Origin of the sequence: Duganella sp. OV510 (assembly GCF_900100205.1) — a bacterium.
Lineage (GTDB): Bacteria > Pseudomonadota > Gammaproteobacteria > Burkholderiales > Burkholderiaceae_D > Rugamonas.
Genome location: NZ_FNEQ01000006.1, coordinates 112433 through 170103, shown reverse-complemented (window position 1 = coordinate 170103; position 57671 = coordinate 112433). Strand labels below are relative to the sequence as shown.

The 57671-nt window shown below is 62.4% G+C and carries 45 protein-coding genes (2 of these 45 running past the window's edge); 22 read left to right on the top strand and 23 right to left on the bottom strand.

Going from position 1 to position 57671, the window contains the following annotated elements; all coding sequences use genetic code 11:
- Nucleotides 1-604: the 5' portion of a LuxR family transcriptional regulator gene (locus BLS51_RS29990; protein WP_090185139.1), read on the bottom strand. 140 nt of this gene lie to the left of the window's left edge; 604 of the gene's 744 nt are visible here — the first part of the coding sequence; the start codon lies at nt 602-604; the stop codon falls past the left edge of the window.
- Between the two features lie 2 nt (nt 605-606).
- Entirely contained in the window at nt 607-1140 is a 534-nt protein-coding gene (locus tag BLS51_RS17240; RefSeq protein WP_175472608.1) for a DUF1993 domain-containing protein, read from the bottom strand.
- A 223-nt stretch (nt 1141-1363) separates the two neighbouring features.
- Here BLS51_RS17240 and BLS51_RS17235 point away from each other — a divergent pair, with 223 nt between their 5' ends.
- From BLS51_RS17235 to BLS51_RS17215, 5 genes are all read left to right on the top strand, one after another.
- Entirely contained in the window at nt 1364-1645 is a 282-nt protein-coding gene (locus tag BLS51_RS17235; RefSeq protein WP_090185134.1) for a hypothetical protein, read from the top strand.
- 140 nt (nt 1646-1785) lie between these two features.
- Nucleotides 1786-2304: a GNAT family N-acetyltransferase gene (locus tag BLS51_RS17230; protein WP_090185131.1), complete on the top strand. Its 519-nt coding sequence runs from the start codon at nt 1786-1788 to the stop codon at nt 2302-2304.
- A 251-nt stretch (nt 2305-2555) separates the two neighbouring features.
- On the top strand, nt 2556-3590 hold the full coding sequence (locus BLS51_RS17225) for a sensor histidine kinase (protein WP_229207620.1): 1035 nt from the start codon (nt 2556-2558) through the stop codon (nt 3588-3590).
- The gene (locus BLS51_RS17220; RefSeq protein ID WP_090185123.1) at nt 3587-4339 is read left to right on the top strand and encodes a LytR/AlgR family response regulator transcription factor; all 753 of its coding nucleotides are present in this window, start codon (nt 3587-3589) and stop codon (nt 4337-4339) included. The genes BLS51_RS17225 and BLS51_RS17220 overlap by 4 nt, the downstream gene beginning before the upstream one ends.
- An 18-nt stretch (nt 4340-4357) precedes the next feature.
- A complete protein-coding gene (locus BLS51_RS17215) occupies nt 4358-5452 on the top strand; it encodes a S41 family peptidase (RefSeq protein WP_090185119.1) in 1095 nt (364 codons plus the stop codon).
- A 72-nt stretch (nt 5453-5524) separates the two neighbouring features.
- On the opposite strand, the gene BLS51_RS17210 is transcribed toward BLS51_RS17215, so the two are convergent.
- From BLS51_RS17210 to BLS51_RS17195, 4 genes are all read right to left on the bottom strand, one after another.
- The gene (locus tag BLS51_RS17210) at nt 5525-6343 is read right to left on the bottom strand and encodes a WD40 repeat domain-containing protein (RefSeq protein WP_090185116.1); all 819 of its coding nucleotides are present in this window, start codon (nt 6341-6343) and stop codon (nt 5525-5527) included.
- A 1-nt stretch (nt 6344) separates the two neighbouring features.
- On the bottom strand, nt 6345-9296 hold the full coding sequence (locus BLS51_RS17205; protein WP_090185114.1) for a TonB-dependent receptor: 2952 nt from the start codon (nt 9294-9296) through the stop codon (nt 6345-6347).
- A gap of 124 nt (nt 9297-9420) precedes the next feature.
- Nucleotides 9421-12528, bottom strand: coding sequence for a glycoside hydrolase family 2 TIM barrel-domain containing protein (locus BLS51_RS17200; RefSeq protein WP_090185111.1), 3108 nt, complete (start codon nt 12526-12528; stop codon nt 9421-9423).
- 18 nt (nt 12529-12546) lie between these two features.
- Nucleotides 12547-14004, bottom strand: a complete 1458-nt coding sequence (locus BLS51_RS17195; RefSeq protein WP_139168719.1) for a glycosyl hydrolase family 28 protein — start codon at nt 14002-14004, stop codon at nt 12547-12549.
- A 261-nt stretch (nt 14005-14265) separates the two neighbouring features.
- On the opposite strand from BLS51_RS17195, the gene BLS51_RS17190 reads away from it, so the two are divergent.
- A complete protein-coding gene (locus BLS51_RS17190; protein WP_175472607.1) occupies nt 14266-15069 on the top strand; it encodes a glycoside hydrolase family 43 protein in 804 nt (267 codons plus the stop codon).
- Here the strand turns inward: BLS51_RS17190 and BLS51_RS17185 are convergent, their stop codons facing one another.
- The 12 genes from BLS51_RS17185 to BLS51_RS17130 all read right to left on the bottom strand — a co-directional run bounded on the left by BLS51_RS17185 (nt 15070) and on the right by BLS51_RS17130 (nt 28739).
- Nucleotides 15070-16101 carry an ABC transporter substrate-binding protein gene (locus tag BLS51_RS17185; RefSeq protein WP_090185104.1) on the bottom strand — a complete coding sequence of 344 codons (1032 nt, stop codon included), beginning with the start codon at nt 16099-16101 and terminating at the stop codon, nt 15070-15072.
- On the bottom strand, nt 16101-17174 hold the full coding sequence (locus tag BLS51_RS17180; protein WP_090185101.1) for an ABC transporter substrate-binding protein: 1074 nt from the start codon (nt 17172-17174) through the stop codon (nt 16101-16103). The genes BLS51_RS17185 and BLS51_RS17180 overlap by 1 nt, the downstream gene beginning before the upstream one ends.
- Nucleotides 17174-18217 carry an ABC transporter substrate-binding protein gene (locus tag BLS51_RS17175; protein WP_229207619.1) on the bottom strand — a complete coding sequence of 348 codons (1044 nt, stop codon included), beginning with the start codon at nt 18215-18217 and terminating at the stop codon, nt 17174-17176. The genes BLS51_RS17180 and BLS51_RS17175 overlap by 1 nt, the downstream gene beginning before the upstream one ends.
- Before the next feature lie 22 nt (nt 18218-18239).
- A complete protein-coding gene (locus BLS51_RS17170) occupies nt 18240-19106 on the bottom strand; it encodes an ABC transporter ATP-binding protein (protein ID WP_090185098.1) in 867 nt (288 codons plus the stop codon).
- Nucleotides 19103-20347, bottom strand: coding sequence for an MFS transporter (locus BLS51_RS17165; protein WP_090185093.1), 1245 nt, complete (start codon nt 20345-20347; stop codon nt 19103-19105). The genes BLS51_RS17170 and BLS51_RS17165 overlap by 4 nt, the downstream gene beginning before the upstream one ends.
- Nucleotides 20344-21111, bottom strand: coding sequence for an ABC transporter permease (locus BLS51_RS17160; protein ID WP_090185088.1), 768 nt, complete (start codon nt 21109-21111; stop codon nt 20344-20346). The genes BLS51_RS17165 and BLS51_RS17160 overlap by 4 nt, the downstream gene beginning before the upstream one ends.
- Nucleotides 21108-21971 carry an ABC transporter permease gene (locus BLS51_RS17155; RefSeq protein ID WP_090185930.1) on the bottom strand — a complete coding sequence of 288 codons (864 nt, stop codon included), beginning with the start codon at nt 21969-21971 and terminating at the stop codon, nt 21108-21110. The genes BLS51_RS17160 and BLS51_RS17155 overlap by 4 nt, the downstream gene beginning before the upstream one ends.
- The gene (locus BLS51_RS17150) at nt 21968-23035 is read right to left on the bottom strand and encodes an ABC transporter substrate-binding protein (RefSeq protein WP_229207618.1); all 1068 of its coding nucleotides are present in this window, start codon (nt 23033-23035) and stop codon (nt 21968-21970) included. Before BLS51_RS17150 ends, BLS51_RS17155 begins: the two co-directional genes overlap by 4 nt.
- 13 nt (nt 23036-23048) lie before the next feature.
- A complete protein-coding gene (locus tag BLS51_RS17145; RefSeq protein WP_090185080.1) occupies nt 23049-23771 on the bottom strand; it encodes a class II aldolase/adducin family protein in 723 nt (240 codons plus the stop codon).
- Between the two features lie 275 nt (nt 23772-24046).
- Nucleotides 24047-26455 carry a TonB-dependent receptor gene (locus tag BLS51_RS17140; RefSeq protein ID WP_090185077.1) on the bottom strand — a complete coding sequence of 803 codons (2409 nt, stop codon included), beginning with the start codon at nt 26453-26455 and terminating at the stop codon, nt 24047-24049.
- Nucleotides 26456-26485: 30 nt separating this feature from the next.
- Complete coding sequence (locus BLS51_RS17135; RefSeq protein WP_090185075.1) at nt 26486-27646, bottom strand: LLM class flavin-dependent oxidoreductase; 1161 nt, start codon at nt 27644-27646, stop codon at nt 26486-26488.
- A 22-nt stretch (nt 27647-27668) separates the two neighbouring features.
- Nucleotides 27669-28739, bottom strand: a complete 1071-nt coding sequence (locus BLS51_RS17130) for an LLM class flavin-dependent oxidoreductase (RefSeq protein WP_090185072.1) — start codon at nt 28737-28739, stop codon at nt 27669-27671.
- Nucleotides 28740-28954: 215 nt separating this feature from the next.
- On the opposite strand from BLS51_RS17130, the gene BLS51_RS17125 reads away from it, so the two are divergent.
- The 10 genes from BLS51_RS17125 to BLS51_RS17080 all read left to right on the top strand — a co-directional run bounded on the left by BLS51_RS17125 (nt 28955) and on the right by BLS51_RS17080 (nt 46183).
- Nucleotides 28955-30277 carry a sigma 54-interacting transcriptional regulator gene (locus tag BLS51_RS17125; RefSeq protein WP_090185069.1) on the top strand — a complete coding sequence of 441 codons (1323 nt, stop codon included), beginning with the start codon at nt 28955-28957 and terminating at the stop codon, nt 30275-30277.
- Between the two features lie 22 nt (nt 30278-30299).
- Nucleotides 30300-30890: a malonic semialdehyde reductase gene (locus tag BLS51_RS17120; RefSeq protein WP_090185066.1), complete on the top strand. Its 591-nt coding sequence runs from the start codon at nt 30300-30302 to the stop codon at nt 30888-30890.
- 138 nt (nt 30891-31028) lie between these two features.
- Nucleotides 31029-33275, top strand: coding sequence for a TonB-dependent receptor (locus BLS51_RS17115; protein ID WP_090185061.1), 2247 nt, complete (start codon nt 31029-31031; stop codon nt 33273-33275).
- A gap of 13 nt (nt 33276-33288) precedes the next feature.
- A complete protein-coding gene (locus BLS51_RS17110; protein WP_090185057.1) occupies nt 33289-34572 on the top strand; it encodes an amidohydrolase in 1284 nt (427 codons plus the stop codon).
- A gap of 97 nt (nt 34573-34669) precedes the next feature.
- Nucleotides 34670-35293 (top strand): response regulator, encoded by a 624-nt coding sequence (locus BLS51_RS17105; protein WP_090185054.1) that lies wholly within the window; start codon nt 34670-34672, stop codon nt 35291-35293.
- Nucleotides 35294-35351: 58 nt separating this feature from the next.
- The gene (locus BLS51_RS17100) at nt 35352-37067 is read left to right on the top strand and encodes a molecular chaperone HscC (protein ID WP_090185052.1); all 1716 of its coding nucleotides are present in this window, start codon (nt 35352-35354) and stop codon (nt 37065-37067) included.
- Complete coding sequence (locus tag BLS51_RS17095; protein WP_090185049.1) at nt 37064-39355, top strand: tetratricopeptide repeat protein; 2292 nt, start codon at nt 37064-37066, stop codon at nt 39353-39355. Before BLS51_RS17100 ends, BLS51_RS17095 begins: the two co-directional genes overlap by 4 nt.
- A 135-nt stretch (nt 39356-39490) precedes the next feature.
- Entirely contained in the window at nt 39491-40438 is a 948-nt protein-coding gene (locus BLS51_RS17090; protein ID WP_090185046.1) for an MBL fold metallo-hydrolase, read from the top strand.
- 568 nt (nt 40439-41006) lie between these two features.
- Nucleotides 41007-42164: a response regulator gene (locus tag BLS51_RS17085; RefSeq protein WP_175472606.1), complete on the top strand. Its 1158-nt coding sequence runs from the start codon at nt 41007-41009 to the stop codon at nt 42162-42164.
- A gap of 8 nt (nt 42165-42172) precedes the next feature.
- Entirely contained in the window at nt 42173-46183 is a 4011-nt protein-coding gene (locus BLS51_RS17080; RefSeq protein ID WP_090185040.1) for a response regulator, read from the top strand.
- A gap of 26 nt (nt 46184-46209) precedes the next feature.
- On the opposite strand, the gene BLS51_RS17075 is transcribed toward BLS51_RS17080, so the two are convergent.
- On the bottom strand, nt 46210-47808 hold the full coding sequence (locus BLS51_RS17075; protein ID WP_090185037.1) for an ATP-binding response regulator: 1599 nt from the start codon (nt 47806-47808) through the stop codon (nt 46210-46212).
- 193 nt (nt 47809-48001) lie between these two features.
- Nucleotides 48002-48343, bottom strand: a complete 342-nt coding sequence (locus tag BLS51_RS17070; protein ID WP_090185034.1) for a hypothetical protein — start codon at nt 48341-48343, stop codon at nt 48002-48004.
- Between the two features lie 237 nt (nt 48344-48580).
- Here BLS51_RS17070 and BLS51_RS17065 point away from each other — a divergent pair, with 237 nt between their 5' ends.
- From BLS51_RS17065 to BLS51_RS17055, 3 genes are all read left to right on the top strand, one after another.
- Nucleotides 48581-49423, top strand: a complete 843-nt coding sequence (locus BLS51_RS17065; RefSeq protein WP_090185031.1) for an alpha/beta fold hydrolase — start codon at nt 48581-48583, stop codon at nt 49421-49423.
- 117 nt (nt 49424-49540) lie between these two features.
- Entirely contained in the window at nt 49541-50281 is a 741-nt protein-coding gene (locus BLS51_RS17060; RefSeq protein WP_090185025.1) for a sensor histidine kinase, read from the top strand.
- Entirely contained in the window at nt 50260-50883 is a 624-nt protein-coding gene (locus BLS51_RS17055; RefSeq protein ID WP_090185022.1) for a response regulator, read from the top strand. The genes BLS51_RS17060 and BLS51_RS17055 overlap by 22 nt, the downstream gene beginning before the upstream one ends.
- Here BLS51_RS17055 and BLS51_RS17050 read toward each other — a convergent pair whose 3' ends face one another.
- Complete coding sequence (locus tag BLS51_RS17050; RefSeq protein WP_090185020.1) at nt 50884-51573, bottom strand: hydrolase; 690 nt, start codon at nt 51571-51573, stop codon at nt 50884-50886.
- Nucleotides 51574-51689: 116 nt separating this feature from the next.
- Here BLS51_RS17050 and BLS51_RS17045 point away from each other — a divergent pair, with 116 nt between their 5' ends.
- The gene (locus tag BLS51_RS17045) at nt 51690-52061 is read left to right on the top strand and encodes a hypothetical protein (protein WP_090185017.1); all 372 of its coding nucleotides are present in this window, start codon (nt 51690-51692) and stop codon (nt 52059-52061) included.
- Here the strand turns inward: BLS51_RS17045 and BLS51_RS17040 are convergent.
- Nucleotides 52054-55080: a sensor histidine kinase gene (locus BLS51_RS17040; protein WP_090185014.1), complete on the bottom strand. Its 3027-nt coding sequence runs from the start codon at nt 55078-55080 to the stop codon at nt 52054-52056. The genes BLS51_RS17045 and BLS51_RS17040 overlap by 8 nt on opposite strands.
- 126 nt (nt 55081-55206) lie before the next feature.
- Between BLS51_RS17040 and BLS51_RS17035 the strand changes: the two genes are divergently transcribed.
- Nucleotides 55207-55569 carry a hypothetical protein gene (locus BLS51_RS17035; RefSeq protein WP_090185011.1) on the top strand — a complete coding sequence of 121 codons (363 nt, stop codon included), beginning with the start codon at nt 55207-55209 and terminating at the stop codon, nt 55567-55569.
- Between the two features lie 326 nt (nt 55570-55895).
- Nucleotides 55896-56789 (top strand): PAS domain-containing protein, encoded by an 894-nt coding sequence (locus BLS51_RS17030; RefSeq protein WP_090185008.1) that lies wholly within the window; start codon nt 55896-55898, stop codon nt 56787-56789.
- Between the two features lie 645 nt (nt 56790-57434).
- Here BLS51_RS17030 and BLS51_RS17020 read toward each other — a convergent pair.
- A protein-coding gene (locus BLS51_RS17020) for an amidohydrolase (protein WP_090185005.1) crosses the window boundary here: on the bottom strand, nt 57435-57671 show its final stretch. It continues 1524 nt past the right edge of the window; the window shows 237 of its 1761 coding nt (coding positions 1525-1761); its start codon lies beyond the right edge, outside the window; the stop codon is at nt 57435-57437.

Sequence of the window (57671 nt, the reverse complement as noted above, 5' to 3'; positions counted from 1 at the left end):
CCCAGGCGGTCTTGCCCTCGCACGCCCAGAACACGCACTCCAGTTCGCGCTCGGTCAATTCGTTGACCTTGGGGTTGTCGATCTTGTCGATGCGGATATAAGCGTCGAAAAGGTAATTGCTGAAGATGCCGGCGGCCGGCAGCAGATTGCCGAGCCGGTCGTCGTCCAGCGTCAGGTCCGAACTGGCTAGGCAGAAGAAGGCGGTCTGCCCGCTCGGAGGGCTGAGCGGCACCGTCAAGCCACGGTGCAGACCATGCGCCCTGCCGCGCTCGATGAAGGCCTTACCCTCGCCGGCGCCGCCCTGGGCAGCAGGCAGATGTTCCAGTTCGCTCCAGAGGATAGGTGCGGTATTGGAAAAGCTGTACTGGAGGATCGGATTGACCGAGGATGCTCGGCGCTGCAAATAATGGTCGACCCACTCCGAGGGAAAATTCGTCACGGTGATCAGGCGCGGCGCGGTCAGCGACACCGCCTCGCAGACGGCGAACATATAGTGCGGCATGCCTGTCGCGCTACAGAAGTCACTGCAGATGGATTTCAAATCCGTCAGGTGAGGCGCCTTCGACAAGGCATCGCGGAATGCGCGGAGATGGGAATAGTCCATCGCTATTGCAGGTTGTCCAGATCTGCCGGATCGCACTCGTCGGTGAAGACGAAGCCGAGCGGGTATCGATGATAGCCGTCGAAGTCGGCTTTCCCGATCGGCACCCCGGCATGGCGGGCGATCGCATATACCATCGCATAATGGAAGAAGAAATTCGGCATGGCGTACATCTGGTAGTACTCCCACCCGTCCAGGTTCAGATCGGCAAAGCCTGCCGCCGTCGAGACGGACTGCGCGCCAATCCGGCCGAACGCATCATCGGGAATGGTCGCCAGATAAGCGCAGGTCGAATCCAGCTCGGCCAGAACGCTTTCAAAGCTGTCGACGTCGTCGCTGAAGGAGACGATGTCCCTGCCGGCCAGCGGGCAGACGGCGCGCAGCGTGAATCCGATCGCCGTTTTCGCCTGCTGCAGCAGCGGGAACATATCCGGATAGAGCCGCTGGCCGCCGATCGCTTCATCGACAGCGCGTACACGGTAGAGCACTTCGCGCAGCCTGTTCAGGTAATGCAAGAAAATTTTGGTTGGCACGACCACGTTGTCTACTCCTGTTCCCGGCACGGTTAGCATATCGATGGCGGCACGTCACCGCGTTTTGCCGCTACGCCTCCCGCTACTATAGCGCAGTGCCTCGGCCTGCTCACCTGTCAGATCTGACACAGCGCTCCCTGCCATATCTGACAGGGACATCTGACAGCTTCACATGCAGCAAGCAGCGCTTCAGAATGGCTCTCGAATCAACCCAAGCGGAGGAACCAGCATGCACACCCACCCAGCCGCCGGCGAGCGGCGTCGTCTTAGCCTCGTGATCATGGTGGCAGGGTATGCCGCCGTCTGGATGATGGTCGTGCCCGTGATGGCGAACCTCGCACAGACCGGGCTCATCGCGCGGCATCATCTCGATGCCCATCCGAACTATCACCTTCGCTATCCGCCCTACACACGAGACCCGAAGACTACCGTCGACGCCGCTCTGCCCCATCCTCCCTGTAACTGCGCTTACCACGTGGGAATGTGTGATATCTTCATTTCAGCAAGCTGATATCCTATGATCTTTGGCTAAGATGCTTGGCCGAGAACGACCAAGAGCAGCATTGGACGTCCGCATAGGCATCTACCATTTTTTGCGCGCGACTACGTGCTATTTTTGTTCGACAAATTCACCGTCACTATTCCTAGTAAATGAAGATTGAAATTCGACTCGCCCAGCTCTCTGAACGCCTGATCGTGCGGAACCTGATGGAGTTATACCAGCACGATTTTTCCGAGTTAGACGGCACGGATCTGGACGATCATGGCCAGTACGGCTACTACGATTTAGACTGCTTCTGGGTTAACCCAGCATGGTCGGCGTACGTAATCAAAGTAGATGAGAAGTGGGCTGGCTTTGCGCTGGCTAACGATGAAGTCCATACGCCTGGGCTTACTCGCGCAATAGTCGAGTTCTTTGTAGTTCGCAAGTACCGGGGACGTGGTGTTGGAAAAAAAGCTGCGACAGAAATCATGGCCCAGTGCCCCGCCAAATGGGAAGTGCGCGTGATCGAAGAGAATCAGGTTGCGCAAGATTTCTGGTCATCACTTTTGAAGACGGCGTGGCCCGCCAGCTATCAGAAGACTATCGTGAATAATGAAGAATGGCATGGTCCGATCTTTTCGGTAGACACGTCTTCAACAGCCCCTGTGGTTAAGCTGCAAGGGTAATACGGGCGAAAGCTGAACGTCCGCAATCACACAGACCTAAGCTAAAGGTTGGATTACGTGTCCCTTCCCCCCAATTGCCGATCCACTCGTCGCAATATATGCACGGGTCGCCGCAATTGACTCGACCGCCGCCAGGCTATCAACTAAGGTCAAGACTTTCTTTCTTCTAGACCTTCCATGCGTGCACTGCTCTTTATTCGTTGGGCGATCGAAGCGCTACAATTGCAGAATTGCATTTCTGGAAACCCCTCGTGAAAGTCGAAACTCCTTTGCTCGTCCCGGTGCTGGCCGCGCTGCCGGTTTGCGTCTGCATGGCAATCCTCGGCCTGCCTGCCTACAGCAATAGCTATGTCGTAGCCTTTCGTACGCTGTTCTTCGTCGCCTGTCTGCTGTGGCTGATTCCGCTGACGCTGATGCAGCGGGCCATGTGGCGCCGCGAATGGTCCTGGCTGCGAATGGGGCCGATACTGCTGGTGACCACCTATGCCATGGCGATCACCAACGCCTTTCTGGGTCAGAGCTTTGGGATCGCGATCGGACGTGAGACGGCCTATCAATGGCAATATATGGCGCGGGGACTGGATAGCTGCTGGCTGGCTCTGGTCGCGTTCTGTGCGGTTCATGCGGTGGCGGCCTATTACCTGTCGCTTCAGCAGGTCCGCCTGCATCTTGCCCAGGCGCAAAGCGCCGCCCGCGACGCCGAGCTGCGCGCTCTGCGCCTGCAGGTCAATCCGCACTTCCTGTTCAACTCCCTGAACGCGATCTCGGCGCTGGTGTCGGCCCAGTGCAACCGGGAAGCCAACCGCATGCTCGCGTGCGTAGCCGACTTCCTGCGCGCCACCCTGGCGCACGACGGCCGCCACGAGCATGCGCTGGCCGATGAGCTGGCCCTGCTCGACGCCTACCTGGCCATCGAAAAGGCGCGCCTTGGCGAGCGCCTGCAACTGACGATGAAGACCGGCCCCGACCTGCTGGGCAGCATCGTGCCCTACCTCATGCTGCAGCCGCTGGTCGAGAACGCGATCCGCCACGGCATCTCACCGCTGGCCATGCCCGGCCAGCTCGATATTCTGGTCGAGCGCGCCGGCGCGCGCCTGCTCATCGGCGTGCAGAACGACGGCCAGCCGTCGGCGCAAAAGGGTAGCGGCATCGGCCTGGCCAACGTGCGGGAACGCCTGCGCCACCTGTACGGCGAGGAGCAGGGAATGGACGCAGGCTGGCGTCCTGACGGTCGCTTCCACGTGCAGATTTCATTGCCGCTGCGCGGCATCGAGGTGGCGGCATGAACATCAGGGTAGTGATTGTCGACGACGAACCGCTGGCCAGGCTGGCGGTCAAGGTCAGGCTGGCGCAGCGCGGCGCCTTTGAGCTGGTGGGGGAATTCAGTGACGGCGACAGCGCTTACGAAGGGATTATGGCGCTAAAGCCTGACTTGGTGTTCGTCGACATCGAGATGCCGGGCAAGAGCGGACTCGACGTACTGACCGCACTGCCACCGGCGCAGCGTCCGATGGCGATCCTGCTCACCGCCTACGAAAGCTTCGCCCTGCAAGCGTTCGAACTGGCCGCGCTCGATTACCTGCTCAAGCCGGTCGATGACGAGCGCTTCGACGAAGCCCTGGACCGCGCGCAGCAAGCGTTCCCCTACCGCTGCCAAAGTCGTGCCACAGCACCGGCGGCAACGGCGATGCGCAGCTTTAGCGTGCGTGTGGGATCGCGCACGGTGCTGGTGCCGGTGGCGGACGTCGAGCGCATCGAGGCCGACGGCGACTACGCCTCCCTGCATGCGAACGGCAAGACCTGGCTGGTGCGGGAACGCCTGCAGAATCTGGCCATGCAGCTCGATCCGCGTCAGTTCCACCGCGTGCACCGCTCGTCCATCGTGCGGCTGGACATGATCGCCGAACTGCGGTCGCTGACCAACCGGGACGCGATGCTGCGCCTGCGCGACGGCAGCGTGCTGCGCGCGAGCCGCTCCTACATGCCGGCGCTGTCCGAGGCGCTGCAACGCCTTAATGCGAAGCCCGATTCGTAGTCCAACCTGGAGGAATGTATGTTAGGTAGCAAGAAGCTTGTTTCAGCGTTCGTGTTGGGCGCGATGTGGTCGTTGCCCGCCATGGCGGCGGACGATACCGCGTTGAGCGCATCCGATCGCGCCGCAATCGTGCAGACGCTAGCGGCGAAAATCAATGCGAATTACATCGATCCAACGCGGGCCGAACAGGTCAGCAGTGCGATCATCAGGAAACATGCCGAAGGAGGTTATGCGGCCGCCGCCAGCGCGACGGCATTCAGTGCGGCGCTGAAGAAGGACTTGCGCGAATTCAGCGGCGACATGCATTTCAGCGCCGGGCGTTACGAGGGTTTCAGTGAGCCCAGCGCGACCGCGGAGCCACCGAGCCGCGCCCAGGTAGAGGAACGGCGCGCCGCTATCGCGCGGCGCGGCTACGGCATCGAGAAGATCGAACGCCTTCCCGGCAACGTCGGCTATATCGAGTTGCGCGGCTTCGGCGGAGCGCACTTTATCGGCCCTGCGTACACGGCGGCGATGTCACTCATGGCGGGCACCGATGCGCTGATCCTCGACCTGCGCCGCAACGGCGGCGGCAGCACGGATAGCGTGGCTTATCTGATGAGCCATTTCTTCCCCGTGGGCGAGGTGCTCCACCTGATCGATATCTATGAGCGCCCGACCGGCACGACGCAGCAGATCTGGACCGTGCCGACGGTCACACAGCGTTACGACAAGCCAGTATATGTGCTGATCTCGGCTCGGACTGGTTCCGCTGCCGAGGACTGCGCCTACGACTTCCAGGTGCTGAAGCGCGGCACCCTGGTCGGTGAAACCACCATCGGCGCTTCCAATCCCAATAGCTGGTACAGCTTGGGGCACGACATCGCGGTCTCGATCCCGACGTCGCGCATGATCAACTTTGTCACTAGAACCAATTGGGAGAATGTCGGCGTGAAACCGGACGTCGAAGTGCCCGCAGCGCAGGCATTGCAGGCGGCGCATGTCGCCATTCTGCGCAACCTGGTGTCATCCGCAAAGGAGGGCGACGAGCGCAAGGAACTGCAACGCCTTCTCGCCATGGTGGAGAAGGGAGAAACCGAGAAGCCAGTCTATACCCGCACGGGCGGGCGTTAATCGGCGGCCTTGCTATCCTCGAAGCCGTCCAAACGACAGCTTCGAGGTGGAGGCAGTAACGAGAATATTCAGTTACATCAGTAGCAAGCCTTGAAGGGAAGATATCCGGTCGGGGGCGGACCAAGTGGCGACTAGCTGGCCGGCGGTGTCGAACTGCAGCAGTTGCGGGCCTTTGTGGCCGTTGTCGGGGCCGTGGCCTTGCCAGTTGGCGACCAGCAGCTGGCCGTCAGGGAGGAAGGCGTAGGTCGCGTAGAAGAATGGCGCCACGCCAGCCGGCACCGCGTCGGCACCGCCGATACGCTGGACCAGTTGGCCGTTGGCGTCGAAGACAGCGATGAAGGCGCCGTAACCGGCCGAGACGATGGTGGAGCCATCAGCCTGCCGCTCGGCCTTCCACGCGTGCTCGAAACCCGGCGCGGTGAAATTGCACAGCTCCACAAGATCCGGCGTGGTTTCCTTGATGTGATCATTGGTGCACAGCAGATAAGTCCCCTGCGGCGTCACACGCATCAGACGCACATAGTCGCCCTCGCGGGTGGCCACGTGTACCAGCTCTCCCTGCGCGTCCAGCGTCAGCACATTGACACCGCCACGTCCATCCAGGTTCATGCCGGTGACCAGTGTGGCGCCGTCTGGAAGGCGCGTCACTGCGGTGACGTCCTTCCAGCGCCGGCAATCCATCAATACCCGCCCGCTGCGACTATCCAGCTCGAAGTAGCCGTGATCGTAGCCGACCAGCACCCGCCTGTCGTCCAGGCGCTGCATGTCACGCGCCAGCGGATAGGCCGCCAGATCCAGCGTCCAGGCGAATTCACCGGTGCGGGTATCGATCAGGTGCAGCAGCTGCAAGCCTTCATCTATGCCCAGAAAGCGGATATCGATGTTTTCCATATTACTTGCCGAACTTGTAACGCAGGCCGACACTGAAGGTACGGCCGTTGACATAGTGCTGACGCTCGATGCCGGTCGCGTAGCCGCCTGGTTCGCCGACATAGCGGTTCAAGCCCTTATTGGTCAGGTTCGAGCCGGTCAGCGACAGCGTCAGGTTCTCCATCAGGTCAAAATTAAGCGACGCATCCAGGATGCCGTAGGATTCGATATAACGGCCGTCGACGGGATTGGCCGATGCACCGAACAGCACCTGCTCCGAACGCCAGGTGTAGACCACGCGCGCCGACATGCCTTTGGCTTCGTACATGCCCGCCACGCTGGCACTGTTCTTGGAGACGAACGGTTGCTGCGTGTCGATCACGCGCGGGGCGGTGACAGTGCCGATGTTGATCGGGTTGCTGGTATCCACATAGGTGTAGGAGCCGGAGATGCCGAAGTTGTTCAGCCAACCGTAGTTCTGATCAAAGAAGAACTGGCCCGCCAGCTCGACACCACGCGCATAGCCCTTCTCTGCGTTGACCGACTTGGTGATCTGGTACTGGCCAGCCGGGCAGCTGTTCGCGATCGAGCCCGAATAAGCCGGTGCTTGCGGCACCGTCTGGCATTCCACGATGCCGCTCAGGAAGCCCTTGATCTCCTTGTCGAACAAGCCCACCGACACATAGTTGGTCGAGTTGAAGTAGCGTTCCAGCGACAAGTCAAAGCTGTTGGCCAGTTGCGGACGCAGATCCGGATTGCCCGCGCTGCCGGTGCCGCTGACGGTATTCACCACAATCGACGGATTTAGCGAACCGATTTCAGGACGGGTCATGCCGCGGCCATAGCCGAAGCGCGCCAGGAAGTCCTTCTGGATATCGTAGGTCAGGTTCAGCGACGGCAGTACGTTGTTGTAGGTGGTCGACTTGAAGTTATCGACGACAACCGTGCTGCCGCCAGTCAGGTTGGCCACACGCGCCGTCACATCGGTCTTGGTGCGCACCAGGCGCACGCCGACATTACCGCGCAGGCGTTCATCCGGTGTCGCAAAGTCACCCATCAGGTAGCCGGCCAGCGTGTGTTCGTCGAACAGGCGGCGTTGCACAGCATTCTCGATGTAGGCGCCCTCACCTGGTATGCCCGCTTTCGGGAAGGCCGCCATCACCTGATTGCCAGTTAAGGCATCCGGCGAATACACCACATAGCCGCCGGAATAACCAGCATCGCCATCCATGAAATTGCTCGGCGCCGTTTGCAGCATGCCAGACAGCGTGCCTGCATTGATGCCGTTGGAGCGGTTGGCCGTCAGCGCCAGACCATTGGTGGTCAGTGCCTTGCCGCTGAAGCTGTAGTTGGTGTAGAGGCTTTCCTGACGCGCGGCACGGCCGCCGAACTTGATCTTGGTAAGGAAGCCGCTCTCGGTCGAATATGCAGCATCCAGTTTGGCCGCATAACCTTTGTCGTCCCACTTCTGGTATGTGCCGTTGCTGTAGTCGCGGAACACGAAGTTGTTCGGGTCCGACAGGCTAGGACCGCTGAAAGTCAGCTGGTGCGGCGCACCGTCGGCGACGCGCGTGGTGCTCCAGTACAGGCCATTCGCCGAGTCCATATTGACCGAACGATTGTCCTGGCTCTGGTCGGCCTTGATGTAGGAAAGGTCGCCCTTCAAGGCCCACGATGCGGTCGGGCTCCACTCCACGCCACCGGCGGCGATCCAGGTTTTATATGGGCGTTCTTCATTGCCGCCCAGTGTGTTCATCGTCGAATTCAGGAAAGTGCCGCTTTGCAGGCGTTTGTTGACCAGCACATCGTCGCTGCCGCCGTTCTGGTTGCGATTCGCCAGGCCCTCGGTAAAGTTGAAGGGCGTGGTTTGCAAGCCCTGCACATTGCCGCCGTCGATCGAGTTCAGGCCGCGATAGTTCTGGTGATATTGGTAGTAGGTGTACTCGCCCTCGGTGTAGAAGCGCAGCGTATTGCTATGGCGGTAGTCGGCCGCCAGGCTCAGGCCCTTGCGGGTGCGGTAGATGGTTTCCTGGAACACGTTGCTGGTCAGGCCTGGCGCCACCATCACATTCGCGGCCTGATCCGCCGTCAGACCGCTCAGGTTCGGCGTGTAGGCGCCGGCGGTCGCCACAGTCGGCACGGTCGCCAGGTAATTGACATCGTTGCGGCCGACATACGATTGCATCGGCAGCGCAGGATTGTTGGCGGTGTTGGCCGCAGCCAGCGTCGCGTATTCCGCCGTGTCGGCGCGCACCGCGCGCTTGAAGTTGGCGCCGCCATTGGCCGGGTTGTTATCCGAACGGCCGGTACTCTTCTGGTACACGCCTGCCGCCATCACGCCGATACGCGAACCGCCGCCCAGATCCCACTTGTTCGCCACCAGGCCGAACAGCTCGGGATCGGTCTTCTTCGCCAGATCGTTTTCACGCGCGTTGACGCTCAGCGTCGCGGTCAGGCCCTTGAAATCGCTGGGCTTGCGGGTGCGGATATTCACCAGGCCACCGATGGCGCCCTCGATGTGCTCCGCCGAAGGATTCTTGAATACGTCGATGCCGGCCACCATGCCAGGAATCGCGCCCTCGATATTGTATTCGCGGCTGCCGGCGGTGAAGTACGCGCGGCCATTGACCTGCGACGCCGTCTGGCCGGACAGGCCACGAATCGTCAGGCCCGAACCCTGGCCCACTGGCGACGCGCCCTCGCCGCCATAGCGATAACCCTGCACGCCAGGGATGCGGGTCAGCGTCTCGGCGACGTTGGGGTCGGGCAGTTTGCCGATGTCCTCGGCGGAGATGGAGTCGACCACCTCCATGGTGTCGCGCTTGACGGCCAGCGCCGAGCTGGCGCTGGCGCGGATGCCGCTGACGACGACGGTGGTGCCGGCGTCGGGATTAACTGGCGTCTGGGCGAAAGCCTGGCCGACGGCCAAGGCCATCGCGGTGAGCTGTACAGTGCTGAACAGTGTCTTGGTCATTGCTTCATCTCCTTGTAGTATTTTTTATGGTTATCGATAACAAATCAACGTAAGTTATCGATAACTTCGCTAAACATAATAAACGACCCTCTTGCGAGGGTCAACAACTTCCGGGTTTTGGAAATCAGTGTGACGGCATAACCACGAAACGATAGCTGGCAGGCGCCAGCGGGATGCGGTATTTGACGTGAGCACGGCCATCCAGGCTCCAGCCGGTGTCGCCGCCAACGCCGGACTGCGCCATGTCGATCAGGATGCTGCCCTCGCCATGCGGCGCGATCTCGGAACTCTTCCACTCACCGCGCGGACGTAGAGACAAGTCCTCGTACGGGAATGGCAGCGCATTGAACGCAAATGGCTGGTCAGCACTCACCGTCACGCCCTGCTGTCCGCCGGAGAGCGAGAACCAGCGCACATCGGTCTTGTTGCCGCTTTCTTGTGGACGGATGTACGAGTGATACTGGTCCGCCAGCGCGCCCTGATACAGGCCAAGCGGCGCGCCGGTCTTGCGGTCGACATAAGATTCATGCGGGCCACGGCCATACCAGCGCACCTTGTTCAGCGACGCCGGGCTGTCGAAGCGCAGGCCGAGCCGCAATGGGTCCGGCAGGTCATCACGCAATGGCGTAAAGGTCGACTGCACTTCGAGCGCGCCATCGCTGCGCATACGATAGATGTTCTGCCAGTGTGCAGCACCGGCGCCAAAGCTGAACAGCACTTTCAGGCTGTCGCCCTGCACTTCCACTGAGCGAACCTTGCGTTTCTGAGTAAAGGTCTGCCACACCTTGTGTGTCTTGTCGACGCCCGCGCCTTCGTCGTTATCGACCAGCCCGCGCCAGAAATTCGGACTGCCACCTTTCAGCACCTGCTGGCCGTTGACGCTATAGGTCAGCAGGCCGGTGTCCGCCGCCAGTTGCAGCACGGCTTTCCCTGCTCGAAGTTCGTAGCCATCGCCCACTTTAGACGGTGCTACCCATGCCGCCTTGGCGGCCACCGGCGCTGCTGACGACAGTACGAACTGCGACCAACCGACAACCGCGCCCTGCTCCACGCCATGTTCAGCCGCCTTGCTGCGTGCGCTGAGCGTCAGCACCAGTTCACCACCTTTGGCCAATGTCGCCGCCACTGGCAGTTTCACCGACTCGCGCGCGCCGGCACGGGCGCCAGAGGCTGCGAGCGCGCCTTGCGCCACTTGTACGCCATCGCGCTCCAGTTTCCATTCCAGCGCCAGGTGCGACAGGTCGCGGAAGTCATAGCGATTCACCACTTCAACCGCGCCTTTGCGTGGGTCGCCCTCGAACACCACCGGCGAATACACCTTCTGTAGCTCATAGTATTCCGGGTCCGGCGTGCGGTCAGAACGCAGCACGCCATCGCCCACCACACTACCGTCACCACGCTCGGGATTCACGTCAAAGCCGGAAGCCCAGTAGCTGCGGCCCTTGTCATCTTTGGCGTACACACTCTGGTCCACCCAATCCCACACAAAGCCGCCCTGCAACTTGCGGTGGGCGCGTATCACTTGCCAGTAGTCTTCCAGATTGCCCAGTGAGTTACCCATGGCGTGCGCATACTCGCACTGTATCATCGGCTGGCGATAGCTTGGGTCCTGCGCATAGTCGGCCATCTTCTCGATATCGTCATACATTGGCGCGTAGATATCGACGTAGTCGTTTGGCCGGTGTACCTCGTTCAACGTGCCGTAGCCCAGGTAGCTGATGAGACGTGACGAGTCGTTCTTGCGTATCCACGCGGCCGCATTCTCGAAGTTCGGGCCGGTGCCGGCTTCATTCCCCAGCGACCAGAAAATGATCGATGGCGAGTTCTTGTCCCGTTCCACCATGCGCGACACGCGATCCAGGTGGGCGAGTCGCCAATGTGGCTTGTAGCCGAGTTGAATCGCCGCGCGGCCGGCAGCGTCCTTCGCCTTGTCGCCCAGTTCCATGTAGCCGTGCGACTCGATGTCCGCCTCGTCCATCACATACAGGCCGTATTCGTCGGCCAGGTCATACCAGCGCGGATCGTTCGGATAATGCGAGGTGCGCACCGCGTTCACGTTGGCGCGCTTCATCAACTCGATATCCTTGCGCATGCTCTCCATCGACATCACGCGATAGGTTTGCGGATCGTGCTCGTGGCGGTTGACGCCTTTGATCATGACGCGTTTGCCATTCACACGTACCTCGCCGTCGGCGATTTCCACCGTGCGGAAGCCGATGCGGCGCGAGGTGGCGGAAACCAGCTTGCCTTGCGCATCGGTGACTTCTACCAGCAAGGTGTATAGCTTCGGCATCTCCGCCGACCATGGCTGCACGGCCGGAATTGCGCCGCTCAACACGGCCTTGCGGTCCGCTCCAGGTGTGCCGCTGGCCTGTAGCACTTCGCGGTCGCCGTCCAGCACCGTGGCCTTGACCTTCACATTCGCCGGCGCGCCAGCGATATCGGCCACCAATTCAAAGCGGCCATCACGGTAGGACTTGTCCAACGACGCAGTCACCTTGAAGTCGCGCAGCCGCGTCTTCGGCTCAGCGTACAGATAGACGCTGCGCTCAATGCCATTGACGCGCCAGAAGTCCTGGTCCTCCAGATAGGAGCCGTCCGCCCAGCGATACACCTCGATAGCGATAACATTGCGGCCCGGCTTGACATAGCTGGTCAGGTTAAATTCCGATGGCAGCTTGGAGTCTTCCGAATAGCCGACGCGCTGGCCATTCACCCAGACGTAGTAAGCCGCTCCAGCAGCGCCGATTTGCAGGAACACATCCTGCTCCTTCCAGTTCGCCGGCAAGTCGAAGTTGCGGCGATACGAGCCCACTTCATTCAGCTCATGCGGAATGAAAGGCTCGTTGGCGGGAAACGGGTAAACGATATTGGTAAAGATAGGCTTGCCATAGCCCTGCGTCTGCAACATGCCGGGCACCTGGATGCTTCCCCACTTGCTGATATCGAATGCCGGCTGGAAGAAGTCCTTCGGCCGCGCCTCGGGATTGGGAGAATAGGCGAACGACCACGTGCCATCCAGCGACAGGTAATTGCGCGAGGCCGATTTATCCCCGGCCAGCGCCAGTTGGCGCGACTCGAAGTTGAAGAACGTCGCCTTCATCGGTTCGCGGTTCACTTCCACCACCTCCGGCTGTTCCCACTCCGCCAGCGGCTGCGGCGCCGCCAGCAACGGTTGTGGAAACACCAGTCCAGCGCTCAGCAAGGCTGCGGTCAGTATGCGTAAATCCATCGTCTCCCCTCTTTTCTTTTAACGGTAGCGGATATTTTCGGTGAACTCGTTCAATTCGAGCACGCCGGCTTCCGGACCGGTGATGCGCTTGCCGCCCACCGTCACGTTATCGAGGGTGATGTCGCGGACCTTGCGCTGCGCATTGTGGCCAGTGATGGCTGATGCACTCGCCGAGCCTTTGCCCGAATAGTGTACATTACGCAGGGTGATATTCTCGATTCCCAAACCTGGACTGGTGTTGTACTTGGCGGTATAAGCGATCTTCAGGTTGAACAGCTTACCCTCTTCGATGCGCTCAACGCGGATATCTTCAAACAGTACATCGCGCACCAGGTTGTCGTCGCCGGCCATGATGCCGATTGCGCCTTCATACTCCGGGTCGTCCTCGTCGTGGTCGAGGATATCGATATTCGAGAAGCGCAGCTTCTCCAGCACCTCCGATTGTGGATGCTCCGGCGTTGGCGTATTGCCGTGGATGCCGATCATGATGGCGTGCGCCACATCCGCCCACAAGGTCGAATCGGTGACCTTGACGTCGCGCGTATTGCCCCAGATATCCCAGCGGTGATTGTAGAAAGTCAGGCAGTCATCCGAGGTGCGGATGAAGGAGTCGGTGATGGTCACGCGTTCGCAGGCAAAGTGCCCCAGGCCATCCGACCACTTGCCCGCACCGATAGTGCGGATGCTGCGTTCCACGATGTCCTGCGAGGTAATGCAGCGCATGGTGCCGTGCGGCTGGTTGATGAAGATCGGCCCATCGATCTCGATATTGCGCGCATTGCGGATGGTGAGCATGTCGACGCCATCAAACAGACCATCGCTATACACCTTGACGTTTTCCACGCCATCGAGAATCAGCGGATTTTTCAGGATGGCCGAGCCGTGGATGTACACATTGGTATTGGAACGCAGGCGGAACTCGCCGCTGTGCATGCCTGGACCGAAGAATACCGTTTTCTGCGTCAGGTCTGGTAGCTTGCCAGCGCCAATCTCATTGGATTGCAGATTGGCCGGCACCGCCGGCATGTCCTTGCGGATGGCGTGAGTGAAGACGTGCAGATTATGCAAGTGGTCGCCGTCAAACTCGACGCTCAGATTCTCCGGCTTGCGCAAGGTGACATAGGCAATGCCATCCTTCACCACCGGTTTGATCCCCTTGGCATCAGGCCGCACCGCCACCTTCGAAAAAGCGCCATTATTCTTCTGGATCGCCAGTTCCACTGTACCGTCGAAATTAAAGAAAACCATGGACGCATCTTGCGGATTGTCCAGGTCGACCTTGGCCTTGTACTCATACAGGTCCTGCCACACGCCGCCCGGCGTGCGCACACGCACCGTGTAATCATCGTTATGATGGGTATAGCGTACCGCATTCGGGAACGGATGCACCTGTACGCGATCCTGGGCGGCGGCATTGGCGCTGGTGAAAGCAAGGCACGCCAGCAAGCCGGCGCACACTCGTTTAAAGTGGAACAAATCAGTCTCCTTCTATTATTTTTATCGATCATGATATCGATAACTTAAATGATTATACGAGCTCCCGAAGGCATGTCAATAGGTCAACCGCATGCGATCCAAAAATTTCATCGGTCGATAACCTAGTCCGGAAAAGGCACGAATGGTATGGTCCGTGCGCCACTTGCCAATAATGGAGACGAAAATGAAACGCGCACTATCCACGCTCGGCCTGCTGCTGGCCGCCGCATTTGTCCAGGCGGCATACGCGATCCGCACATCATGCGCGGCCCGGACAATGCCTTCTACCTGTCGATGACCGACCTGCACATCTACGCGCAGAAGGAAGGATTGCGCAAAACAGAATGGGAGCGTCCGCAGGAACCCTACGGCTGGGGCAATAATCGTGCGCTGATCCTGATGAAGTCCTATGACCTGATCCACTGGACGCACGCGCTGGTGCATATCAGCCAGTTGTTCCCTGACTTCGGTGACGTCGGCGCGGCCTGGGCGCCCGAGACCATCTACGACGCGGAAAAGAAAAAGATGATGGTGTACTTCACCACACGCCAGAAAGGCGGCCACAATTACATGGTCTATGCCTACGCCAACGACGCGTACACCACGCTGGAAACCCTGCCGCAACGCTTGTTCACCTACCCGGTTGCAGACAAGAGCACCATCGACGGCGACATCACCAAGGTCGGCGACAAGTACCACCTGTACTATGTGGCGCACGATAATCCGGGCGGCCTGCGACACGCCGTGTCGGAAAAGATCAACAGCGGCTACCAGTACGATCCGAAGAAGGTCGATCCTGAAACCGTGATGTGCGAGGCCCCCACCATGTTTCGCCGTCTCGGCACCAACAGCTATGTGCTGATGTATGACGTGTTCGGCGCCACGCCTAACAACATGGGCTTTTCCGAAACCACCGACTTCGTCACGTACAAAAACCTGGGCCGCTTTAACGATCCAGGTTCAGTCATGAAGGCAACCAATTTCTCGGGACCGAAGCACGGCGCCGTCATGCATCTGACCGGCGACGAGCTACAGCGGTTGAAAAGCTACTTCACGGCGAAATAATCAGGCTAGGCCCAGTGAGCGAAGCGGCCCTGCATCGACCCACTCATCCAGCGCAAAGTCACGCTGGATGAAGTTCCAGTCCAGCAGGTACTGCTTGAACTGCGCCAACGCCGTCAAGCCTTCGTCATCCAGGCCCACGCCGAGCTTTTCGTGCAGCTTGTCGCCGTAGGCGAAACGCACCCACGATTCAGCCCAGTTGGTTTCGCGCGCGATGTGGGTCAGTGCCTGGCCCGGATTGCGCCGCGCCCAGCTGTCCACCGAGGCGATGCTACCCAGGAAGCGGCGCACCAGATCGGGATGCTGCTGCAAAGTCAGCGTGTTGACCGTCAGCGGCCGCGGTGTGCAGTTGTTGACGCGCACCCAGCGGTCCGGATGGAAGCCCATATTGAGCACTACGCGCGCGTCCAGCAGGTGCGCCACTTCGGCGCCACGCACGTCCTTGACGTAGATGGCATCCACTTCGCCCTTGACCAGCGCATGCACCAGCGCCGTATAGCGGTGCGGCGCGCCACGGCGTACCGGTGTATCCGGCTCCAGTACGGCGTTGACGCGCGCCGGCACGTCGATCCACTCCGCATCATTGTGGCCCAGGCCCGCCGTCTCCAGCGCCACCAGCAGGCCGCGCAGCGCTTCGGCGCGATTGACATCCACACCGTCCGCATTGGCCGGCTGCCTGGGCAGGCCCAGCTTGCGTCCCCTCAGATCGCGTGGCGTAACGATGCCGGATTCTGGCAGCGCCAGGATCACCTGGTATTCATCAATCCAGGAAATGCCGATCACCCGCGTGTCGCGGCCCTTGGCGCGCGCCCATATCGGCTGCACCGCGCCGCCGAGGCGGAAGGAATCCGGCAGATTGTGCTCGAAATGCGAGGCCAGCTCGCTCGGGTTATCGGAATCCTGTAGCGACTTGATGGTGATGCCGTCGGCGGAAAATTCCTTGTCGTACAGCCCGAGCTGCGCGCTCAGGCCGAGCGGTGTCGGTATCGATCCACGCGAGTACCAGATCGTTGCCGGCTTGCGCTCTTCAGTCATTATTGCTTCTCCTGTTTCCAAAAATCGGTCAGTCCGAGTTCACGCAGCCCAGCATCGACAAAGCGCGGCTCCAGCAATTCCTCGGCCTTCAACTGCTTGCGCACCAGCCTCTGTTGATGCGCAAATGTCAGCACCTCGCGATAGTGACGATACACCAGTCCATCGTACACCGGCGAAAATCGGTCCTTCCACGCCAGTTGCGGGTCGTCATAAGCACGCCGCACCACGCGCTCCGGCACGCCGGCACGCGTGGCGTCAAGCAGGAAGGTGTCGCGGTTGCTGTCTTGCGCCGCCCAGTGCTGCGCGCGCAGCCATGCAGTGACCACCAGTTGCGCCAGCGCCGGATTGGCCTGCGTGAATTCCTGACGCCCCCACAATTCAGCGCGCATCTTGCGTTCCGGCTTGCCCTTGCTGCTCCAGATGATACGGCCGGCGCCACGGTCCTCCAGCGCGTCGCCGCCCAGCACAAACAGCGCATCCACACGGCCCGTGGCCAGCGCGGCGGCACCGGGCTTGATATCCATGTTCACCAGCGTGAAGTCGCTGACCTTCAGGCCATTGTCTTCAATCAGGTGACGCAGCCCGAGTTCCCACGGCCGGCCGCGATGAATGCTGATACGCTTGCCCTTCAGGTCGCGGATGGAGCGGGCCTGCGAGCCAGGCGCCACCAGCAGGAATACATCGGCGCCACGCCCCGACGGCACCACCACCTGCGTGCGCACGCCGCCGGCGTTGAGGATGACCGATGGCAGATCGCCATAGGCTGCGAAATCGATACGCTTGCTGGCAAACGCTTCGTTCATGGTGGCGCCGGTGTCGCCGCTGACCGGCAGCCATTCCAGTTTCACGCCACGCTGCTGGAGCTGTGCGGCCAGCCATCCCTCCTGCTGCACGCGATAGGCCACGCCGGAAATCGCCGCCTTGCCGTTTTCGGTGAACGCCGTGGTGGCAATCCGCACCGTCTCCGGCTCGGCGCGGGCGATGCCGATGGCGCCGGCGGAACTCAGCGCCGCCGCCAGCGCAGCCAGGGAAATCTGCCGCACCACGCGGCCCAGCAGCAGGCGCGCGCGCATTATGCTGCCTGCTTGCGCAGTTCCAGCGCCGCAGCGAAAGGCCGTGCATCGATCCAGCTGCGCACGTCCACCGCTGCCGGCAGGAAGTGCCAGCGGTGCAGGAAGTCGGCAAAGTCCTGCAAGCCGGCGATCGAGCTCTCAGACAGGTCCGTGCGCAGGCGCAAGTGTGCATCTTCGCCGTAGGCCTTGACCACGCTGTATTCGCTGCTGTTGCTTTCACGTGCCAGGAAGCGCCGCGTCGGGTCCGGATTGGCGTGTGCCCATGCTTCGGCACGCAGCACCTGGTCGACGATGGTGACGGCCGAGTCGAAGTGATGTTCCAGCAAATGCGCATCGACGCTCAAGGTGCGCGGCGTGCCATTGTTGGCGCGGATCAGCGGGTCAGGATGCACGCCGGTGTCGATCAGCGTGCGCAAGCCGAATTGCTGGGCCACCTGGACCGCGTGCGCGCCCTTGAGGAAAATGGCATCGACTTCGCGCCGCAGCAACGCAAGCAGCTCCGGATTCTGGCCACGTCCGCCGCCAAACACATTGACGCCGGCGACCTTTTCAGCTGCCAGGTCGCTCTGGCCGACATCCACCGCAAAATCAGCCAGCACCACGTCGTGCACAAACAAGCCATCCAGCTTGAGCGCGTTTTCCAGGCCACGCAGCGCTTGCGCGCGGGCGAAGTCAATCTGCGCACGGCGCCATAGCGGCAGGCCGAAACGGCGGCCCTTCAGGTCGCGCACGGTCTTGATGTCGCTGTCGGGCAGCACCAGGATGCGCTGCGTCTCATCCGCCCACGACAGGCCGATTACGCGCGTGTCGCGGCCATCGGCCCTGGCCCACAGTGCCGGGATATTGCCGCCGTGGCGCACCGAGTTTTGCAGCGTGTGATCGAAGTGCGATTCACGCACTGCCTGGTCGCTGGACTCGCGCAGCGAGTTGATGGCGGTGCCTTCTGCGTTGAAGGCCTGTTCCAGCCAGCCTTGCTGGACTGCGATGCCAAGGCCGGTCGGAACCGGGCAGCGGGTGTACCACAGTGTGTCGAGCTTACTCATGATGTTCTCCTTGATATTGAGGTTAGAGCGCGAGGCGGCGCGCCCAATCGTTTGCGTCCCACGCCGCTTGCGGCGCGGACGGTGTACCAGCGGCGGGAGGTTCATCGCGCAGGTCGCCAAAATCGGCATGCAGTCCGTCGCGGATGGCGACGAATTCGGCCTGACCGCGCTGGCGTGGATGCGCCAGCGCGACGTTTTGTATGCGGCGCACACGGCCCGGGCGCGCTTCCAGCACCACGATGCGGTCGGCCAGGTAGACCGCTTCATCGATATCGTGCGTGACCATGACCATGGTGATGCCCTCGTCCTGCCACAGCCGGCGCAGCTCCTGCTGCAAGCGCACGCGGGTCAGCGCGTCCAGCGCGCCCAGCGGCTCATCGAGCAGCAGCACGTCCGGGCGACCGACCAGCGCGCGGGCGATGGCGGCGCGCTGCGACATCCCGCCGGACAGCTGGTGCGGATAGGCGTCGGCAAAGCCATCCAGGCCCACGCGGGTGATTTCAGCGGCCACGCGCTTGCGGCGCTCGGCCTGCGGCACATCGGTGTTGGTGAAGCTGAGCGCGACGTTCTGCTCCACGGTCAGCCAGGGGAACAGGCGATGGTCCTGGAATACCAGGCCGCGTTGCAGGCCGGTGCCGAATATCGGCTGGCCATCATGCAGCAGCTTGCCCTGGTAGTCGGTATCCAGCCCCGCCAGGAGGCGCAGCAGCGTGGACTTGCCGCAACCGGAGCCACCGACGATGGCGACGAATTCGCCCGGCTCCACCGTCAGCGAGATATCGTCCAGCACCAGCAGCGGGCCAGCTTTCAGCTGGAACGATTTGCTGACATGCTCGATGCGCAGACCGCCCGCGCGTGTAGTGGCCTTAAAATTGATCGGGGCGTTCATGCGGATGTTTCTCCTTTGTGTTTGACACGACGCAGATGATAGAAAATCCACGCTGCCAGCCATGGCAGCAGCCAGGCCAGGAAGACGTGTTGCAGGCCGATGCTGTCGGCCAGCTTGCCGGCGGCCAGCGCGCCGGTGGTGCCGCCAACCATGCCGAACAAAGTCAGGTGCGACGACACGCGGGCCTTGTCCACCGGGGCATGCGCGATACGGTCGGTATTCACCAGCGCGTTGACGCCCAATCCAAGCCCCAGCAGTACCGAAGCGGACAGGTAGGCGACCGTGTTGGGCAGCGTACCCAGGATCAGCAGCGCGAGCATGATGGCGAGGTGCGCGCCGCCATAGATGCGATCACGCTGCGGGCTGCCCAGCACCGGCTTGCCCAGCAGGAGCAGCACCACGACGAAGCTCAGACCCTGCACCGCCATCAGCCAGACAGCGTGCTGGTGCGGCCATTGCAGCACGCGCATCGCCAGTAGCAGCGAGAACACGCCGACGCTCGATGCGGTGAAGCTGGCCAGGATCTCGAACAGGTAGGTGGTGCGCACCGCCGGCAGGCGCCACAAGGCGCGCCAGCTAGACGCCTGGCCGCCATCCGCACCGACATTCCGCGATGCGCCGCCTTCGCGACGGCCGGAGGTCTCCGGCAGCACGTGCCATCCCAGTATCGCCAGCAGCGCAAACATCGCCGCCGACACCAGGAAGCCCGCCTTCAGTCCCATATTGGCGATGGCGTAGTTGCCCGTCAATGGCCCGGCAAACTGCATGCCCAGCGTCAGCGTGCCTTTGTACCATCCCGCTTTTGACTGTCCAATTTCCGGCAAGCGCACCAGGAAGACTGTGCTCATTGCGACGATCCGCAGCGAGATGCACAGGCCGACCAGGAACATCAGCAACGCCACCCACTGCCAGCCCGGCAGCCATGGCAGTGCGCAGAATGCCGCCGACAGAGTCAGGCTGACCGCCGCATACAGATACTTCGGATTGCCGCGTGCGAGGATGTAGCCGGCCGGGATGGTCCCCAGCGCCATGGCAAACGTCTCGGCGCTGCTGATCACCGCCAGTTGCAAATTGCTGACGCCCAGATGGATACCCAGCAGCGTGCTCAGTACCTTGTTCATGCCTATCGTCATGCCGGACAACAGCGTCAGCCCGACAAAGCCAATCAGGAAGCGGCGCACGTCGGCGGACGTCGTGGAATGCGCCACGCCAGCCTGCGCATCGATCACCGGCGCGCTCATTGCGTGCTACGCCCGCGCACCAGCAGGCGCGCGGCCCGCTGAAACACAAAATTCATCGACTGTGCCAGCAGCGCAATCGCCAGCACGGAAATCAGCACCACTTCCATGCGGCCGCCCTGCTCCGCATTAATCAGCAGCGAACCGATGCCAGGTCCCGCCGCGAATAGCAGTTCACCGCCCACGCAGGCCAGCCAGCTGAATGCCTGCGCATGCGTGACGCCGGTGACGATGGCCGGCAGGGCCGCCGGCAGTAGCAGGCGGCGGAAGGTCTGCGTGCGGGTCAGCGTCAGCACTTGGCCTACTTCGCGGTAAGATCGCTCGACACGGCGCATGCCTTCAGCGGTGTTCAGTACCGTCGGATAGAACGCGGCGATGATCACCACCAGCAGCTTGGCCGCATCGCCGCTGCCTACCCACAGGCCAAGCAGCGGTACCAGTCCAAGCAGAGGCACCTGGCGGATGCTGTGGAACAGTGGGCCGATCAACCGGTCGGCCACGCGTGATTGCGCCATCAAGGTGCCGGTGGCGATGCCCAGCAGGCCGCCGATCAGCAATCCCTGTAAAGTACGTTGCAGGCTGGCGCGCAGATGCAGCGCGAGTTCGCCGCTTTCCAGCAGGTCGATCAGGCCTTGCCACAACTGCTCCAGCGGTACGAAAACGTAGGCGACGCCTGCGCCCTGGCGCGACGCCCATTCCCAGGCGGCCAGCATCACAAGCGGCAGCACCAGCCCTTTTGCGGCATTGGCCGCACTATGCAATTTCATGAATTCTCCCTGTCGCTGTGCTGCCAGCGCATCAAGTGTGCTTCCAGCCAGCGTAAGCCACGGTCCAGCGCGAAGCCGATAGCGCCGGTCAGCACGACGCCGACCATGACGACATCGAGCCGGAACATCTGGCGCGCCATTTCCATCATTTGCCCCAGGCCGCTGTCGGCCGCCAGCAGTTCGGCGCCGACCAGCACCATCCACGAGCGGCTGAGCGCAATGCGCACGCCGGTCAGTGTGGCTGGCACAATCGCGGGGAGCACTACCCGGCGCACCTGCTGCCAGCGGGTGAAGCCATAGACGCGTGCGACCTCGATGTAGCGCTCGGACAGCCCGACCACGGCATCATGTACCGCCAGTGCGACGATGAAAAAGGTAGCCTTCACCACGATGAAGATTTTGAAGCTTTCGCCAATGCCGAACACCAGGATGAACAAGGGGATCAGCGCTACCGATGGCAGTTGTCGCAGCACGTGGAAGCTTGGCGCAGTGTAGGTACGCAGCGCTGGCGAAAGGCCCAGCAGCAGGCCAAAGGCGATACCAGTGATGGCGCCGATGGCGAAGCCGCCGCCGAGACGCAGCAGGCTGATTTCCAGGTGCTGCTGTAGTTCGCCGGTTTCGATCAGTTCCTGCGCGGTGTGCAGCACTTGCAGCGGCGAGACCAGGATCTGGTCCGGCGCCCAGTCCAGCCATGTCGCCAGCGACCAGACGGCCAGCAGCAACAGCGGCGAGGTCCAGGCCGACCAGCGCCAGGCCAGCCAGCGCGCGACCAGGCCTGGCTGCGGCGCGCCGGCGCCACGTGCGTCAGTGGTCTGCTGGTGCGTGACGTCGGGCACCTGGCTGGAAAACACGGAACTCATGGCGCCCAATACTGTTGCAGCTTGAGGTTGACCAGCGCCTGCTCGACAAACTGCGGCACATACAGGCTGTTGGTATCAAGCGGCCTGGCGATCAGGCCAGCCTGCCTGGCGTACAGGGCTTCGGCCGCGTAATGTGCTTTCACCTCAGGCGTCAGCAATGGCGACCAGCGCGCCTTCCACGGACGCTTATCGCCGTCAAGCTCGCGCCGCACCACGGATTCAGGCTGGCCCGCCGCCGCTTCGGCGCGAATATACTCTTCCCGGCCGTTCTCCACGCTGGCGCCCTGGTGCGCCTTGACGTAGGCGGTTGCCACCAGCTGCGCCAGTTGCGGATACTTCGCCAGGAAATCCGCGCTGCCCCACAACTCCGCACGCATCTTCCAGTCCTGCGGCGGCGTCTTGCTCGACCAGATCACACGGCCGATCTTTTTATCCTCCAGCAGGAAGGCGTCGCTCAGTGTAAAGAACGCATCCGCGCTGCCACTGGCCAGCGCCGCCGCTCCCGCCTGCGGATTCAGGTTGAGCAGCTTGACGTCTGTGGCTTTCAAACCGTTCGCCGCCAGCAGCCTGGAAAAAGGATATTCCCAAGGCCGACCACGATGCAGCGCGATCTTCCTGCCCTTCAAATCATTGATCGAACGCGCGGTCGAGTTATACGGCACCACCAGATAGGTGTTATTCAGGCTACCGCCCGGCACCACCAGCCGCGTGTTCAAGCCGGAGGCATTGGCGATAATCGAAGGCAGGTCGCCATACTGCGCGAAGTCGATCGACTTGTTGGCAAACGCCTCATTCACCTGCACCGCCACCGAGTTGGTGGTGACTGGCAGCCACTCCAGCTTCACACCCAGCTTGCCCAGTTCCGACGCCAGCCAGCCCTGGCTGGCCACCAGCGCCGACGAACCGGCAAACTGCGCATTGCCACCATTGGTATTGCGCGCCACCGCCGCAATCCGCACCGCCTCCGGCAAGCCGGCCGCAGGCGCCGCCCAGGCGGCGCCATAAACCAGCAGAACCGCCGCCGCCAGCAGGCGGCGGCGCTGCAAAACAAAAGCTCCGAGCATCGTATGCATCCCTTTACAGATCGGTAGCAGGCAGCAGGTTCAGTTCGCGCGCTTTTTCGTACAGCGGACTCATTTTCCACTGCTGGCGCAGCACGCCGGGGCCGAAGTCGCGCGAACCACCGATGGCTTCCGCCTCGATCTGGATCTTCGCGCCCTCTTCCAGCAGCAGGATGAATTCAGCGGTCTTCAGCAAGCCCTGTTTGCCCCATACGGTGGAACCGCCGTTGGCCTCCAGGATGGCAGTGTTGTACGAGTTGGCTTCGATCTGGTCGAGGATGAAGTCCACCTCCGGCTGGCGGCGGTCGATATAGATCGGGATCTCGCGGATCAGCTGGAAACGTTGTACCGGCACATAACGGATCGGCAGCGTGCGATGCGTCTGCGCCCAGGCGCCCAGCGATGGCGAATGCACGTGCGAGATGGTGGTGATATCCGCATGGGTGCGGAACAGTTTCAGATAGCGGTTGCCGCCACCGCCGTTGTTGCCGGCGTAGATGGTGCCGTCCAGGCCCAGCACCGAGGCCACCAGCGGCTCGCCTTTGCGGAACGGACCCGGATCATTAACGATGACCACCAGTTCCTCGCCCGGTACACGCTCAACGAAACCGACGGTGCCGAAAGCGGTCAGGCTGCCGGTGCTGCGCAGCGCATCAAAAGCGATTTGCGCCTGCTTGCGGGTTTGCTCGGCAAAGGCCAGCACCTGTTCGCTCAGACGGGTGGTTGCGGTTTCTGTCATGGGATTCTCCTGGAGTTGAGGGTTGGTTCCCTGAGTAGTGCAATCGCTGTGCCAGCGCTTCAGAGACAAAAACGCCCCTCCGCCAGCAGCAACTGTTGCGTAGCCAACAGCCGCGTCATCGGACGCTGTTGCGCAGGCAGCAGCCGCCCTGCCCCGCTCCGGGTACGTGCGGATCTCCACATCAGCGCTTAAAAGCGTAACCCCGAAACAAAAGGGCCTGACCCAGTACGGGGTCAGGCCCTGGCCGCAGCGGTGTGCGGGTTTCGGTGGCGCCGTTAGAAGTAGTAGGTGTATGAGCCGCCGATTGTGCGGCGAGCACCCCAGTAAATCGTGTCACCGTTGGTGGTGCCTGGCACGTAGGTGGTCAGGGTGTGGTTCTTGAACACTTTGTCCCCCAGATCGCTGCTGTACAGCGTGAAGATGTGGTTCCCGCCAGGTAGCGTGTACGACGCGCGCGCATTGATCAGCGAGTAGCCGGGTTGGTTCAGCAGATAGCGCGCGGTGTTCTGCGGGTCCACGTAGTAAAACTGCTTCGACGTATAGCGCACATCGCCGGACAGCACGATTTTTCCGCCATTCGCCAGCGGAATGCGGTAATCCGCCGCCAGCAACGCGGTCAGGTGCGGCGAGCGCACGAACTCATTGCCATTGCGGTTGCCGCCATTGTTCTGGATATCGAACTGGTCGAACTCCGTACGCAGGATGCCGACATTGGCGTTGATGTGCAACTGGTCGAACGGCAGTGCTTCGATTTCAAACTCGGCACCGTTGACGTGCGCCTTCGAGACGTTCTGCAGATACGCCACACTCTGCGTCGGGTCGCCGTTATACACGCCGGTAATGTTGACCTGAACGTTCTTGTAATCGTAATGGAATACGCTGGCGTTGAAGTTCAGGCGGCGATCCAGCCACTCGGACTTCAATCCCAGCTCCACCGAATCCAGCTTCTCCGGCGCCACCGTGTTCAGCGCCCGCACGTCGCTGGCACCGGTGTTGTAGCCTCCCGATTTGATGCCGTGCGCGTACTTGAAGTAGGCGCGCGCCTGATCGGTGATCTTGTACTCCGGCGTAAAGTCATACGTCCACGCACGCCAGGTGGTCGATGGCCTGGAGGTGAAGTTGTTGTTCGCCACCGACGCTGCCGTGAAGTTCCCGCCCTGTACCGTGTTCCACCAGTTGGCCGCGCTGCCGAAAGTGACGGTGCCGGATGCCGCCTGGATGCGGCGCAGGTCCAGGTCCTTGGTCTCGGTGGTCCAACGCAGGCCGGCCGTGGCCAGGAAGCGCTCGGTGAAGTTCACCGTGGTGCTGCCGAACAGCGCGAAGCTGCGCGTATCATGTGTGAAGGCGGTGGCGTTGTAGCCAACCGGCTGGGTGCTGCCAGCCAGAGCGCCGGCGATATCGTTCGGCAGGCGCGCGGTGGCGGATGAGGAGCGGATGCCCTCATTGAAGTAATGCAGGCCGCCGACCCAGCTGACTTTCTCGTCCTTGGCGGTTGCCAGCCGCAGCTCCTGCGAGAACTGGTGGCTGCTTGCCTTGCTCCATCCACGGCTGACTTCCAGCGGCGTGTTGTCGCTATCGCCCAGCGTGTCGGTCTTGAAGTCTTCGTAGCCGGTGATGGAGGTCAGCGTATAGCCGCCCAGGTCATACTGGATGTTCAGGTTGGCGCCACCCTGCTTGATGGCGGTCAGCGTCGGCGCGTTGGTGCTCACATCTTCACTGTCGTTGCTCGGGATATAGCCGTTGCGGTAGACGCCATTGGCGGCGTAGCTGCCGGTGGTGGTGATGGCGCCAGTGGTGCGGTAGTCGCGATAATGCAGGTTCAGGTTGGCCGTCAGGTCGCGGCTGAGCTTCGCCTGCAACTGGCCGCGCACCGCATTGTCACGCAGCTTGCCGTCCTTCTTGCCGGTGTACAGATTATTCAGCGGTCCTTCGCCCTGATCTTCCGAGTGGAACGACAGGCGGCCGGCCAACACGTCATCCTTCAGCGCGCCGCCGATGGCGCCTTCAATCAGCCTGGTTTCGTTGCTGCTGTAGTCGGCCTTGATATAGCCGTCCAGGTATTCGCGCGGCTTGCGCGAGATGATGTTGATCGCGCCGCCGGTGGTGTTCTTGCCCCACAAAGTGCCTTGCGGGCCGCGTAGCACCTCTACCCGCTCGACGTCGAACAACGGAAAGCCGGTCGCGGTGGAGTTACTGATATACACGTCATCCAGATAAAAGCCGACCGGATTCGGAAAGTCGATCTGCTGCTGGCCAGCGCCCACGCCGCGTATCCACCAGCGTGGACGGCCGTGCTGCTGCGTGCCCGCCGAAGCATTCGGTACATAGTTCAGGATCTCGCTGGCCGAGCGGCCGATGCCATTTTCCAGCAGCTGCGTGCCGCCCAGCACCGTGATCGCGCTCGGCACCTCCTGCGCCTTGCCCTCGCGCTTTTGCGCGGTGACCTTGATGACCTGTAGCGACGCGGCAGCCGCTTCGCTGGAGGTATCAGCGCCGTCCTCAGCGCCGCCGGTCACGCCGGGAACGGCGTCTGGTGGCGTGTCGGTGGCATGGGCCAGGCCGGCCAGCAGCAAGGCGCCGCCGCCCATGGCGATGGCGAAGGCGGCATGCATCTCGCGCAGCAGTACGGTCAGTTTGGGTTTGCCCGGACGGCGTGCAAAGGGAACAATGTTCGAACTGCTCATAGACATCCTTATCGTTATCGTGAAACTCAGTTAGCCGACTGCGCGCAGCAGCTTGGAATTGCTGTGGCCACGCACCAGCGGCAGCACCTCTTCACCCACGCGGTAGGCTTCTTCCAGATGCGGTGTGCTGGCGAGGATGAAGGCGTCGGCGCCCAGCTGCACCAGGTCGTCCAGGCGTTCGGCCACCTGCTCGTAGCTGCCGACGATGCCCTGCGTCTGGCCACCACGGAACAGGTTGAAGCCGGCCCACACATTCGGCTCGGTGATCAGGTCCTTGTAGCTGTTGATGGTGGTCGGGCGGTTGCCGCGCTGGCGTGCCGCGCCGACCGAATCGCCGCCGTCCTGGCCGAGGAAGGCGCGCAGGGTTTCAGGCGCCACGTTGTCGAAGCCCTTGCGCACTTCTTCCCACGCCTCTTCCTCGGTGGCGCGGGCGATGACGTCGACTCGCACCGCACACTTGATCTTGCGGCCCAGCAGATCGGTTTTCTCTTTGACGCGGCGGAATTTCTCGCGCAGCTGATCGAACGGTTCCAGCCAGGTCAGGTAGTAATCGGCGTGTTTGGATGCCGAGGCCAGCGCCGCATCCGAGGAGCCGGAGAAGTAAATCTCCGGGAACTCTTCTTCCGATAGCGGATGCGCCAGGCCGGCATTCTCCACCTGATAGAACTTGCCCTGATAGGAAAACGGTCCGCCGCGCCAGACGCCGCGCACCACGTCAAGGAATTCGGTGGTGCGCGTGTAACGGTCGTCATGGCCGGCGGAATCGCCCCACCACAGTTGCGATGGACCGCCACCGCCGGTAATCACGTTGTACAGCGCACGGCCGCCGGTGGCGCGTTGCAGGCTGGCGGTCATGCGCGCCGCCACCACCGGATTCAGGAAGCCCGGCTGGAACGGAATCATGAAGCGGAAGGTGCTGGTTTCGCGCGCCAGCAGCGAGGAAATCACCCATGGCTCGTCGGTCATCGGGAAGGATGGAATCAGGCCGCCCTGGAAGCCGGAGATTTCCGCCGCATGGGCAATCTCGGCGATGTAGTCCAGGTAGTTGAAGCCATCGGCGCCGCCGCCACCCAGGCCGGCTTTGCGCAGGTTGTCGTTACCGGGGAACCAGTCGCCACGGAATGGCGTGCGGGCGCGGTGCGAGCTTGGTTCGCCGTGGGTGGGAATGCGCCAGAAGATATCGATCGTCATATTCAGTCCTGTTTAGTAAGGGTTAGGCGGCTTGCTGTTCGGCCTTTGCCAGGCGGGCGCGCAGCGCCGGCAGCACGTATTCGCCGATGCGGTAGGCTTCTTCCAGCGCCGGCTCGGCGCCCAGCAGGAAGCTGCTGACGCCCGCTTCGGCGTAGGCGGCCAGGGCATCGATCACTTGCTCGTAGCTGCCCACCAGCGCGCCGCGCGCGCCGCTGCGTGCGGTGGCGTACCCGTCCCAGTAGCGGTCTGCATCCAGCGCCGGCAAAGCGGTGCCGGCGCCGGTCTGCTCGCGGTAGCGGAGTGCGTCGCGTTCAGCCTCTTCCTGCGTTTCGCGCGCCACCACGTCGATGCGCAGGCCGGCGGCGACCTGCCGGCCGTTGCTGCCAGCCTGGTGCAGCGCCGCCACACCGGCGCGTATCAGTTCCAGCGGCGCGGCGTCGAAGACATGCACGTCGGCCTGGCGCGCGGACAACGCCAGCGCTTCGGCGCCTTCGCCGGACAGGTATACCGGCGGCAGCGGATTGCCAGCCAGCGGACCACGGAAGCCGCCATCCAGCACTTCAAAGTAGCGGCCCTTGAAGCTGAACGGGGCGCTGGTCTGCACGCCACGCGCCACGGTAATGAATTCATCGATGCGCGCGAGCACTTCGCCTTGCGGCAGGTTGTCGCCATGCTGGCGGCGGCTGGCTTCATCGCCGCCCTGCACCAGTTGCCAGGCGAAGCGGCCGTTGGCGGCGCGCTGGAAGCTGACGGCGTTCTTGGCGGCGTACACGGACGATCCCCACGAGGCTTCGAATTCAGTTAACAGGCGGATGTGACGGGTACCGCGCGCCAGATAGCCAGCGATGATCCAGCTGTCGTCGCCTTCAAAGTCGTGACGGATGCGCAGGCCGTCGAAGCCGGAGATGTCGGCGGCGCGCGCGACCTGGTGGGCGTAGTCGAAGTAGTTGAAGCGGTTGCCACGCGGGTCGGTGACGCCGTCCGTGAATGGCGGGCGTTGCTGGCCGCTGCGCTCGCCGCGACGCAGGCGCGTGGCTTCGGCGTAGCGGCCGTCGCCGGCGGTGGGCAGTTGCCAGATGAATTCGGTGCTCATGCAGTTTCTCCTGTGAATGTTGGCCTCCCACCACAGGTCGCATGAAGCGTGCCAGCCGAAAAGCCGTGTTTTCATGCTGGCAGTTCAGCATTCTGCTGATTTCGCAACAGCTGCTGTTGCGGTGACTACACCCGCGCAGCTTTATGCCAAATCCGGATAAGCTAGGTTGGCATGATTCGTTCACGACTTGCATCTATGCGGGATATATTCATTGCATGGAACTTCTCGCACACAATTTTTCTGCCGAATTTGCCCGCAGCGCCGATCTTGCGAAAGGCGTCGCCAGGAGCGATGAAGCAAGCGCCAAGCCACTGATCGCTTTCCGCGATGCAGAGCAGATGAGCCTGATGGTGCGGGCAACGGCGTTTGTGTTTGCCGATCCCAACACGCGTGCGCTGCATGATGTGATCGAGCGCGTGGCGCCCAGCGAGGCCACGGTGCTCATCACCGGCGAGACTGGCACCGGCAAGGAGCTGGTGGCGCGCCATGTGCACGCATTGAGCCGCCGTCGCGATGCGGGCTTTATAGCGATTAACTGCGGCGCGTTTTCCGAGACGCTGATCGAGAGCGAACTGTTTGGCTACGAGCGCGGCGCTTATACCGGCGCCATGCAAGGCAAGGCTGGCTGGTTCGAGACGGCCAATGGCGGCACGCTGTTCCTTGACGAGATCGGTGATTTGCCGCTGGCGATGCAGGTCAAGCTGCTGCGCGTGTTGCAGGAGCGCGAGGTGGTACGTCTGGGTGCGCGCCGCGCGGTGCCGATCGATGTGCGGCTGATTGCCGCCACCAATATCGATTTGTCGGAGGCAGTGCGGGCTGGGCGCTTCCGTGAGGATTTGTATTACCGCTTGCAGGTGATTGCACTGCCGGTGATGCCCTTGCGTGAACGTAGCGGCGATGTGCTGCCGTTGGCGCATCACTTTATGGCGACGTATTCACGGCGCTTGCAGGTGGATGATGCGCGCTTGTCGCCGGAGGCGGAGCGCGCGTTGTTGTCCTATCCGTGGCCGGGCAATATCCGCGAACTGGAAAATGTGATGCACCGCGCCGTGCTGCTGTCGCGCGCCGGCCTGGTCACGCCAACGGAGCTGAACCTGCCGGGCTGGCACAATGCGCCGCCAGCAATGCTCCAGCCAGCCGCGCCACACTACGCGCCACCGCCAGCACGCCCGGCCGATACCACAGCGCCAGACCTCGCGCCTAGCGCAGCCCACGGCAGCGGCAGCCAATCGTTGGCCCCAGGCGCAGCCCATGTCAGCGGCGGCGCGGTGCTGCCGAACGGACCAGCGGGCGCGGTGCCTGCGGCTGATACATTCGGCGCGGCTGTTGCGCATGCGCCGGCCAACGCGGCCTTCCATCGCGCCTGGCAGACGCTGCTTGCCTCCGGCGAGCCGATCGAATTCGAAGCGCTGCAGCAGGAACTGGTGCTGGCCGCCTGGGAGCATTGCCAGCGCAACCAGGTACGTGCGGCCAAGCTGCTCAACATCAGCCGCAACATCCTGCGCACCTACCTGAAAAAAGCCGAAGCCATCGTCTAACCCTCAACCAGAAGGAGTCACCTTGTCCGCCATTCTCAACGACGCGGCGCTGGATCAACTGTTCCGCAGCGCCCGCAGCTACAGCAACTTCCTGCCGCAAGCCATCGACGACAACACCATCAAGGCGCTGTACGACCTGCTCAAATGGGGCCCGACCGCCTTCAACGCCCAACCCGCCCGCTACATCGTGCTGCGCACCGAAGAAGCCAAGCAACGCCTGGCCCCTGCCCTGTCCGAGAAAAACCGCGCCAAGACCATCGCCGCGCCAGCCACTGTCATCATCGCCCACGACAAGCGCTTCTTCGACCAGTTGCCGTCGCAATTCCCCGCCTACGACGCCAAGCCGCTGTTTGAAGCCAATCCGGCGCTGGTCGAACCGACCGCCGTGCGCAACAGCTCGCTGCAAGGCGCCTACCTGATCCTGGCCGCCCGCGCGCTCGGACTGGATGCCGGCCCGCTGTCCGGCTTCGACGCCAACGCCGTCAACGCCGAGTTCTTCGCCGACGGCCAGCACGCCGTCAACTTCATCGTCAACCTCGGCTACGGCGATCCCGCCTCGCTGTTCGCCCGAAGCCCGCGCCTGAATTTCGACCAGGCCGTTACACTGCTTTAATGGCTGCGCGCTTTGCAGCACAACGCTGTTGCAAAGCACGCACACCCTGCCTCCCTCGCAGCAAAAACCATCGTTATCTCCCGGCACGCATGTTGCAGAAAGCTATCACAGTTTCAAACAACAAAAGGAAGAGCAACGATGCGCAAGCCCCAACGTACCACCATCAACCTGCACCTGCTGGCCGCGCTAGGCGCAGCAAGCGCCTTCGGCCACGCCGCCGAGCCAGCCGATGCCTCCGAAAGCGGCGAAGCAGCCGCGCTTCAGACCATCACCGTCACCGCGCAGAAGCGCAACGAACTGGCACGCGACGTGCCGGCCGCCATCTCCGCCTTCAGCGGCAAGGACTTGCGCGAAGGCGGCGGCAACCTGTCGGCGGGCGGCGTGATGGACCTGGTGCCCAACGCCTCCGGCCCGACCAATGACGGCCACGTGCGCACGCGCTGGTGGATACGCGGCATCGGCAGCGGCGACCAGTCGGCCAACCTGGTGTCGCCGGTCAGCTTCTACATCGACGAGGTTTACCTCAACTCGCCGCTGCTGAGCGGCAGCCCGCCGTTCGATCTGCGGCAAGTGGAAGTGCTGCGCGGCCCGCAAGGCACGCTGTGGGGCAAGAACACCACCGGCGGCGCAGTCGCCTTCACCACCAACAAGCCAACCTTCAAGCCGGAAGGCTACGTCAAGGCCGAAGTGGCCAACCACAACGCGCACATCGTGGAAGCGGCCGCCGGCGGCACACTGAAGGAAGATGTGCTGGCCGGCCGCATCTCTGTCTACAGCGACAGCAGCGACGGCTACGCCGACAACACCTTCCAGAAAACCAGGACCGGCAAGAAGGAAGAAGACCACCTGATCCGTCTGCAACTGCTGGCCAATATTTCGCCCGACCTGCAAGCGCTGTTCAAGCTGCACGGCCGCGACTACCACGGCAGCGGCGACGCGCTGCAAGGCCTGGGCCTGGGCGTCGGCGGCACCAATCTGTATGGTTATAAATTACCACCGCTGGGCACGGCTGATATCGCCACCAACGCCCCCACCAGCGACCAGCTGCGCAACAGCGGCGCCTCGCTGACCCTGCGCTGGAATCTCGGCCGCAACGAACTGACCTCGATCACCTCGTATGAACGCGTGGCCCGCACCACCAACGGCGACGGCGACGCCACGCCACTGGAAATCGCACGCAGCCACGCCGAGATCGCCGCCCGCCAGGCAGCACAGGAAATCCGCCTGGCCTCGCCACGCAGCGACCAGTTGAACTGGATCGCCGGCCTGCATTACTTCCAGGAGAAGCTGGACAACAACAGCTCGTCCGGCAACCTGCCCGGCGTTACCGCACTGCCGGCGCCGGTCGGCACCATTCCGACCGCCTTCAACAACCTGGCCCTGCATCAGGACACCAAAAGCTACGCACTGTTCGGCAGCGCCACCTACAACTTCAGCGACCGCTTCAACCTGACCGGCGGCCTGCGCTGGACTTCGGAAAGCAAGGAGATAGCGCTGAATCGCGTGGCCAACAGCGGCGCCGTCACGTACCGCAACACCAATCAATGGTGGCAGCGCTCGTCGGTATCCTCCACGCTGGCCACCACCGCCACGCAAAATGCCGACACCACCTGGAAAGCCGCCACCTGGGACCTGACGCCGCAATACAAATTCACGCAAGACCTATCGGGCTATCTGCGCGCGGCCAAGGGCTTCCGTGGCGGCGGCTACAACGGCGGCGTCACCACACAAAGCACCACCGCCATCGTCAGTCCGGAATACTTGACCTCGGGCGAAGCCGGCCTGCGCAGCGCCTGGCTGGACAACCGCGTCACCGCCGACGTCACCGTGTTCTACTACGATTACAAGGACGTACAACTGAACCAGGTGGTCAGCACGCCAACCGGTCCCGTCTCCCGCCTGACCAACAGCGCCGGTGCCAAGGCGCGCGGCGCCGAATTCGAACTGGCGGCACAAGTGGCGCAAGGCCTGCGCCTGAACGCCGCCATCGGTCTGCTGCGCAGCAAGTACACAGACTACGGCGCCTACACCGGCAACGAATTCGGCCGCGCGCCCCACACCAACGTGCTGATTGGCGGCGAATACCGCCAGCCGCTGCCGGATGGTGGCGAGGCCGTGTTCTCGACCAACTGGAACTACCGCAGCCGCTACTTCTTCGTCACCACCAACGAAACCGACCCGAATTACATCCAGCAGCCGTACACCGTGGGCAACCTGAAGCTGTCGTACCTGCCGCCTGGCAAAAAGGTCAACCTGACGTTCTACGTCAACAACGTCAGCGACCGCTTCTACAAGACCAACGCCATCCCCTACGGCAACAACGTGGTCGGCTACTCGAACAGCGATCCACGCACCTTCGGCCTGAGCGCCACCTACCGCTGGTAATTGAAAGGAACCCATGAAACTGAAACTGATCGTTGCGGCGCTGCTTGCCGCGCCCGTCCTCGCCAGCGCCGCCTCGCCGGAAATCGAACGCCTGATCTCCGCCGCCACGCCCGGTCTGATCGCCATCCGCCACGACATCCACCAGCATCCCGAACTGGGCAACCGCGAAACCCGCACCTCGGCGCTGGTGGCCGAACGGTTGCGCAAGCTGGGCCTGGAAGTGCAGACCGGCATCGCCGGCACTGGCGTGGTCGGCGTGCTGAAGGGCGCGCTGCCCGGGCCGGTGATCGGCCTGCGCTCCGAGCTGGACGCGCTACCCGTCACCGAGCAGACCAATCTGCCCTACGCGTCGAAGGTCCAGACCGAGTACAACGGCAAGCAGGTCGGCGTCGCCCACGTTTGCGGTCACGACATCCACATCGCCATCTTGCTTGGCGTGGCCGAAGTGCTGGCGGCCGACCGCAAGCACCTGAAAGGCACGATCAAATTCATCTTCCAGCCGGCCGAGGAAGGTGCGCCGGACGGCGAGGAAGGCGGCGCCGCGCTGATGGTCAAGCAAGGTGTACTGAACGCACCAACACCGGAAGTATTCTTCTCCACCCACGTCGGCGCCGGCAAAGCGGGCGCCGTCTCGGTCAGCCGCGAGCGCACCACGGCGGCGTCGGACATCTTCGTCGCCCGCATCATCGGCAAATCAACGCACGCGGCGGCGCCGTGGCGCGGCGTCGACCCGGTACCGGCGGCGGCGCTGGCCGTGCTGGCCTTGCAGACCATCCCCAGCCGGCAGTCCGACCTGTCGCTGCCGGCGCCGGTCATCTCCATCGGCAAAATCGAGGGCGGCATTCGCCAGAACATCATCCCCGGCGAAGTGCGGCTGGAAGGCACGATCCGCAGCGTGACCAGGGCGCAGCGCGACGATGTGGTGGCGCGGCTGGAACGCACCTTCAAGGACACCGCCGAGAGCACCGGCGCCACGGCTGATTTCAAGGTGCTGCCCGGCGGCTATCCGGCCGGCGCCAACAACAGCGCGCTGGTCGACCGGCTGCTGCCGGTGCTGAAGGCTGCATCCACCACCGGCGAGGTACGCGTCGCCAATGGCGTCTACGCCGCCGACGACATGGCCGAATTCAGCTCGCGCATTCCCGCCGTCAGCTTCGGTCTGGGGGCGACACCGGACGGCATTGATCCGGCCACGGCAGCCTCCAACCACTCGCCGCACTTCCTCGCCGATGACAGCGTGATCGCCGTCGGCGTGCGCGCCTTCACCGGGCTCATTGCAGCCTACAGCGCACGTTAGCGCAATGAGACGGACGCGGCCTATACCAATGTATAACTATACGGGCCGGGCAAGGTTGACGAGAATGGTTCATCACTTCTTCATCTGGAGCCCGACCATGAATACCGCATCCGTTCTCATTGCTGACGTACACCCGCTGATCCGTGCCGGCATGGCTGCGCTGATCGAGTCCGATGGCAAGTTCACGCTGCTGGGCCAGGCCAGCGACGGCCAGCAGACGCTGGAAATGTGCTCGCGCCTGCAACCGGACCTGCTGCTGATGGACCTGAACATGCCTGGTTGCGACGGTGTCGAGGCCATCGGCCGCATCCGTGCCCAGCATCCGGAAGCCAAGGTCATCATCCTCAGCGGCCATGACGGCGAAGACGACGCCGACCGCAGCATGCGCGCCGGCGCCCACGCCTACATGCTGAAAAGCGCACAGCTGGACGACTTGATGCTGTGCATACATTCCGTCCTCCAGGGCAAGAAATTCATGATGCCGGAACTGGCGGTCAAGCTGGCCAGCCGCATCCACGGCAACCAGCTGACGCCGCGCGAACGCGACATCCTCGGCCACCTGGCCACCGGCATGAGCAATAAAGTCATCGCACGCGCCGCCGGCATTGGCGTCGGCACGGTCAAATTCCACGTCAAAAGCATTATGAGCAAGCTCAACGTCTGCACCCGCACCGAGGCCGCGATGGTGGCCGCCAAACGCGGGCTGGTGCACCTGAACTAGCCCGGGCTGGACATGTCGGCTTACCGTGATAAACTTGTTAATTTTTCCGGAAGCCAACATGATTGTCGGGATAGATCTTGGTACGACCAACAGTTTGATTGCCGTCTGGGAGCATGGCGCCGCGCGCCTGATTCCCAATAGCCTGGGCGAAGTGCTGACGCCGTCGTGCGTCAGCCTCGACGAGGACGGCAGCATTCTGGTCGGCCGCGCCGCGCGCGAACGCCTGCAAACGCATCCGGCCCGCACCGCCGCCGTGTTCAAGCGTTACATGGGCAGCGACAAGAGCATCCAGTTGGGCAACCGGCATTTCCGTCCTGAAGAACTGTCAGCGCTGGTGCTACGTTCGCTGAAGGAAGACGCCGAGGCAGCGCTGGGTCAGCCGGTCACCGAGGCCATCATCACCGTGCCGGCCTACTTCTCCGACGCGCAGCGCAAAGCCACGCGCGCCGCTGGCCAATTGGCCGGACTGAAGGTGGAACGCCTGCTGAACGAGCCGACTGCCGCCGCGCTGGCCTACGGCATCCACCTGCGCGACAGCGAAACCAAATTCCTCGTCTTCGACCTCGGCGGCGGCACCTTCGACGTTTCCGTGCTAGACCTGTTTGAAGGCGTGATGGAAGTGCGCGCATCGGCCGGCGACAATATGCTGGGCGGCGAGGATTTCTTGCATTGCCTGGTCGATCATTTCTTTGTTCATCACAAGCTGCCGCCTTCGCTGAAGAATGACGCCCACTTCATGCCGCGCATGCTGGCGCAAGCCGAGGCCACCAAGCGCGCACTGAGCGAGGCGGCCAGCGCCACGTTGCGCATCACTCACAATGACAAGGAATACGCGCTGGACCTGGACGAGGCCGAGCTGGAGCGCATCACCACCGCGCTGCTACGCCGGCTGCGCGATCCGGTCGAACGCGCGCTGCGCGATGCCAACCTGCGCACCGCAGAACTGGACAACGTGGTGCTGGCCGGCGGCTCCACCCGCATGCCGATTGTGCGCAAGCTGGTGGCGCGCATGTTCGGCCGCTTCCCCGCCTGCGAGATCAATCCGGACGAAGTGGTAGCGCTGGGCGCGGCCGTGCAGGCTGGCCTGAAGATGCGCGACGCCGCCCTCGACGAGATAGTGATGACCGATGTGGCGCCCTACTCGCTGGGCATCGATGTGGCCATGCAGCTGGCCGACGGCAGCCATTCGTCCGGCCACTTCGACGCCATCATCGAGCGCAACACGCCGGTGCCGGTCAGCCGCGTCAAGCGCTACTATCCGGTCGCCGAACGGCAGAAGAAGCTGGAACTGAATATCTATCAGGGCGAGTCGCGCATGGCGCGCGACAATATCCAGCTGGGCAAGCTGGATTGCAAGCTGCCAGGGCTGGGCATGGCCGACAGCGCGATCGACATCCGCTTTACCTACGACGTCAACGGGCTGTTGCAGGTGGAGGCGACCATTGTGCATACACAGCAGTCGACCACGCTGGTGATTGAGGGCAATCCAGGGCTATTGTCGGAAGATGAAATCGCGTCGCGCTTTGTGGCGCTGTCGGAGCTGAAGATCCACCCGCGCGACCGCATCGAGCACCGCACCTTGCTGGCGCGCGCCGAGCGCCTGTATCAGCAACTGCGCGGCCCGCAGCGCGACTGGCTGGGCGCGCGCATCCGCGATTTTGAGCAGGTGCTGGAAACCCAGGATAAACGCCAGATCGATCCGCTGCGGCAGCAGTTCGAGTCGCTGCTGCACGAAATCGAGCACGACAGCTTCACCGTGCCGTTCAACGAATGATGCCCGCCTACCTGCAACGCCTGGCGCTGAACAAGGACGCCGACGAACGCGCAATCCGCCGCGCCTACGCGCGCGAACTCAAGCTGATCGACCAGGAAGCCGATCCGGCCGCCTTCCAGGCGCTGCGCGAAGCTTATGAGGCGGCCCTGGGCTGGGTGCAATGGCAGCAGCACGAGGTCCAAGACGATGATGATGTCCATCGTGACGACGTCCTGCCTGCCGCCGCAGTCCCGCTCACGCTCGACGAAACGTCCGGACAGCCCGCAGCCACACAGCCAGCCCCGCCACCCCACACCGAACAGGCCGCCGTCGCGTATGCCGACTTCGTGCGCCAGATCGACGCCGAAGCGCCGCAGGCGACAAAGCGCACCTCCGCACTTTGGAGCGCCCACCTGGAGCGCAGCCTGGAGCAGCTGGTCAGCATCGAAGCGCGCGAACTGTTCGAACACCACGTCGCCACCCTGCTGGCGGATGGCTGGCGCCCCGGCCACGAAACGCTGCTGGTAGCCGCCGCCGCGATCTTCAGCTGGAAGGAAGATCGCCGTCGTCTGTACAACCTGGGCATGGCCGGCGCCACGCTGAACCGCGCGCTGGAGGAACACGCGATGTTCAGCCAACAAATCGAAGCCGCGCGCAAGGAGCAAAGCAAGTTGATTAGCCGCCTGCGCGATCCGGCAGCGCCGATTCCCGGCGAGCTGGTCAAGCATCACCGCGCGCTGGAATGGCTGCATGCCAACTACAGCACCTGGATGTCGCTGATTACCGATGCCGGGGCCGTAGGCCGCTGGCGTCAGGCCTACGCAGACCTGCCCGGATGGCGTCGCAAGCTGTCGCGCGACGGCTGGCGCAAGGAGGCATCCGGCGGCTATGAACTGCAAACCAGCTTCAGCTGGAAGTGGTTATGGGTGCTGCTGTTCATTGGCCTGGTCCGCATGTGCACGAGCTTCAGCAGCGACAAGCCAAAGCCGCCACCGGCGCCGCCGCAACAACAGCAGGCCGCCAAGCAACAGATGCATTCCGGCGACTATCTGCGCCAGGGCAACGCCCAGCTGGAGCGCAGCGAATACGACGACGCCATCGCCAGCTACAACCACGTCATCAGCATGACGCCGAATAATTTCATGGCCTACATAGGCCGTGGCACGGCGTATCTCAGCCTCGGCAACGATCAGCAGGCCGAAGCGGACTTCAAGCGCTCCGGCGCGATAGAAAGCGAGAACCACGCACTGCACACCGCACGCGGCAAGCTGGCAGACTTCCGCAACCAACCGGTCGAGGCGATCGCCCATTACTCCGACGCGCTGGACATGCTGCCGCAAGGCGACCGGCAGTTACTCTGGCTGCGCGCCAACGCCTACGAACAAACCGGTGACCGCGCCCACGCGCTGGCCGACATGGACCGGCTGATCGGCAACGTGCCCGACGCGCCTTCGCTGTTCTACACCTACCGCATGGACTTGCTGCTGCAACTGGGCCGGCTGGCGGAAGCAGATGCCGCAGCCAAAACCACGCTGGCCAAATTCCCCACAGAGAGCGACGCCTACCGCGTTATATCCGAGCAATACCGCCGGCATGGCCAGACGGCGAAGGCCGACGCCATGCTCGAACGCGGCCTCAAGGTGGCGCCTGACGCCAGCCTGTTACTAGGCCGCGCACGTCTGCGCGCACCGGACGACTTGCAAGGCCGCCGCGCCGATCTCGCCCGTGCGGCCAAGATGGCGCCGGAATCCTTCATCCTGGCACAGGAACGTGCCGACCTGGAAATCGCCGCCGGCAACCTGGCTGCCGCCGACGCAGTCGTGGCGCAAGCACTGAAGGCGCTGTCTCAGGATGATAATTACTGGCCGCCCTTGCTGGCGATGCGCGGTGTCGTGGCAGGCAAGCGTGGCGAGGGCTCCATCGCCGAGCAATACTTCAGCGACGCCCTCAAAGCCTCGCACAACGCCTGGCAAATGAATGAGATCTGCTGGCTGATGGCCGTGCGCAACGTCTCGCTGCCAACCGCACTGTTTATCTGCGATGCCGCACTGGAACGCAAGCCCGATTACGTCGCCGCCGTCGACAGTCGTGGCCTGGTTCTGCTGCGCCTCGGCCGCAACCAGGATGCCTTGGCGGCTTATGAAGCGGCACTGGCCGGCAGACCAAACTTCGCCCATTCGCTGCTGGGTCGCGGCATCGCCCGCCAGCGCCTGGGCGACCGCGCCGGCGGCGACGCCGATATCAAGGCCGCTTTGAAAGCCCAGCCGTCCCTGCGCAAAGACTACGCCAGTTATGGCATCAGTATCTAGCTTGAATCGCCTGCGTGCCTATCGCACAAGGGTGCCGACATGCGTGATTCTGGCCGCCGCATATCTTTAGGTGGGGGCCGGGATGGTGGCAGTTCAGCTACCATCCTCATTCCACGTTGTATAAGAAGGCAAGCCATGAAACTGTTGAAACAACTGCTGCTGGCGTGCGCGCTAGTGTCGCCTTTTATCGCCCACGCCGCCGCGCCGATGGCGAAAAGTCAGGCACCTGGCTATTACCGCACCGCGCTTGGCGATTTTGAAATTACCGCGCTATCCGACGGCACCCATCCGTTCCCGGTCGATACCGTGATGACTAACATCACGCCACAGCAGGCGCTGAAGGACCTGGAAGATGTCGACTTGAAACTGCCGCTGCAAGGCTCGATCAACGCCTTCCTGATTAACACCGGCACCAAGCTGATCCTGATCGACAGCGGCGCAGGTGAGCTGTACGGCGATTGCTGCGGCAAGCTGGTATCGCGCCTGCGCGCCGCAGGCTACCAGCCGGAACAAGTCGATGAAATCTACATCACCCACCTGCACAAGGACCACGCTGGCGGCATCATGTCACAAGGCGCTGCGGTATTCCCGAATGCCGTACTGCGCCTGTCGCAAGCCGAGGCCGATTACTGGCTGACGCCAGCCAACAAGGCCAAGGCGCCGGCATTCCTGTCAACCTTCTTCGACGCCGCGCAAGCCGCCGTGGCACCGTACCAGGCCGCCGGGCACTATCAGCCATACCAGGACTTCGGCCAGCTCGAACCCGGTGTCGAAGCCCTGCCCGCCCCTGGCCACACGCCCGGCCACGCCGCCTACCTGATCACCAGCAAATCGCAACAACTGCTGGTGTGGGGCGATATCGTCCACGTCGCTGGCATCCAGTTCCCGCACCCCAGCGCCACCGTCAAATACGACAGCAGCGAAGCCAACGCACAAACCACGCGCGCCAGACTGCTGCAACTGGCCACGCAAAAGCACCTGACCGTGGCCGCCGCCCACATCGCCTTTCCCGGCCTGGGCCACATCCGCCAGCACCAAGGCGAATACGAGTGGCTGCCGATCAACTATGATGAGGTCCCGTAAGTCAGCCCTAAATCAGCACCGAACTTTTGACAGGGCTGATTTGCCATTTCGCGGTGCCGAAGGGAATGTCCAGCGGCTCGGAGACAGATCAGCGACGGCCAGGTGCCAGCACTCCACCACCTGATGATATTCGACGATGTGTACTCGACGTCAGGAGGCAAGGCACCTGGGCGACTTTAGCTTATCCAAGTCCGCCCCAAGCGCAGCCTTACATAGCTTGATGGTAAAGCTAATTCCATAGCTGTTCCCATGCATATTAATCGTCTTTGGTTGCGACCGGCGGCTACCGCCCCAAAGCAGAAGTTCAGCTTGGCGGCGGAAGTCTCCCTAAACGCACCCTCACTACACCATATTCATTTTAGAAATCTTGATTGAAAATACGTAGGTTAGCGATTCTCGCAAGAGCTTGTATGCCAGGATGAGGAGTTCTATGCAATACCCAGGGATCGGGAGAAGGCAGCGTAGGCAACGGGAGCGATTCGCAAAACTTATATGCGGTTTACTTGCGCACAGGACACAGATATAGTCTAGGCAATAAATTAGTGCAACCTGATTGGAGCGTTTAGGCATGAACCCATCTTCTACCCGTCCCATCAGGCCTGTAATCCTTGTCGTGGACGACACGCCAGATAATCTTCTGTTGATGGCCAACTTGCTCAAGGATAGCTATACGGTCAAAGCAGCAAATAACGGCGAGAAGGCGCTGCGCATCGCGCGGGATGCACCGCCTCCTGACCTCATCCTGCTTGACATCATGATGCCTGTGATGACCGGCCACGAAGTGGCGCAGGTACTGCAGAGCGACCCGGCCACACGCGACATCCCCATCATCTTCTTGACCGCTATGGCCTCCAGCGCGGACGAGACGCACGGTCTGGAGCTGGGGGCGGCCGATTACATCACCAAGCCGATCAGCCCGCCAGTGGTGCTGGCGCGCGTGCGCACCCAGCTCAAGGTCAAAGACGCTGCCGACTTCCTGCGCGATAAGAACGACTACCTCGAACAAGAGGTGCAGCGCCGCACGCGCGAACTGAGCGCGATCCAGGATGTCACGATCCACGCCATGGCCTCGCTGGCCGAGACGCGCGACAACGAGACCGGCAACCACATCCGCCGCACCCAGCACTACGTCAAGGTGCTGGCCGAACACCTGCGCGAGCATCCGCGCTTCCGCGCTTTCCTCGACCCCGACACCATCAAGCTGTTGTTCAAGTCGGCGCCGTTGCACGACATTGGCAAGATCGGCATCCCCGACCGCATCTTGCTCAAGCCTGGCCGCTTCGAGCCTGAGGAGTTCGAAATTATGAAAACCCACACCACACTCGGGCGCGACGCCATCGCCCACGCCGAGCAACAATTGGGGATGGACGTCGACTTCCTGCGCTTGGCCAAGGAGATCGCTTACTCACACCAGGAAAAATGGGACGGCAGCGGCTATCCTGAAGGCCTGGCCGGCGACGCCATCCCAATCTCCGCTCGCCTGATGGCAGTGGCCGACGTCTACGATGCCCTGATCAGCCGCCGCGTCTACAAGGAAGGCATGCCGCATGAAAAGGCGGTGCAGATCATCGCGGAAGGACGCGGCTCGCACTTCGATCCTGACGTCTGCGACGCCTTCCTGGCCAACTTGCCCGCCTTCCAGCAGGTCGCCGCACGCTACGCCGACAGCGATCACGACATGGCTAAGCAGGCCGCCGCCATCGCGCATACCCTGCCTGCACAGTGAGCGCCCGCATGCGTTCGCCCCTGGCCTATCTCGAACGGCTGCGCCTGCGCCAGAAGCTGGCAGCCGGCTTTTGCGCGGTGCTGCTGCTGGCACTGGCGCTGGGGCTGCAAAGCCTGCGCACCCAGGACCAGTTGAGCAGCGACATGCAGCGCCTGCTCAGCGAGGGCATGATCGGCATCGTGCAGGTCAAGGAAGCCCGCATCCAGCTCAACCGCTTCGAACTAATGCTGCACAAGGTGACCAACGCCCCGAACTCGGTTGCCTTCGACGAGGCGCTTGAACAGCTCGACAAGGCGCGCGAGCAACTGCACTTTGCCGTCGACGAGGCCCGTGCCACCCTGCTGCGCATCGACAATCAGCAACGCCATACCGTCTTTGAAAGCATGCTGGCGCGCGCAGAGCGCATCGCCGACGAGGCAATCGAACTTACGCGACTACACCGCAACGGCGAAGCCAACTCCCTACTCAACAGCGAACGCTTCCAGCACGCGGTGCGCACCGCCGACCTGCAGATGGCCGAGATCGCCGCCGTCAAGGACTCCAACGCTCGCAGCACCATCTACCACATTCGCCAGTTCGCGCTCACCAGCAGTACCCTTACCTACGCACTGCTGACCGGCGGCCTGGCGGTGGCGTTGCTGTGTGCATGGTGGATCAGCCTGTCAATCCGGCGCCCGGTCAACCGCCTGCGGGAGGCGGTCGATGCGCTGGCCGCTGGCCAGCTCGACAGCGTGATTCCCCACACCGACTACCAGAACGAAACGGGCGACCTGGCGCGCGCCATCGCCAAGCTGCAAGTCGAATCGCGCCAGCTCGACATGCAACGCTGGATCAAGTCGCAGGAAGCCTCGATCCAGTCCGAGCTGCAGCAGGCTGCCAGCCTCGACCAGGCCGCGCAGCGCCTGTTGACGCTGCTTGCGCCGCTGGTACAGGCCGGCCAGGGCGCGCTCTACCTGCTTGACGAAGATGCTACCGCACTGCGCCTAGCCGCCAGCTATGCGGCCGACCCGGACCATCCACCGGCGCCGCTACTGGCGCTGGGCAGCGGCCTGCTGGGCCAATGCGCGCAGGATCGCCAGCCGCGGCGGCTCGACACGCTGCCGGATGACTACGCCCAAATCCACTCGCAACTGGGACAGTCGCACCCGCGCCACCTGCAGGTGCTGCCGCTGCTGCACGGCGAGCGCTTGATGGGCGTTCTGGAGCTGGCCGGCTTCGATGCTCCCGGCGAATCGGGCCGAGTGCTGATGGACGAGCTGCTGCCCAAACTGGCGATGTCGCTGGAGATCAAGGCGCGTAGCCACGCGGTGCAGACCATGGCCGCCGAACTCGAAGCGCAGCAGGTGGTGCTGAAAGCCACCGAGGCCTGGTATCGCGGCATCATCGAGGCGGCGCCGGACGGCATGTTGGTGATCGATGCGCACGGCCTGATCATGATGACCAACCCCCAGCTCGACCAGCTGTTCGGCTACGAGGCCGGCGAGCTAGCCGGTTTGCCGATTGAAACGCTGGTGCCGCCGGAGGCGCACGGGCGCCACGTCGGCTCGCGCAATGGTTTCATCGAGCAAGGCACGGCGCGCCAGATGGGCATGACAGGCGCCGACCTGCACGGTATGCGTAAGGATGGCAGCCGCTTCTCGGTCGAGATCGGCCTCTCGCGGCTGCCGGCCATCGCCGAGCGCGGCGTTTGCGTGTGCGCCTCGGTGCGCGACATCAGCGACCGCAAGCTGGCGGAGGCCGAGGTTCTGCGCGCCAAGGAGATCGCCGAGGACGCTACGCGCGCCAAGAGCGACTTCCTGGCCAACATGAGCCACGAGATCCGCACGCCGATGAACGCCATTATCGGCATGAGCCACCTGGCACTGCGTACGGATCTCGATAAGAAACAGCGCAACTACATCGAGAAGGTGCACCGCTCAGCCGAGAACCTGCTGGGCATCATCAACGACATTCTTGACTTCTCCAAGATCGAAGCGGGCAAGATGAACATCGAGCAGGCCCCGTTCCGGCTGGAGGACGTGCTGGAGAACTTCGCCAGCATGATCGGCCTGAAGGCCGAGGACAAAGGCCTGGAACTGCTGTTCGCCACCTCGGCAGACCTGCCGACCGCATTGGTGGGCGATTCGCTGCGGCTGGGTCAGGTATTGGTCAACCTCGGCAACAACGCCGCAAAGTTCACCGAACGCGGCGAGATCGTGGTCGGAATCGAAATGGCGGCCGACGCCGGGGATCAAGTCGAGCTTCACTTCTGGGTGCGCGACAGCGGTATAGGCATGACGGCCGAGCAGTGCGAACGCCTGTTCCACTCGTTCAGCCAGGCAGACAGCTCGACCACGCGCAAATACGGCGGCACCGGGCTAGGTCTGGCCATCTCCAAGAAGCTGGTGGAGCTGATGGATGGCCGGATCTGGGTCGAGAGCATGCCGGGCGAGGGCTCGACCTTCCACTTCAGCTCCCGTTTCGGACGCCAGACCGAGGTGCAGCCGCGCCGCATGTTCCACGCCGACGAGCTGCTCGGCCTGCGCGTGCTGGTGGTCGACGACAACGCCAGCGCGCGCGAAATCCTGTCGACCATGGCGCGCAGTTTCGGCTTGGAGGTGGACCTCGCCGACAGCGGCCACAGCGCGCTGCGCACCATGCTCGAGGCTGAGCGCAAAAGCCTGCCCTACGACTTGGTGCTACTGGACTGGCGCATGCCGGGCATGGACGGCGTCGAAACGCTGCAGCGCATGCAGAGCGGCGCCGTGAATCACATCCCGTCTGTCATCATGGTGACGGCCTTCGGCCGGGACGACGCTCAGGAAGCGGCGGCGCTCCAGCAGGTGGCGCTGCCAGCCGTGCTGACCAAGCCAGTCACTCCGTCGACGCTGCTCGAAGCGATCGGCGAGGTACTGGGCAAGGGCGTGGTGGCCGAAACGCGCCAGGCAGAGCGACAGGACCGCAGCGCGGCCGACCAGGCCCGCATGGCCGGCGCCCGCCTGCTGCTGGCCGAGGACAACGATATGAACCAGGAACTGGCGCGCGAGCTGCTGGAAACCGCTGGCATCGTACTCACGGTCGTAGGCGACGGGCAGCAAGCGCTGGACCTGCTCGCCCATGCCGGTGCCGCCGCCTTCGACGGCGTGTTGATGGATTGCCAGATGCCAGTGATGGACGGCTACGAAGCCACCCGCCGCCTGCGCGCCCAACCTCAGTACGCGCGGCTGCCAATCATCGCCATGACCGCCAACGCTATGGCCGGCGACCGCGAAATGGCGCTGTCAGCCGGCATGAATGACCATATCTCCAAGCCGCTGAACGTCACCGCCATGTTCGCCACCATGAGCAAGTGGATCCGGCCGGCGCAGCCGGCCGTAGCAGGTCCCCCAGCGGTGCAGCCCGATGCCGCAGGCAAAATGGCTGCTGCCCTACCTGCCCAACTCCCGGGTATCGACCAGCGCGCCGGCATGGCAACCAGCATGGACCGGCAGGACCTTTACCTGCGCATGCTCGTACGCTTTCGCGACGGCCACACCAGACTGCGGGAGGATTTCGAGGCAGCGCGACAAAGCGATGACCCCACAGCGGCGGCGCGGGTCGCCCACACCTTGCGCGGCACCGCCGGCAACGTCGGCGCCAAAGGCGTGGCGGCGACAGCTACGGCACTGGAACTGGCATGCAAAGCGGGTGTAGCCGAAGCCGAACTGGCTGTGCTGCTGGCGGCGGTCGAAAACGAACTGGCGCCGGTGCTTTCCGGCCTGGCCGCACTGGGCAACTACGCGGCAGCGGCAGAGAACACCCCGGACGAGGCCATCGCAGCGGCTCCCGCCCTGCCGCCGGACGCGGCCGCCACACTTGCCCACCTGCGCAAGCTGCTGGCCGACAGCGACACCGCCGCGCTGGACGTGTTGGAGACATTGGAATCGCAAGCCACCGGCCACCCGCTGGCGCGACAGCTGCGCAAAGTCAGCCAGGCAATTGAACGCTTCGACTTCGATGCCGCGCTGGAAGCGCTTGACGCCGTGGCGCAGCCAGCCTGACAAGCAAGGCCGCCGCGCGATTCGCCTCAGGCCGGGGGCGGCGCCGACGGCAGGCTGACGATCAGGGTGGTGGTCTGGAGCTCGTCATCAACGGCGAAGGCCACCTCGCCATATTGCGCGCGCGCCAGCAGGCGTGCCGAATACGTGCCCAGGCCCGTGCCGCCGGACTTACCGTCGGTGACGAACTTGTCGAAGAAGCGTTCGCGTATCGGTTCCGGGATCACACCCTTGTTGACGATCTCGATGCGCAGCGGGCTTCCGGCATACAGCGTGGCGATGACGCGGGTGCGCTCGGGCGCTGCCTCGCAGGCGTTCTTGATCAGATTATTCAGCAGCGAATAGGTCAGCATGGCATCGCCCAGCGCTAGCGGAGCGTCGGTGCCAACATCGAAATCGGTGTCGACCGCCAACACCAGCTGCTTGCCCGCGTAAGTGGCGCGTGCCGTCTCAACCACCCGCCGCAGCATGTCGCTGATGGGCAGCGGCGCTGCATGGAGCACGTATTTCCCCGTCTCGATCTTGTACAGCTCAGTCGACAGGTTGACCATGTCGGTCACCTGCAGCATGGCCTGCTCGGCCAGCCGCAAATTCTCAAGCTGTCGGCGGTCAAGGTCGGCGGCATCGATCAGCGACTGCACTATGCCGATGGCGCCGGCCAGCGGCCCCTTGAGGTCGTGCCGTGTCATGGCCTCGACGTCATCGCGCAGGCGGGCGATGGCGAGCATATTGTCGTAATCGGCTTGCAGGTGGCGGCGCAGCTCGACGTAGCGCATGAAGTTGTCAACCCGCAGCTTCAGCTGGGCCGGGTCGATTGGCTTGGTAATGAAGTCCACCGCCCCCAACTCCATGCCTTGCAGGCGCGCGGCGTCGTCGGTAAGGGCGGTGACGAAGATTATGGGTACATTTTCTGCGCCGGGATGCTCGCGCATGCGGCGCGCCACTTCAAAACCGTCCATGCCGGGCATCATGACGTCCAACAGCACTAGGTCGGGAGGCGTGTCGCCACAGCACAAGGCCAGAGCTTTCTCGCCGTTGTGCGCTGCCTTGATGCGGTAGCGGCCCTTGAACACATTGGCCAGCACGTACAAATTGTCAGCGGTGTCGTCGACCAGGAGCAATGTCGGCGGCAACGGTTCCCTTGGTGGCAAATGGACCGCCGCCGGTGGCATGACGATCACATCGTCCACGGCTGCGGCGGCCTGCGGCGCGTCGATGTTCGTTTCCTTATCCGGCGCCGGTGGTGCAATCTGATGCGCCATCGCACGCTTGATGCTGGTGGCCAGCCGGCCCGCCGTGTAGGGTTTGACTAGCAGGTCGCTGACGCCGCTGCTGATGGCCGTTTCAATGCGGCTGCGCTCGGCCTCGGCGGTGATCATGATGAACGGCATGTGCGCATGGCGCGGACTCGAGCGAATCATTTGCAGCAGGGCGATGCCGGTCAACGCCGGCATATTCCAGTCGGAGATCACCAAATCATAACGCTTGCGCTCAACCATGCGCCAGGCTTCGGCGCCATCGGATGCGAGCTCCACCGGCCCATAGCCAAGCGAGGCCAGTTGGCCAGCCGTGACCTTGCGCATTGTTTCGACATCATCGACCACCAGTATTCTCAGCACTTGCGCCATGTCTCCCCCATGTGCGTCCTGCTACGTGGGGTAGCAGACCGTTTCACTAATTATGCGTCATTTTTTTGTCGATTTGAAACGAAGCATTTCAAGCCGTCAAGGTCGGCTTCTGGCCGGATGCGGGCGGGTCATTTTCCAAATGTAGCCCAACCAGCTGCTGGAGGACTCGTGTTAGCGGCTTTTAATCAATAAGTCAGCCCCCCCCCCCGTAATCTTCAGGCGTTTTTTTATCCGGCCACCTGGAATCGACCATCGGTTGCGAGGCGCAATACGAATTGGCCACGATTTTCCCGGTTTTTGTGCCCCGGCAAGCCCAAGTCAGCGTAGTGCGGTGCTTAAATTGATCCCAAGCAAATTGATCATCCAGGAGCGAGGGCAGCGCTTGTTCATACCCGGTTTTCAGCGGAACTTGCGCGGGAGCGCTTTCGCTGGAATCGGGCTTCTTGTCCAATGCCTTGTCGGTCTCAGGTACTGTTGTCTGACTCATGCAAACTGCTGACGCCATCGCAAGCCCCATTAGTACAAAAAACTTCATTACTTCTCCAATCAATACGGAAACCCAATAAAACTGGGAGGCCTGCTTTGCAATACGCCGATTCACAGCACCACCTCGGTCAGGATAACATCTTGCTTACTTGCAAAGTTCACTATTTGTCACTATTCGTCAGGAGTTCTTCGGCGGTCGTGGAGCCGATCTTTTGACAGAGGTATTTCTATCGTGCGCTGCTTACACTGCTTCACGCAAATCCCTTCACTCATGCAGGAGCACCTCATGTCGAACAGCAAACTGACGGTCGATAGCGTCATCGTGGAAGATGGCACCCGGATACACTTCAAGGATTGGGGCACCGGCCCGGCAGTCGTCTTCAGCCACGGTTGGCCATTGCAAGGCGACGCTTGGGAAGACCAGATGCTGTTCCTGGCCAGTCAGGGCTATCGCGTGATCGCGCACGACCGTCGTGGCCACGGCCTGTCGAGCCAGCCATGGAACGGCAACGACATGGACACCTACGCCGACGATCTGGCCACGCTGCTGAACGCGCTGGACATCAAGGAAGCCACGCTGGTCGGCCATTCCACCGGTGGCGGCGAAGTGGCGCGCTATATCGGCCGTCATGGCAGCACGCGCGTCAAGAAAGCCGTGCTGGTGGGCGCCGTGCCACCGCAGATGGTCAAATCGCCGACCAATCCGGATGGCCTGCCGATGTCGGTATTCGACGGCATTCGCGAAGGCGTGCTGAAGGACCGCTCGCAGTTCTTCAAAGACCTGACCATTCCGTTCTACGGCTACAACCGTCCGGGCGCCAAGGAATCGGAAGGCGTGCGCAATACCTTCTGGCTACAAGGCATGCAGTGCGGCATCAAAAATGCCTATGACTGCATCAAGCAGTTCTCGGAAACCGACTTCACCGACGACCTGAAAAAGATCGATGTGCCAGTGCTGATCGTCCACGGCGATGATGACCAGATCGTGCCGATCGGCGCCTCGGCCCACGCGGCCGCCAAGCTGGTGAAGAACGCCACGCTGAAAGTCTACCCAGGCGCACCGCACGGCCTGCCGACCACGCACAAGGACCAGTTGAACGCCGATCTGCTGGCCTTCCTCAAGTCTTAACCCAGAGTAACGGGCGACTAACCCGATAGGGTAAGTCGCTTCTTGCAAATCTGCCGTATTTCCCCCGGCTGGCCTATCCTGCATGATGTGTACTGTCCCCATCCAAGGAATTGCAGTATGGCCAGCATCAAGCCCTCCCCCGACCTGCGGCCGGCGCGCATCAACGCGCTGGGCGAATTTGCTGCGTCCATCGCCCATGAAGTCAAGCAGCCGCTGGCGGCTGTCACGCTGAACGCCGAGGCTTGCATGCGATGGCTGAACCATGATCCGCCGCGCATCGAGCAGGCACGCGCCGCGCTGGGTGTGGTGTTGCAGGCGAGCGTGGCGGCATCCGCCATGGTGCGCAGCCTGCACGGCATGGCAAGCCAGGCCGAGCAGGAGCGCGGCGCGTTTATCGTCGACGACATGCTGCGCGATGTGCTGCAACTGCTGCGCGGCGAACTGCGCCAGCAAGGCGTGACACTGACCGAAGACTTCGCACTCGACCTTTACCAACTGGACGCCGACCGCGTACAGCTGATGCAAGTGGTCATGAATCTGGTGCTGAACGCCATCGAGGCGATGAAGGATGTACAGGGCCAACCACGCGCACTCAGCCTGCGGACGCGGCTGGACGACGGCGCATTACGCATCAGCATCGAAGACAACGGCCCCGGCATCCCCGCCGCGCTGGCTGAGCGCATCTTCGAGCCGCTGTTCTCGACCAAGCCGGGCGGCACCGGCATGGGCCTGGCAATTTGCCGCTGCATCATCCAGGCGCACGGCGGCCGCATCTGGAACGAAGCCGCCCAGCCGCAAGGCACAGTTTTTCACCTCAGTTTCAAGGAGTACACCTTATGGACCCCATCTCGATCCTGATCGCGGACGATCATCCCCTGATACTGGCGGGCCTGAGCTCGCTGCTGGGCGCGATGCCGGAATTCCGGCTGGTGGCGCAGGCCACCGACGGCGTACAGGCGGTCGCGCTGTACCGGCAGCATCGCCCGGACGTGGTCATCATGGACCTCAGCATGCCGCGCCTGAACGGCGTCGAAGCGATCGAACAGATCCGCGCCGAGGACGCCAGCGCCAGCATCGTCATCCTCACCACATATCAAGGTGACGAAGACGTGTACCGTGGCCTGCAGGCCGGCGCCAAAGCCTATCTGCTGAAGGACGGCGCTTCGGAACAATTGCTCGACTGCCTGCGCACCGTCGCCGCCGGTGAGCAATACCTGCCGGCAGCAGTAGCCAGCAAGCTGGCCGAGCGCAAGGCTGGCAGCCAGCTGTCGCGCCGTGAGCTGGACATCCTCGCCCACCTTGCCACCGGCAAGAGCAACAAGATGATCGCGCGCAGCGCCGACATCGAAGTCGGCACTGTGAAGTTCCACGTCAATAACATCCTGGCCAAGCTCAACGTGGCCAGCCGTACCGAAGCCGCCACAGTGGCGGCTCGGCGCGGCTTGCTCAGCGTCTTCTGATTACTTGTTGGCAGCCACTGGCGCCAGCGTTTCATGCTGGGTGGTGGTGCGCTGCGGCGCCTTGTGCACCATGGTGTAAGCGTAGTCCACGCCCATGCCGTAGGCGCCCGAGTGTTCGCGCACGATGGCCATGACGGCATCATAGGTTTCGCGGTGGGCCCAGTCGCGCTGCCATTCCAGCAGCACTTGCTGCCAGGTCACTGGCACCACGCCGGCTTGCACCATGCGCGCCATGGCTTGGTCATGTGCTTCTTTCGAGGTCCCGCCGGAAGCGTCGGCCACCATGTAGATTTCGTAGTCGCCTTCCAGCATCGCGCACAGAGCGAAGGTGGTGTTGCAGACTTCGGTCCACAGGCCGGCCACGATGACTTTTTTCTTGCCGTTGGCTTTCAGTGCGTCACGGACTTTCTGGTCGTCCCACGAATTCATCGAGGTGCGTTCCAGGATTTCCTTGCCTGGGAAAACGTCCAGCAGTTCCGGGTAGGTGTGGCCCGAGAACGATTCGGTTTCCACGGTGGTGATGGTGGTCGGGATGTTGAACACCTTGGCGGCTTTGGCCAGGCCAACGGTGTTATTCTTCAACACCTGGCGGTCGATCGACTGCACGCCAAACGCCATTTGCGGCTGGTGATCGATGAAGATCAGCTGGCTGTTGTGCGGTGTCAGGACTTCTAATTTCGGATTGCTCATGATGGGTTTCCATATGGTGTAAAAGGAAACCCCATCTTAGGGGGCGACGGCAGTAAAAACTACTCATCTAAATGTAGGCTTCAGGCTAACCCTGTCTCTGCTAACATAGCCTTACCATGAATACACAACTCACCGAACTGACCCGCGCCCTGCGCGACCTGCACAAACAACTGATCAACCTGGAAACCCAGTATTTCGGCGCCGTCGGCAGCCCGCTGGAGCATTTGCAGCTGATCACCAATCACCCACATTTTGCGTGGCTGCAAAAGCTGTCCGGCCTGATGACGCAGATCGACGAGCGCCTGGACGATCCGGAACCGGTCACGCCCGAGGAAGCCAAGGCCTTCCGCCAGTCGCTGGAAATGCTGATCGGCCCATGCGAGGAAGGCGACCAGGAGTTCCGTGCCAAGTACAACGCGCTGCTGCACGACGGCCCGGAACTGGTGATGGCGCACGGCGCCGTGCGCCGGCTGCTGGCCGCTATCTGAAGCTGAACCAGCGCGGCAACCAGCGTTTCCAGCGCGCCTGGCCGGCGTAGGCGCGCGCGCCGGGCACCGTCAACCGCACGCGGGTGCCGCCGCCGTCGACATTCTCCAGCGCCACCTGCCCGCCAACGCGTGCGGCACGTTCAAACATCCCGGTCAATCCCCAACGGCCATTGCTGCCGTTGCGGATCAGCTCATCGGCGATGCCCTTGCCGTCATCCTGGACCTGCAGACTGAATTCGCCAGGCGCGTAATTCAACTCCACTTGTATCGAGGCGGCATCCGCATGGCGGAAGGCGTTCAGCAGTGCCTCGCGGCCAATGCTGTAGCTCTCGCACGCGGTTTGCTCGTCCAGCTGGCGCGACCGGCCCAGCGTGCGCAGGCTGAACACGGCGCGATGGCTTTCCTGTAGTACCTCGCCCACCAGCGTCAGTCCGTGCGCCAGGTCGCCGTCGTCCATGGCGCCGGAGCGCAGTTCCTGCACTTCGTTGCGGCCCTCTTCCATTACCTTGTCCGCCATCAGCAGCACCCGCTCGATCTTGCGGTGCGAGGCGGAATCGGCCGGCAGCGCGCCCAGCGCCGACTGGAAGCTCAGCGTCAGCCCATGCACACTCTGCAGGAAGCTGTCGTGCAGCGCGCGGGCGATGCGCTCGCGCTCGGCCATGCGGGTGGCGATGCGCAACGTGGCCTGGCGCGCCCACAACCGGTACAGCAGATACAGCAACGCTGCCGCCGCCAGCACGCACAAGCCGTAGAACAGTGGCGTCTGCGTGAAGGTCGGCAGGATGCGTATCGAAATCGCCGTCTCCTCATCATTCCACTGGCCAAACTGGTCGACCGCCGCCACGCGGAAACGGTAGTCGCCCGGCCCCAGGTTGGTGTACGAAGCCGCGCGGCGCGTGCCCGGGTCCTGCCAGTCGCGGTCCACGCCCTCCAGCTGATAACGGAAATGCAGTCCTTCCGGCATGGTATAGCTCAACGCCGTGTATTCGACGCGGAAAGTGCTGGTGCCCGGCGGCAGCAAGACCAGCTGGCCAAAGTCCAGGTAGCGCTTGCCTTGCGACACCAGCGTCTCGATCCTGACCTCGGGCGGCTGCGGCGCCGGATACGCGCGCGCGCCATCCAGCCGCGCAATGCCACTGACGCCCGCAAACCACAGCTGCCCGTACCTGTCAGCAATCGCGCTGGGCTGGCGATTGGCAGTGGCGGCAAAACCGGGATAGCCATCCAGCACGCCGTACAAAGTGTATTCCAGTGTGGCTTGCGGATTCGCCAGCGCGGCTTTCCATTTGTCGGCGCGCACATGCACCACGCCCTTGCTGCCGTTAAACCAGCGGTCGCCATTGGCGCCAATCACCATGCCTGAGACGCGCGACAGCGCTTCGCCATCCAGCACGGCCAGGCGGCGGAAATGCCCCCCCTGCAATACAGCCAGACCGGCATTGCCGGCGACCAGCACTTCGGGGCCGCTATGCACAAAAGTGATCGCGCCAACGTCGCTGCCCGGCTGAGGCGCATAGCGGGTGATGTTGCCGTTGTCGTAGTGCAGCACCAAGCCATCGTTATAGCCGAACCACATCTCGCCCGGCCCGCCCGGTGCGGCGAAGGCGATGCCGTTCGGCAGGCCCAGTTCGGATTGGTGGGTCCACTGGGCGTCCTGCCAGCGGTAGCTGCCACGGCGCGACAGCGACAGCCACAGCGCGCGGCCATCATCAACGATGCGCGTGGCTTGCACGCCGTCAGCATCGTTGACGCCATGCGGATAGGCAATCGTTTCCACCTGCTCGCCGCGATGGCGCTCGATCTGCATGGCGCCCGCTTTCAGCAGCGCGCCGTCCTGGCTGTTGGCCAACACGCCAAAAGGCGTTGCGGCGCCGCGTTCCAGCAGTTCGGCGCTGCCGTCGGTATTCAGCCGCCACAATTCATTGGTGGGCTTGGCCCACGCCAGCGCGCGGCCGGCGTCATCCAGCGCGAAGGTAAAGAAGCGCTCGCCGCCATTCATCCGTACCTTGGTCAGGCGGTTGTTGCGGAAGCGCTCGACGCCGGCTTGCGTGCCTATCCAGATGCTGCCGTCGCGGTCTTCAAATAGCACGTTGGCGGTCAGGTTGCTGACTTGCCAGGGCTGGTCCAGCTTGCTGTTCGGCTGCGCCGCTGGCGAGTAGACTGAGTTGGCCTGCTGACCGACGCCATCGGTGCGGCAAACGCCAGGGCAGCCGAGCGTCCAGTAATTGCCGTCGCGGTCAAACAGGCCGCTTTCCTGGCCCTCGCCTTGCGCCATCCATGCCGGGCGCGGCAGTTGTGGACCTGGATGCTGCGACGGCACGGTAATCAGCTTGCCCTGCGTGTCCAGCCACAGGCGGCCGTCCGGCGAGGTCATCAGGTTGACAGTGGTGTAGCCGTGCAGCACCGAGCGGAAGCGCTTGCTGCCGCGTTCCAGCACCACCAGGTGCTCGCCGGCGGCCAGCCAGAGCTGCATGTATTGGTCAAGCATGATGTTGGAGACGCGGCCGGGCGGCAGCCCCATCTCCGGCCCGACATTGCGCCAGGCGCCCTGCTCCAGCTTCAGCAGACCGGTGGTGGTAGCCGCCCATACAGCTCCCTGCTCATCCATGATGGAATTAAACACCGGCCCCAACAGGTCATTACCGATGCGGGAAGGATAATCAGTGATGTGCCCCTTGCTCAGCAGGCTGACGCCGCCAAAGATGTAGCCGATCAGCAGGTCGCCATTGCGCAGCGCCTTCAGCGCGGTAATGGGCCGCTTGGGAGCGATCTCGCCGGACAGCGCTTCAAAGCGGCGGAAGCGCACGCCGTCGAAGCGGTACAGGCCGTTGCTGCTGCCTATCCACAGCCAGCCGTCAGTGGTTTGCGCCATGGCGGATACCTCGCCGGGCGCGCCATCCTTGCCGGTCCAGATATCGTGGTGATAATCGCTGAGGCCTACCTTGGCATCCAGCGCTTGGGCAGCCGGCACACCAAATAACAGAGTCCACAGGCATAAAAGAAGAGGAATTTTTGCCATGCGCTCATCATAGACGAAAAGCTGAAATGTAAAAACCTATCAATCAGATAGATATAATAAAATTTACCAATCGATGTGCGGGCGGTAATCTGATCACAAGTTCCACAGCATTGAAAGAGCACGATCATGAACCTCCAGAACCGCCTGAATTCCCTGCCGCTGCCAGCCAGCGCTATTGCCCTGCTGACTGCACTCGTGCTGGGCACGCTCGATTACCAGGCCGCCGGGTGGGCCTTGTTTGCCGCCGGCGTGCTGGCGTGGGTCAAGCTAGACTCGAAGCAATTGTTAAAATCGGACCGTTACGGACTGCCGCCAGCGCTCGCGCTGCTGGCCTATGCGGCCCTGGCTGGCTCCAACGCCAACATCGCCGTGACCTTCGCGCTGGCCGTGCATGCACTGGTGGTATTCTTGATCCTGCTGAGCCGCCATCTCTCCGAAGACAGAACGCAGGTGTTTTCTCAGCAAAAAGGGATAAGCCAGCGTATTTAAAGTAGTTTTTTCAGATATCCACATCAACTGTGGATAAGGGTGTGAATAACCGCCTCTTGACAGGCCAGAAACCCAATAACGGCGGGCTCTACAACAAAATGCCTAATCCACAGGCAGAAATTTTCTCAAATAAAATCAAACACTTATAAAACTGAAATCGCCGCCGCCGGGCGGCTTTTCGCGCTCTTGAAAATAAATTTTCTGTGCATAAGTGGGAAGCGACACACCGTTGTTGCACAGCACAGGGAATCCTTTGACAAAAGTGCTGGCGAGGAATAGTGTCACTCTGGAGTTCGGCCAGTTCGACTTACCATGGGATAGCCTGCATGAATCAGAACGACGACGATACCGATTGGATGATAGAGGACGAAGCGCAGCCAGCCGGCGAAGCACGCCCGGATGGCGCCAGCGCCGCCTCTGCGCCACCGCCGTGGCGTGTGTTGATTGTCGATGATGATGTGGACGTTCACGTTGTCACCAAATTCTCGCTCAGTAACGCCTGCTTCCAGGGACGCCGCCTGAGCTTCCTGCATGCGTATAGCGGCGAGGAAGCGCTCAACGTGCTGCGCAACACGCCGGATATCGCGTTGGTGCTGCTGGACGTCATCATGGAAACCAGCGACGCCGGCCTGCACGTCGCACGCCAGATCCGCGACACGCTGCATAACAACCTGGTCCGCATCGTCTTGCGTACCGGCCAGCCGGGACAGGCGCTGGAACACAGCATCATCCTCGACTACGACATCAACGATTTCTGGTGCAAGACCGACCTGACCACGCGCAAGCTGTTCACCACGGTCATTTCCTCGCTGCGCGCCTATGCCGGGCTGGAAGAGGCGTATCAGCATACGGTCGCGCTGCAGTCCGAGCTGGACGCTGCACGCAAGCTGCTGGCGGCGGTCGACCAGCACGCCGTGATTGCCACGCTGGATGCGCACGGCCGCTTTGCCGCAGTGAACGATAAATTCTGCACCGTATTCCAGTTCAGCCGGGAAGAACTGCTGGAAGCCGATCCGCGCCTGTTGCACGCCCCGCCCTATCCCGCCGACCAGCTGGTCGATGCGCTGAAAGCGCTAAATGAGGGTGAAGCCTGGACCGATGTCATCACCACCTGGCGGCGTGATGGACAGGAAGTACGCCTGCGGATCACCGCAACGCCCGACGATGGCGGCACCATCATTGTCGGCAGCGTCCTGCAGGCTTTGAAAAAACCACTTTAAGTTTCGCTTAAGTATCAGATCCATAAGCGTTTTTTAGGATATCCACAAATGCTGTGGATATCTATGTGGATATACCCCCATTGACAACGGATACGGCCTGTAACGGCGGGCTTTTCTATAAACTGCCCATCCAACGGGCAAAACAAAAGCCTTTAAAAATCAATGACTTAGATTATCACTCATTGTAACGAGAAAATTTTTCAAAATAATTCTTGTCATCATGATTTGTGCATAACTAAACGCTGGCCGCGCATATCAATGCGTGGATTTTCGGCGTTGATCCGGGTGCAATAGCACTCGTTCAATGACCTGTGGCCTCACGTTATGCGACTTCATGTATTCGATCGCGCAAACGGTGTTGAAACTGTTTTGCACCACAATCCCGCGCTCAACAATCGCGCTGCTGGCTTCATCTTGACGGGGCTTGAAGACGGACACCGGCGGGGTCGCTTCCAGACTTTGGACTAGCGTAACGTTCATCATGATCCTTGATAAAAAGTAAGAGGCTGCCGCCCCGATCGGTGATGCGCTCAAGGAGTATGGTCGACGCTCGCACAAAGTCAATGTCAGCTTCCTATCATTCGGCAATTAAATGATGGCGCTTCAGGTGGACCGGTGCAAAACGCAGCGGTCCGCCTGCCGGGATTACTTGTTCTGGTAGCCGCCGTAGTATTTCACTGGGCTCCAGTCGGGCAGCACGTCCAGCTTGGCTGGGGCGTATTGCTGGTATTCCGGCGCTGCGTAGACTACCTTGCCGTTGACGATGGTGAGGCTGGATTCGAGGTTCTTGATTTTCTCGACGTCCATCGTGAAGTAGTCTTCCGGCAGCAGCACGAGGTCGGCGTATTGGCCTTTGGCCAGCGTGCCTTTGAGCTTTTCTTC

Bases quoted from the DNA above. Each gene is read 5' to 3' on its own strand.
- BLS51_RS17080 (WP_090185040.1), top strand. From the start codon at position 42,173: ATGCGTTCGCCCCTGGCCTATCTCGAACGGCTGCGCCTGCGCCAGAAG.
- BLS51_RS17180 (WP_090185101.1), bottom strand. From the start codon at position 17,174: ATGCGCGCGCGCCTGCTGCTGGGCCGCGTGGTGCGGCAGATTTCCCTG.
- BLS51_RS17160 (WP_090185088.1), bottom strand. From the start codon at position 21,111: ATGAAATTGCATAGTGCGGCCAATGCCGCAAAAGGGCTGGTGCTGCCG.
- BLS51_RS17130 (WP_090185072.1), bottom strand. From the start codon at position 28,739: ATGAGCACCGAATTCATCTGGCAACTGCCCACCGCCGGCGACGGCCGC.
- BLS51_RS17095 (WP_090185049.1), top strand. From the start codon at position 37,064: ATGATGCCCGCCTACCTGCAACGCCTGGCGCTGAACAAGGACGCCGAC.
- BLS51_RS17140 (WP_090185077.1), bottom strand. From the start codon at position 26,455: ATGAGCAGTTCGAACATTGTTCCCTTTGCACGCCGTCCGGGCAAACCC.
- BLS51_RS17190 (WP_175472607.1), top strand. From the start codon at position 14,266: ATGCGCGGCCCGGACAATGCCTTCTACCTGTCGATGACCGACCTGCAC.
- BLS51_RS17125 (WP_090185069.1), top strand. From the start codon at position 28,955: ATGGAACTTCTCGCACACAATTTTTCTGCCGAATTTGCCCGCAGCGCC.
- BLS51_RS17155 (WP_090185930.1), bottom strand. From the start codon at position 21,971: ATGAGTTCCGTGTTTTCCAGCCAGGTGCCCGACGTCACGCACCAGCAG.
- BLS51_RS17205 (WP_090185114.1), bottom strand. From the start codon at position 9,296: ATGACCAAGACACTGTTCAGCACTGTACAGCTCACCGCGATGGCCTTG.
- BLS51_RS17075 (WP_090185037.1), bottom strand. From the start codon at position 47,808: ATGGCGCAAGTGCTGAGAATACTGGTGGTCGATGATGTCGAAACAATG.
- BLS51_RS17215 (WP_090185119.1), top strand. From the start codon at position 4,358: ATGTTAGGTAGCAAGAAGCTTGTTTCAGCGTTCGTGTTGGGCGCGATG.
- BLS51_RS17185 (WP_090185104.1), bottom strand. From the start codon at position 16,101: ATGACTGAAGAGCGCAAGCCGGCAACGATCTGGTACTCGCGTGGATCG.
- BLS51_RS17040 (WP_090185014.1), bottom strand. From the start codon at position 55,080: ATGGCAAAAATTCCTCTTCTTTTATGCCTGTGGACTCTGTTATTTGGT.
- BLS51_RS17070 (WP_090185034.1), bottom strand. From the start codon at position 48,343: ATGAAGTTTTTTGTACTAATGGGGCTTGCGATGGCGTCAGCAGTTTGC.
- BLS51_RS17200 (WP_090185111.1), bottom strand. From the start codon at position 12,528: ATGGATTTACGCATACTGACCGCAGCCTTGCTGAGCGCTGGACTGGTG.
- BLS51_RS17135 (WP_090185075.1), bottom strand. From the start codon at position 27,646: ATGACGATCGATATCTTCTGGCGCATTCCCACCCACGGCGAACCAAGC.
- BLS51_RS17085 (WP_175472606.1), top strand. From the start codon at position 41,007: ATGAACCCATCTTCTACCCGTCCCATCAGGCCTGTAATCCTTGTCGTG.
- BLS51_RS17090 (WP_090185046.1), top strand. From the start codon at position 39,491: ATGAAACTGTTGAAACAACTGCTGCTGGCGTGCGCGCTAGTGTCGCCT.
- BLS51_RS17115 (WP_090185061.1), top strand. From the start codon at position 31,029: ATGCGCAAGCCCCAACGTACCACCATCAACCTGCACCTGCTGGCCGCG.
- BLS51_RS17165 (WP_090185093.1), bottom strand. From the start codon at position 20,347: ATGAGCGCGCCGGTGATCGATGCGCAGGCTGGCGTGGCGCATTCCACG.
- BLS51_RS17170 (WP_090185098.1), bottom strand. From the start codon at position 19,106: ATGAACGCCCCGATCAATTTTAAGGCCACTACACGCGCGGGCGGTCTG.
- BLS51_RS17105 (WP_090185054.1), top strand. From the start codon at position 34,670: ATGAATACCGCATCCGTTCTCATTGCTGACGTACACCCGCTGATCCGT.
- BLS51_RS17235 (WP_090185134.1), top strand. From the start codon at position 1,364: ATGCACACCCACCCAGCCGCCGGCGAGCGGCGTCGTCTTAGCCTCGTG.
- BLS51_RS17175 (WP_229207619.1), bottom strand. From the start codon at position 18,217: ATGAGTAAGCTCGACACACTGTGGTACACCCGCTGCCCGGTTCCGACC.
- BLS51_RS17050 (WP_090185020.1), bottom strand. From the start codon at position 51,573: ATGAGCAATCCGAAATTAGAAGTCCTGACACCGCACAACAGCCAGCTG.
- BLS51_RS17100 (WP_090185052.1), top strand. From the start codon at position 35,352: ATGATTGTCGGGATAGATCTTGGTACGACCAACAGTTTGATTGCCGTC.
- BLS51_RS17065 (WP_090185031.1), top strand. From the start codon at position 48,581: ATGTCGAACAGCAAACTGACGGTCGATAGCGTCATCGTGGAAGATGGC.
- BLS51_RS17230 (WP_090185131.1), top strand. From the start codon at position 1,786: ATGAAGATTGAAATTCGACTCGCCCAGCTCTCTGAACGCCTGATCGTG.
- BLS51_RS17055 (WP_090185022.1), top strand. From the start codon at position 50,260: ATGGACCCCATCTCGATCCTGATCGCGGACGATCATCCCCTGATACTG.
- BLS51_RS17150 (WP_229207618.1), bottom strand. From the start codon at position 23,035: ATGCTCGGAGCTTTTGTTTTGCAGCGCCGCCGCCTGCTGGCGGCGGCG.
- BLS51_RS17035 (WP_090185011.1), top strand. From the start codon at position 55,207: ATGAACCTCCAGAACCGCCTGAATTCCCTGCCGCTGCCAGCCAGCGCT.
- BLS51_RS17145 (WP_090185080.1), bottom strand. From the start codon at position 23,771: ATGACAGAAACCGCAACCACCCGTCTGAGCGAACAGGTGCTGGCCTTT.
- BLS51_RS17220 (WP_090185123.1), top strand. From the start codon at position 3,587: ATGAACATCAGGGTAGTGATTGTCGACGACGAACCGCTGGCCAGGCTG.
- BLS51_RS17210 (WP_090185116.1), bottom strand. From the start codon at position 6,343: ATGGAAAACATCGATATCCGCTTTCTGGGCATAGATGAAGGCTTGCAG.
- BLS51_RS17060 (WP_090185025.1), top strand. From the start codon at position 49,541: ATGGCCAGCATCAAGCCCTCCCCCGACCTGCGGCCGGCGCGCATCAAC.
- BLS51_RS17110 (WP_090185057.1), top strand. From the start codon at position 33,289: ATGAAACTGAAACTGATCGTTGCGGCGCTGCTTGCCGCGCCCGTCCTC.
- BLS51_RS17045 (WP_090185017.1), top strand. From the start codon at position 51,690: ATGAATACACAACTCACCGAACTGACCCGCGCCCTGCGCGACCTGCAC.
- BLS51_RS17030 (WP_090185008.1), top strand. From the start codon at position 55,896: ATGAATCAGAACGACGACGATACCGATTGGATGATAGAGGACGAAGCG.